Below are 55318 nucleotides of genomic sequence, written 5' to 3' on the forward strand. Positions count from 1 at the left end.
CCGCTCCAGCGCCTTCGCCAGCACCGCCGACGTCCCCAGCACGTCCGACCCGTGGATACCGTCGTCGTTCACGTGCACGGCCCTGTCCGCACCCATCGACAGCGCCTTGCGCAACGCGTCCTTCGCGTCGTCCGGCCCCACCGTCAGCACCGTCACCTCGGAGCCCTCATTGGCCTCCGCGATCCGCAGCGCCTGCTCCACGCCGTACTCGTCCAGCTCCGACAGAAGGCCGTCCACGCCCTCCCGGTCGGTGGTGTGATCGTCCGAGAAACGACGGTCACCCGTCGCATCCGGCACGTACTTCACACAGACAACGATCCTCAAGCTCATGAGCGGTTCTCCTGGTACGGGTGCACTGGTCGGATGCACTGGTCCACGGCCTCGTCCGCGCCGAGGGTACTGAGTGCCAGATCGGCCCTTGACCGCATCCGGCCCGTCGACACTCCTCGACAGCCTCCGAGGCTCTCCGACGACAATACGGCACTCAGTACCCCTCGTAAAGGAACTCAGTACCCTTTCCGGGCTTCGGGCCGGGCCGAGTCCACCAGAATGTCCATGCACACAGACGCAGGTGCCGACCCGGCGCCGGGTCGGCACCTGAAAAGGGGGAAGGGCATGACATCGGCTGAGGTGCTGGTGATCGTGCACACGACGGTCTACGGCCAGCGGCTGCGCGACGCCCATGCCCTGCTCGACGCCGACCCGAGGATCCGGGTTCGCTTCACTGTGGCGCCCCACACCTTCAACCAGGGCGCGGCGGCCCATGTCCGGCGGCTCGGCGGTACGGTGCTGCCGTGGCCGGAGGCCGTCCGACGGAGGTTCGACCTGGTGCTGGCCGCCGGTTCGCACGGGCTGGAGCGGGTCCACGGCCCGACGGTCCGGCTGCCGCACGGGGTCGGACACATCAAGCTGTCGCCGACAGGGGTCGGGGCCGGGCGAACCGTCGCCGGGCTCGGCCCCGAGTACGTCGTCTGGAACGGCCGCCTGGTGCCCGTCGCCTACGCGCTCGCGCACCAGGACGACCGCACCGAGCTCGTCCGCGGCTGCCCCGAGGCGCTCTCGATCGCCGAGGTCGTCGGCGACGCCGACCACGACCGGATCGCCGCCGCCCTCCCCGCCCGCGAGCGGTACCGCGCCGCCCTGGGCCTGCTGCCCGGCGACCGGCTGGTGCTGCTCTGCTCCACCTGGGGCAGCGGTTCGCTGTTCAGCCGGCTCGACGCCGTACTGCCGCGGCTGGCCGCCGAGCTGCCCCGGCGGGGCCACCGCGCAGCGTTGCTGGTCCATCCCAACGTGTCCGCCGTACACGGCCCTCGGACGGTCCGCGCGCGGGCGACGGCCGCCGCGCGCGGAGTGGTCAGCGTCCTCGGGCCCCAGAAGGACTGGCGCCCACTGCTGGTCGCCGCCGACTTCGTCATCGGCGACCACGGCTCGGTCACTCTCTACGGCACCATGACCGGCGCGCCGATCCTGCTCGCCGCACACCCGAGCCGGGGGATCAACCCGCGCTCTCCTGGAGCCCAACTCGCCCGCACCGCGCCGGTGCTCAGCCCGTCCCGACCCCTCACCGCCCAGCTCGCCCACGCCGCCGAGCACTACCGCCGGGACGGCTACGCGGCGATCGCGGCCCGGATCAGCTCCGAGCCGGGCCGGTTCGACCTCCGGATGCGACGGCTGCTCTACCGCGTCCTCGGCCTGGGCGAACCCGCCCACCCGGCTGTGCCGCCGGCCCTTCCGCTTCCCGCACCGCTGTGGCCCGCGGCCGCCGACGGCGGGGCGGGCGCGCCGAGGGCCGCAGCAACGCGTGCGGTGTCGGGGGCGGCCAGCGACGTGTAGAGCGCGAGGGACTCCCGCCAGCGGGCAGCCGCCTCCGGTAGGTCGCCGCGAGCGTGGGCGAGGTCCCCGATCAGTTCGAGGACGCGGGCCTCCCAGCGCCTCGCCAGGCTCTCACGGAACACCGCAAGCGCGTCCGCATAGCAGCGGCGGGCCTCCTCGTGGGCGCCGAGGACAGCGTGTGCCTGGCCGAGGAAGGCGAGCGCGCGGGCGGCCTCGTACGCGGACGGGACGGCGGCAAGCTCCCGATGGGCGCCGGTGATGACCGGGACGGCCTCGGCGGCGCGGCCCTCCGCCAGCAGGACACCACCGAGGGCGAGCCGGGCCAGCGCCGCACCCCGTCGGTAGCCGCGGGACTCACGGAGGTCGGCCGTCCTGCGCAGGCAGTCCGCCGCCCGGGCGAGCCGCCCCGCCGCCTGATGGGTCAGGCCGAGGCCGTAGAGGGCGTCGGCCTCGACGAAAGCGTCACCGGACGCGCGGGCCAGGTGGAGCGCCTCGGTGTACCACTCGGCGGCCTCCTCTCCCCGGCCGGCGTTGCGCAGACCGGCTCCGCCGGAGGTGAGCATCCGCAGCTCACCATCGCGGTGACCGGCCGACCGGGCGGCGGTCAGGCCGATCCGGTGTGCCTCGACCCACAGCCGGGCAGGGCGCAGCCGCAGGAAGAGCGGCCACATCGCGTCGACCAGTTGCCAGGCGGTGGCGGCCCGGCCGGTGGCGGCGGCCCAGCGAACGACCTCGGCGAGCCGCTCGGTCTCGGCGCCAAGCCAGCCGACCGCCGCCGCTTCGTCGGCGAAGTCCTCGGCCTCGGGCGGCAGTCCGAGGCCGTAGTCGCGGCGCAGGGTGCGGTGGCTCGGGATCAGCAGGGCCTCCGCCGCCGTGGCAGTGGCCAGGTACCGGTCGAGGACGCGTTCGACGGCGGCCCGCCCCGGGGGCCGGTCGCGGATCTCGTCGGCACGCGCCCGGGCGTGCAGTTTCACCAGTCCGTGGAAGCGAAAGCCGTCCGCCGCCTCCTCCAGCAGGTGAAGGTCGATCAGCTGGTCGAGCAACCGGTCGGCCTCGGCCCGTTCCAGGTCGCCGAGCACGCGAACAACGTCCGCGGTGAAGACCGGGAACGGCAGGAGTCCGAGCAGCCGGTACAGCCGGGCACCGCCCGCACCCAGCGCGGCGACGGAAGCGTCCAATGCGCGCCCTACGCCCTCTCCTCCGACATCGAGTGCGGCGAGCCGCCCCGCATCATCGCCGATCGCCTCGGCGGTGGCGGCGAGCGGCTGCGCGGGCCGGGCGGTGAGCCGGGCCGCGGCCAGGCAGACCGCCAGCGGGAGACGGCCGCAGCGCTCCACCACCAGTGCGGCGGCGACCGGTTCACGCTTCACCCGCTCAGCCCCGACCCGCTGGGCGAGCAACCTCACCGAGGCTTCGCCCGAGAGGACGTCGACCGGCCGCAGCACTGCGCCGTCCATCCCGAGTCCGGTGAGCCGACGGCGACTGGTGACCACCACCACCGCATGCTCCGAACCGGGCAGCAGCGGGCGGACCTGGGCGGCGGTGCAGGCGTTGTCGAGCAGGACGGCAATCCGGCGTTCGGCCGCGAGCGAGCGCCATAGCGCGGCGCCCTCCGCGAGGGCACCCGGGACCTGCGCGACACCGAAGGCACGCAGGAAGCCCGCGAGCACCCCGGCAGGATCCGCAGGCCTGCCAGTCACGTGGGCGCCCAGGTCGGCGAAGAGCTGACCGTCCGGGAAGCGGTCGGAGTGGCGGCGCAGCCACCGGACGCCGAGGGCGGTCTTCCCCACTCCCGCGGGCCCGGTGAGCACCACGGTCACGTCGGCGGTCCCGTCCGCGTCGTCCAACTCGTCGTCCAGGTGGGCGAGATCCTCGTCCCGCCCGACCAGCCGACGCGGCGCGGAGGGGAGTTGGCGGGGCACCGGAAGCGGAAAACCGGGAGGCGGCGCGGCGGAACGGCTGTGGACGGTCAGGCCGTGGATCTCCCCGGCTTGGACGACCGCGCCGGAGACCTCTGTGTCGGCAACGGAGTTACGCATCGTGAGGCGCGGCTCCCACCGATCCGACTCCACTGGCTCCCCCTGTCCGCAAGGCGATGGACGAACGATGGACGGAGGCGCCCTCGGAAGCCGTCAAATTCGTCGAAGAACCACAGATATCACGCCTCGTGACGCTGGGTCAGTCAAAAGCCTCCACTGTGTCCCGATAGGGCCGGTGCGGTCCGCGCGGGTGGGACGGGGTCAGGGGGCGGTGAGGGGGACGGCCGCCTCGGGGGTGAGGACGCGGGCGGTGAAGGTCTCGGTCAGGTAGAGGTTGACGGTGTCGGGGGTGTGGGAGAGGTAGCCGACGCTGACGTCCTGGCCGAGGTGGAGCTCGAAGTCGCCGCCGCGGGTGGAGAGGAGGAGGGCGCCGTCGATGGCGGGAGCCCAGATGAGTTCGCCGTCGAGGAGGCGGGCGATGTGGCTGGCGACGGGGTAGCCGTGGTCGGAGGTCTCGTTGACGGCGGTGTAGGTGTCGGCGCCGAGGAGGAGGGCGTAGGGGCCGCCGACGCCGGCCAGGCGGAGGGTGGTGAGGGCGCGGCTGACGGCCTCGGGGTACTCGCGGACGTCCGCAGGGAGGGGGACGGCGGGGTTGGTGGCGGCGGCGCGGATGCCCTCGATGGCGGCGGCCGGGTAGCCGTCGAAGACGGCGCGGTCCTCGGTGAGGGCGAGGGTGCGGGCGGCGTCCTTGACGGGCTGCCAGTCGGAGTCCCGCGAGCCGCGTTCGACGTCGTCCACGGCGGACCGGTCGACCGCGAAGGGCACCCGGAGTTCGACCAGTGGACGCACCTCGCGGGCGTGCGCCTCGACGCCCGGGCCGGGCGGGTCGATGGCGGTGAGGTGACCGGTGCCGACGGCCGCGAGGGCGGGGCCGTCGGGGCCGCTCAGGTCGACGACGCGGCGTCCGGCGAGGTGGAGCGTGAAGGTCTGCCGGGCCTCCTCCTCGATCTCCGCCCAGGCCGCGGCGGAGACGGGGGCGAGTTCGCGGTGCAGGTTGTTCATGGCGCGGGGGTGCCTTTCAGGCTGCCGATGGCGAGGGATCCGTCCAAGGAGGCGGAGGCGGGAGTGGGAGCGGGAGTGGGAGTGGCGACCGAGGCGGGGACGCGGGCGGAGGCGGCGGCCGGCGCGGGCGGCGGGTCGTCCAGGAAGTCGGCGGTCGGGACGTGGAACAGGGTGCCGGTGGCCGCGGTCGAGAAGTCGAGCAGGCGGTCGTGGGCGCCGGGCGGGCGGCCTACGAACATGTTCTCCAGCATCTCCTCGGTCACCGCCGGCGTGCGCGAGTAGCCGATGAAGTACGTCCCGAACTCCCCGCCCCCGGCGAAGGAGCCGAACGCCATGTTGAACCGCATGATCTGCCGTTCCTCGCCGTCCGGGCCGGTGATGTTGGTCAGCGCGACGTGCGAGTCGGCGGGCTTGACGTCGTCGGCGAGCTCGATGTCGGTGAGCTTGGTGCGGCCGACGGCGCGTTCCTGCGCCTCGACGGGGAGGCGGTTCCAGGCGTCCAGGTCGTGCAGGTACTTCTGGACGATCACGTAGCTGCCGCCGGCGAACTCCGGGTCCTCGGCGCCGATCAGGACGGCCGCGGCCGCCGCCCCGCCCTCGGGGTTCTCGGTGCCGTCGACGAAGCCGAGCAGGTCGCGGTCGTCGAAGTAGCGGAAGCCGTGCACGGCGTCGACCACGGTGGCGGCCCCGGCGAGACGGTTGGTGAGCTGGCCGGCGAGTTCGAAGCAGAGGTCCATCCGGGCGGCCCTCAGGTGGAACAGCAGGTCGCCGGGGGTGGCCGGGGCGCGGTGGCGGGCGCCGGCGACCTCCCGGAAGGGGTGCAGCCCGGCCGGGCGGGGACCGTCGAAGAGCCGGTCCCAGGCGTCCGAGCCGATGCCGGTGACACAGGTCAGACCGGCGTCGGGGGCCCGGAAGCCGACCGCGCGGCGCAGGCCCGCCAGATCGGGCAGCAGGGAGCGGACGGCGGGCTCGCCGCCGGGGTCGATGGTGAGGACGAGGAAGATCGCGGCGGTAGTGAGCGGGGTGAGGACGGGCTGCGGCATCGGCGGACTCCGGTCTCCGGGGTCTGATCATCCGTACGATTACACCCCGGAACGGACATTTCGGCACGGTCGGCAGGCCGGGGAGGGGCAGGCGGCGGCCCCTCACCGGGGGGAGCCGGCGAGGGGCCTGACGGGACGGTCGGGACGGTCGGGACGGTCGAGGCGGGAGGGGTCGGGACCGGGCGGTCAGGTGGCCGCGGCGCGGCGGCGCAGGCCGGACGCCGTGACCAGGGCGCCGAGGGCGACCGCCGCGACCGGGACCGCCAGGGCGGCCCGGAAGCCGTCCGGTCCGGAGCCCCCGGAGCCGGTGGCGGCCAGGTGGACGGCGGTGACCGCGGAGAGGCCGAGCGCCGCGCCGAACTGGAAGGCGGTGTTGAGCAGCCCGGCGGCCAGCCCCTGCTCCTCCTCGGCGACGCCGTCGGTGGCGGCGATGGTCAGCGGCCCGTAGGCGAGGGCGAAGGCCAGACCGGTGAGGATCATCGTCGGGAACATCATCGGGTAGCTCCAGTCCGGGCCCACCGGCAGGAACAGCGCGTAGGACAGCACCGCCAGGCAGAAGCCCCCGAGAATCACCCGGACGGTGCCGAACCGCTCCACCAGCCGGGGCGTGAGGGTCGGCGCGAGCACCGCGTCCACGCCGACGGCGAGCAGCGCGAGGCCGGTCTGCAGCGGGGTCCAGCCGCGCAGGTCCTGCAGGTAGAGGGTGACGGTGAACTGGAAGCCGAAGAAGGAGCCGGCGAACAGCAGCGCGCCGAGGTTGGCGCGCAGCAGCGGGCCGGAGCGCAGCAGGCCGAGGCGGACCAGCGGGGCGGCGGAGCGCCGCTCGATCACGCCGAAGGCGGCCAGCAGGGCGAGGCCGCCGGCCAGTTCGGCGAGGGTCCGGCCGGCGGCGGCGTCCGGTTCGCCGATCCGCACCACCGCGTGGACCAGCAGCAGCATGGCGCCGGTGGCGGTGGCGGCGCCGGCCAGGTCGAAGCGCTCACCGGGGCGGCGGGCGGGTGCCTGGTCGCGCGGGAGCAGCGGCAGGGCGGCGAGCAGCAGGCCGCCGGCGAGCAGCACCGGGGCGAAGAAGACCCAGCGCCAGCTGATCGCGGTGAGCAGGCCGCCGGCCACCAGGCCGAGTGAGAAGCCGGCGGCCGCGGTGCCCGCGTAGAGGAGCAGCGCGCCGTTGCGGCGCGGGCCCTCGGCGAAGGCGGTGGTGATGATCGCCAGGCCGGCGGGGGTCATGAAGGCGGCGGCGAGGCCGGTGGCGAAGCGGGCCAGGACGAGCACCCAGGGGGTGTCGGCGAGGCCGCCGAGGCCGGAGAAGAGGACGAAGACGGTGAGCCAGAGCAGGAACATCCGGCGGCGGCCGAGCAGGTCGGCGGTGCGGCCGCCGAGCAGCATGAACCCGCCGTAGCCGAGGACGTAGGCGCTGATCACCCAGCTGAGCGCGCCGGTGTCCATGCCGAGGTCGGCGCGGATCGAGGGGAGCGCCACGTTGAGCATCGCGACGTCGACGCCCTCCAGGAAGATCGCGCCGCACAGGACCAGGAGAACGGCGGCCTCGCGCCCGGTGAGGCGGGCGGAGGGCGGCGGTGGCGGGGCGACGGGGGTGCGGGCGGGCGTACCGGTTTCGGGCACGGCGGAGGAGGCGGACACGGTGGTCTCCTGGGAGTGCGCGGGGAGGCGGGGACACCGGACGGGGCGGTTCCCCTTCGTCCGGTCGGTTCCCTCTTGTAACCACCGCTCATCCTGAGGCAGCATCAGGAGCCATGGAAGAAGGCACTGTGAAGTCACCGACGCACTGCGGGGATACCGGGGACGACTACGACGTGTTCCAGTGGGACACCCGGGAGGACTGCGAGGTCCGGCAGATCCTCGACCGGATCGCCGACAAGTGGTCGCTGCTGGTGATCGCCCTGTTGGACCGCGGCTCGCTGCGCTTCACCGAGCTGCGCCGGGAGATCGACGGCGTCAGCCAGCGGATGCTGACCGTCACGCTGCGCCAGCTGGAGCGGGACGGCCTGGTCGAGCGCACGGTGCACCCGGTGGTGCCGCCCCGGGTGGACTACGCTCTGACGCCGCTCGGGCGGACGCTGCACGAGACCGTCCGCTCGCTGGTCGCCTGGACGGAGGCGCACCAGCGCGAGATCGCGGAGGCCCGCGCCGCGTACGACGCCCGGACGGGCTGAGCGCACCGGAAGGGGCGGACCCGGTTTCCCGGGTCCGCCCCTTCCGGTGCGAGTGCGCCGCCGCCGTCAGACCCGCAGGGCCGCCAGCTGCTCGGCGAACGGGACCACCGTCTCCGCCTCGTCCGCGGACCCGCTGCCCGCCGCCGGACCGCTGGGGGCCCGGCCGGCGAGCAGCCCGGCGAGTTCGCGGGCGGCCCGGTCGATCCGGCCCGGGAGACCGTCGGTGAGCCGGTCGCCGGTGCTGCCCCAGTCGTCGGTGGCCGCGTAGACCGAGGTCGGGACGACCACCGAGCGCAGGTAGCTGAACAGCGGCCGGACGGCGTGCTCCAGCGCCAGCGAGTGGCGCGGCGTGCCGCCGGTGGCGGCGATCAGCACCGGCTTGCCGGTGAGCACGTCGGGGTCGAGCACGTCGAAGAACGACTTGAACAGCCCGCTGTAGGAGGCGGCGAAGATCGGCGTCACCGTGATCAGGCCGTCGGCCCGGGTCACCGCGTCGATCGCCTCGCGCAGCGCGCCGCCGGGGAAGCCGGTGACGAAGTTGTGCGCGATGTCGGTGGCGAGGTCGCGCAGCTCGACCACCGTCACGTCCACCTCGCGCCCGTCGAGGGCGAGCCGGCGGACGGTCGCCTCGGTCAGCCGGTCCGCGAGCAGGCGCGTCGAGGACGGCTTGCTCAGGCCCGCACTGATCACGACGAGTCGGTACGCGGTCACTTGGTCGCCTCCGTGTTCTCCTCGGTGTTCTGCTGCTGCTCCCGCCGGGCGCGGTCGGCCGCGACCAGCGAGGCGTGGGTCGGCGCGTCCGGCACGTCGGCCGGGCGGCCCTTGGCGAACTCCTCGCGCAGCACCGGCACGACCTCCTCGCCGAGCAGGTCCAGCTGCTCCAGCACGGTCTTCAGCGGCAGGCCGGCGTGGTCCATCAGGAACAGCTGGCGCTGGTAGTCGCCGAAGGTCTCGCGGAAGGCCAGGGTCTTCTCGATGACCTCCTGCGGGCTGCCGACGGTGAGCGGGGTCTCCGCGGTGAACTCCTCCAGCGACGGCCCGTGTCCGTACACCGGCGCGTTGTCGAAGTAGGGGCGGAACTCGCGCACCGCGTCCTGGGAGTTCTTGCGCATGAACACCTGGCCGCCGAGGCCGACGATGGCCTGCTCGGGGGTGCCGTGCCCGTAGTGGGCGAAGCGCTCGCGGTAGAGGTTGATCAGCTTCTTGAAGTGCTCCTTGGGCCAGAAGATGTTGTTCGCGAAGAAGCCGTCACCGTAGTAGGCGGCCTGCTCGGCGATCTCCGGGCTGCGGATCGAGCCGTGCCAGACGAACGGCGGGACGTCGTCGAGCGGGCGCGGGGTGGCCGTGAAGGACTGCAGCGGGGTGCGGAAGCGGCCCGACCAGTCGACCACGTCCTCGCGCCACAGCTGGTGCAGCAGCGCGTAGTTCTCGATCGCCAGCGGGATGCCCTGGCGGATGTCCTTGCCGAACCACGGGTAGACCGGGCCGGTGTTGCCGCGGCCCATCATGAGGTCCACCCGGCCGTCGGCGAGGTGCTGGAGCACCGCGTAGTCCTCGGCGATCTTCACCGGGTCGTTGGTGGTGATCAGCGTGGTCGAGGTGGAGAGGATGATGCGCTCGGTCTGCGCGGCGATGTAGCCGAGCAGGGTGGTCGGCGAGGACGGCACGAACGGCGGGTTGTGGTGCTCGCCGGTCGCGAAGACGTCCAGGCCGACCTCCTCCGCCTTGCGCGCGATGGCGACGGTCGCCTTGATCCGCTCGTGCTCGGTCGGGGTGCGGCCGGTCGTCGGGTCGGGGGTGACATCGCCGACGGTGAAGATTCCGAACTGCATGTTGCTCACCACACTCCAGGTTGAATCCCGCAGGTGAAACCTGGTTCAGGATCCGATCGTCAAAGTTTCAACCACTTTAGCATCCACCACCCGGGTGTTATTCCCCTCCGCGCCCGGACGCTGTTCCGAGGCCGCACTACCGCCCGGAACCGCGCGCCGGGCGCGCAGGGCGTCCGGCAGCAGGGTCAGCAGGCCCGCGGCGGCCAGCGCGACCCCCAGCCAGAGGGCGGCACGCAGGCCCCAGGCGTCGATGGCGAGCCCACCGAGCAGGGAGCTGAGGATGACGCCCAGCGTGATGAAGGAGTTGTGCACGGTGTTCACCAGCGGACGGGCGTTGCCGATCCGCTGGACCCGCGAGGCCATCGCCGGGTTCATGGTGACGCCGACCAGACCGACCCCGAGCAGCAGCCCGACCGCCGGCACCCGGAGCTGGGCGAAGAGTGCGAGGCCGGCCAGGAAGAGGGTGTTCAGCGCCAGGCCGACCGCGAGCACCGGCAGCGCGTACCGGTCGGCGAGCCGGCCGACCACGGTGTTGCCGATCACGGTCGCCGCACCGTAGGCGACGAGCAGCAGCGGGACGGAGCCCGCCGAGAAGCCGGTGATCCCGGTCAGGACCGGGTTGACGTAGCTGAACAGCGAGAAGGTCGCGCCGATGATCAGCGTGCTGGTGACGAAGGCCAGCCAGAGCCGCCCGTTGCGCAGGACGCCCAGCTCGGCGCGGAGCGAGCCGCCGCCTTCGGCGTGGTCGGCGTCCGGCACGCCGGCGACGGTGCCCGCCGCGACCAGCACGGTGAGGACGGAGATCGCCCAGAAGGCCGCCCGCCAGCCGAGGTGCTCGCCGATGACGGTGGCCAGTGGCAGGCCGAGCAGGGTGCCGAGCATCAGGCCGTTCATCAGCACCGCGATCGAGCGGCCGCGCAGCGCGGCGGGGGCCAGCTGGGCGCAGAGCGAGATCGAGATGCCGAAGAACGCCTGCGCGGCGATCCCGCCGACCACCCGGGCGGCCAGCATCACCGGGTAGCCGGAGGCGGTCGCGGCGAGCAGGTTGCCCACCAGGAAGAGCGCGAACAGCAGGAGAAGAGCGTGCTTCTGACGGATCCTCAGCAGCGCGACGGTGAGGAACGGGCCGCCGAAGGACATCGCGACGGAGAAGGCGGTGATCAGGTAGCCGATCTGCGGGACGGTCGCGTCGAGGCCCTCCGCCAGCTGCGGCATCAGCCCGGCGACGGCGAACTCACTGGTCACCATCGCGAAGATGCCGAGGGCGAGGACGTACACGGCACGTGGCATGGGAGCACTCCCCCGATAGTTTTGGATTGATCGGTTCAAAATTGGGGCAGGCGGGAGCGCCCGGCCGATCGACCGGCCGGGCGGACCGCCGCACCTCAGGGCGTGAGCGCGTCCACGGCGGTGGCGGCGATGGCCTCGACGGCGGCCCGGTCGGCCCCGCCCTTGGCGGCGACCCGCATCCCGGCGATCACCGCGTTCACGAAGCGGGCCAGCTCACCCGCGTCCCGGCGCCCGGCGATCTCCCCCGCGCGCTGCCCGGCCCCGATCGCGGTCCGCAGCGCGGCCAGCCGCACCTCCTGGTCCCGCGCCAGTACCGCGGCCGCCTCCGGGTCGCGCCCGGCCGGCTCGACGACGGTGTTCACGGTCAGGCAGCCGAGGCTGCGCCCCTGCGGACGGTTCTCGAACTCCCCGTCGACGACCCGCGCCAGCAGCAGCCGGATCCGCTCCAGCGGAGGCACGTCGAGGTCCTCCAGCAGGGCGACCTGCGGGACGGTCATCAGCGCGTTGTAGCGGTCCAGCGATCTGCGGAACAGCTCGCGCTTGCTGCTGAACGTGTTGTAGATGCTGCTCCGCCCGAGACCGGTCGCCTCACAGAGGTCCTGGGTGGAGGTGGCCTCGTAGCCGTTCGCCCAGAACGCGCGCATCGCCGCGTCCAGCGCCCGGTCCTCGTCGAAGGTGCGCGGTCTCGCCATGGCAGCACCGTAGCCCTTTTGGACCGACCGATACAATACCGCGCCGGGCCACTCCCCCCGCCCCGGACGGCGGACGGCGGGCGACAATGGGAGGAGCCGGAGAGCGGTCGGGCGGAGCACCCGAAGGGCGGCGAACGATGGCGGCGTACATCGCGGTGAGCGCGCTGAGCCACGAGGGCCTGGTGCGCGCGCGGAACGAGGACAGTCTCACCGTCGGGCCGTGGACGCTCTGCGCCACCGTCACCACCAACCCGCAGACCCTGCTCTTCCCGCTCGGCCCGCCCTGCGTGGTCGCGGTCGCCGACGGGCTCGGCGGCCACCCCGGCGGCGAGGTCGCCAGCGCGCTGGTCGCCCGGCGGCTGGCGGAGGACGGGCCCGCGCTCGACGGCGAGGAGAGCGTCCGGGACGCCCTCCAGACCTGCAACCGGGACGTGTACGCGGCCGCCGGTGGGGAGCCGGGGCTGGCCGCGATGGGCACCACGGTGGCGGGCCTGGTGGTGCTCGCGGACCGGGCCGTGGTCTTCAACGTCGGCGACAGCCGGGTCTACCGGATCGGCGACGGCACGCTGCGGCGGGTCAGCGTGGACGACAGCCCGCCGCTGCCGCCCGGGCGGCGCAGCACCGCGATGGTCACCCAGACCCTCGGCGGCTCGCTCGGGCTGACCTTCGTCGAGCCGCACGTCCGCAGCGCGCCGCTGGCCGTCGGCGACCGGTACCTGGTGTGCAGCGACGGGCTGACCGACCCGGTGCCGGAGGAGGAGCTGTCGGCGCTGCTCACCCGGCCGCCCGAGGAGGCCGAACGAGCCGACGGACGGGCCGCGTTCGCGCTCTGGAAGGCCGCGATCGAGGCCGGCGGGCCGGACAACATCTCGCTCGCCCTGGTGCGGATCGGGGAATGACGGGGAGGACCCCGGCGGTGGTCCGCCGGGGCCCTCGGTCAGTGCGGTCGGTTCACGACTCCTCGGTCAGTACTCGGCCTTGATGCTCGCGCCGGAGAAGCCCTGCTGGGCGTAGAGGCTCAGGAAGACGTAGCCGGCCGGCGGGTTGGCGATGGTCAGGGTCTCGGCGTTGTCGGCGTTGGCGGACTTGGCGGTGTAGGCGTTGGTGTACGCCCAGCCGCCGGCGTTGTAGTACAGGTCGCCGTTGCCGGTGCCGCCCGTGCTGGTGAGCTTCAGCTGGGTCACCCCGGCCGGGAGGTACAGGTAGAAGTGCGCGTAGTTGCCGGTGGTCGCCGCCACGTTGACGCGCCCGCAGTTCCTGTCCAGCTGGCGGGTGTCGGCGCCGGTGCACTCCGTCCGGGAGCCGACGGCGACGTCCTGCCGGGTGGTCGCGGTGGCGCCCTTGTCGTCGGTCACCGTGAGCGTGACGGTGTAGGTGCCGGCCTTGGCGTACGTCTTGGCCGGGTTGGCCGCGGTGTCGGTGGTGCCGTCGCCGAAGTCCCAGGCGCGGGAGGCGATGGTGCCGTCCTGGTCGGTGGAGCCGTCGGTGAAGGTCACCGCCAGACCGGAGACCGCGCTGGTGAAGGCCGCGGTGGGCGCCCGGTTGCCGGGCGGGTTGGTGTCGCCGCCACAGGCGCCGGCCGCGCAGGCGGTCAGCCAGCGGTCGAAGTCGGCGTCGTAGCGGGTGCCGATGGTGGTCTTGAGGATGGTGCGGGCGCCGTTCCAGTCGCCGGTGCGGTACTTGGCGAGCACGGCGTCCATGTCGGAGCGGTGCTGCTCCAGCATGTAGCGGACGGCCAGGTAGCCCCAGCGGTAGACGCGCTCCTGGTCGCCGTACGCGGTGTCGAAGAGGTCGGAGAGCCGGTAGGTGTGCAGGCCGGCGGCGGAGATCGCCGCGCTGTAGGCCTCCTTGCGGTACCCGTAGGAGACGTACTCGGCGAAGCCCTCGACCCACCAGACGGTCGGGGTGGTCATGCCGGCGTCGAAGTCGCCGTACATGTCGAACCGGCCGTCGAGGTAGTGGGTGTACTCGTGGTTGAGGTTCCAGATCTGGAAGTCGGGCGTCCAGTCGGCCCGGTAGGCGAGGAAGCGCGGCTGGTTGCCGGCCTCGTTGGGCTTGCCCTCCAGGTACATGCCGCCGTTGTTGGTGTCGATGCCGTAGATGCCGGCGGCGAACACGATGTAGTCGAAGCGGGTGTCGAAGACCACGACCTCGATGGTGGTGTTGCGGTCGTCGGCGACCGGGCCGCCGTCCTTGGCCACCGAGTGGAAGAAGGCGTCCTGGCCGTTGAGGCTGGTGCAGGTGGTGCCCAGCTGTCCGGCGTCCAGCTTCTGGGCGAGGACCCGGATGCTCGGGCTGCAGCTGTGGTCGACGGTCAGGACGGCCGACCTGAGCCGGGCGGAGGCGTCGCAGGTGCCGTAGGCGGAGCAGTTGCCGGCGTCGTAGGCGTCGGTCATCTCGGCCACGGCGGCCCACTGGTAGGCGGTGCGGCCGCTCGGCGAGGACCGGTCGGCCAGCCCCTTGAGCAGCGGGCGGACCTTGGGCTGGAGCGCGGGGTACTGCACGAAGCGGCCCAGCTCGCGGGTCGCGTTGTAGACCAGGAAGGTGTAGTCGCCGCCGAGCAGGGCGCCGTTGGCGACGGCGAAGGCGGAGAGCGCGTCGAGCACGCCCGGGTCTGCCTGCACCGCCTCGACGAAGCCCTTCGTCTGGTGGCCGCGCCACAGCACGGTGAACACGCTGTTGAGCGCGTTGCCCATGTTCACCGGGTTGTGGGTGGCGGCGTCGTAGGCGCCCAACAGGCGCTTGACCACCGGCAGGTAGCGGACGTTCTCCTGCGCGCTGTCGATCAGGGTGATCGCCTCGCCGAGCGTGCCCGCGTTGGCCGCGGAGACGTCACGGGAGTGCGCGCTGTTGAAGAAGGCGTCCAGCGCGCCGCGGATGGAGGTCTGCAGGGCGGTGCCGTAGGTGCCGACGTCGGACGCGTGGTACCACTGCACGTAGTAGCCGGCCCGCAGGAACAGCACCAGCTGGGCGGTGGAGGCGGAGTTGTCGCCCGGGTAGTTCGCGGCGTTGTCGCGCAGGGCGTCCGCCACCGTGACCATCTGGGACTCGCGGAAGGTTCCGTTCGCGTCCCCGCCGGTCAGCAGGAACAGGTCGTTGACGCAGCCGAGGTCGGCCGACTTGACGGCCTGCACCAGGGCGCCGCCGGTCTGCCTGAAGTCGGGGATGTTGCAGGGCTGTTCGGCGAGTGCCGTGGGGGCGCCCGCGCCGAAGGCCTTGGCCAGCTCGGCCTTCTGCTCCGACTTCCGCTCCGCCGGCGACAGGGTCTCGGTGCGCTCGGGGTTCGCGGTCGAGAACGGGGCGCGCTCACGGGCCGGCACCGGCTTCTTCGTGCCGTGCGTGTCCGGCGCGTCACCGACCGCGGGCTGCGGGGCCAGACCGGCCGGTGCGGCGGCGGGTGAGCCCGCGCCGGGCTGCGACGGGACCGGGGCGGGGGCGGCCTGGGCGCGCGGGGCGAACAGGCCGACCGCCACGAACATCGCGAGGATGAGCGTCAACAGCCTTGCGACATGGGGGTGTTGGTGCAAAGGACGTGCGGTTCTCACGTGGGGGCCTCCGGGCCTTCGTCGGCCGCGTGAGGGCGCGGCCGGTGGGGGTGGTGAGGACCGTTGCGAGGGCACCGCCGAGGCGGCGTCCGTCGACCATCGGTGGGGGGTGTGACATGTACAATGGCATACATCACATGCCCGAGGAAGGCCCAGAACCGACAACTGCCGCCTCCCCACAGGAACTTCACGGAACGGCCGCAGAACGGCGAAAGCCGCCGGTCGTGTGACCGGCGGCTTTCGCGAGCGGCCCGGACGGCCGCCACGGTGCGTCAGCTGCGGACGAGGAGCACCGCGCCCGCGGTGACCAGGCCGAGCACGACGGCGGCCGCGCCGTACGTCAGCCGGTGCTCGCGCACCACCGGCAGGTAGCGGTCCACCGCGTAGCGGCCGGGGCCGGTCAGCGCCAGCGCCGCCGCGGCGGCGATCAGCAGCAGCTCGTACTCGCTGCCGCCCTTCATCGCGAAGAAGTTGCCGCTCCACGTGACGGCGAGGGCGTTGAGCATGGTGCCCAGGATCGCGGCGGCAGCCAGCGGGGCCAGCAGGCCGACGACGAGCGCCAGTCCGCCGCCGGTCTCGGTGAGGCCGGCCACGACGGCCAGGGCCTTGGGCGCCGGGTAGCCCTTCGAGCCGAAGAACGCGCTGGTGCCGTCGAGCCCGCCGCCGCCGAACCAGCCGAAGAGCTTCTGGCTTCCGTGCGCGGCCATGGTCAGACCGAGGGCCACGCGCAGCAGCAGGAGGCCTGCGTCGTAGGCGTGCGGGGAGGTGGTCGCGGATCCGGGGATTCTTCCGTCCGCGACGGTGGTGTTGGTGGGGGCGGTCGTGCTCGGGCTGCCGCTCGGCATGCGCGTCTCCATCGAAAAAAGGGGGGTTCGTCGATACTGGCCCGGATTTGTTCAAATTCGAACCAGCGGGGTGATGTGACCGTACCTGGAAGTTTGAATTTGAACAACCAGCCGGACAGTAGATTTTGGCGTGATCGGGTCAGCAGCGGTGTGGACCGGCGTACGGAGGCGCGGGGCGGGGCAGGCTCAGGGCATGGCACATCGCAACGAACAGCAGCCGGCCGAGAGCAAGGGCACCCCGCACGCCGAGGCCCTCGCCGCCTTCACCGAACGGGTGCGGCTGATCACCCCCGGCCAGTGGGACGCGCCCACCCCCTGCACCGACTGGACCGTCCGCGAGCTGGTCAACCACCTCACCAGCGAGCAGCTCTGGGTACCCGAACTGCTGATGGGCGCCACCATCGGCGAGGTCGGCACCCGCTTCGACGGCGACGTCCTCGGCGACGACCCGGTCGGCGTCTGGACCGCCGCCGCGAACGCCGCGCGCGACGCCTTCGCCGTCCCCGGCGCCACCGAGCTCACCGTGCACCTCTCCTACGGCGACGTCTCCGGCCAGTACTACCTGGACCAGCTCACCTCCGACGCCATCGTGCACGCCTGGGACCTCGCCGAGGGCATCGACCGGCTCACCCGGCTGCCGGAGGTCCTGGTGGACTACGCGCTCGCCGAGTACGCCGGCTACGGCGACCTCGCGGGCACCGGGCTGTTCGACCCGCCGCTGCCGGTGCCGGACGACGCCTCCCCGCAGACCCGGATGCTCGCGCTCACCGGGCGACGGGACCGCCCCTGACCTGCGGCTTTCCCCGGGCCGCCGGGTTCTCCGCCGACTCCCCCGACGCCGTGCCCCTCGCCCCGCCCGCCCGCCCGCGGCTGCGCCGCCCGCGCGAGGGGCCCGGCGCCGGATACTGGAGGTAGCGGGGGTGGAGCCGCAGCAGACGGGAGAGGCGGGCGCGCCATGAGCCGCAGGCCGGACATCCTCGGCGAGTTCACCGCGGAGCACCGCGCGGTGGAGGAGCTGCTCGCCCGGATCGAGGCCGCTCCGGCGCTCCCCGGCGCGGCCGGACAGGACGGTGGGGCCGGGCACGACGGCGGAGCGGCCTCGGAGCAGCTGATCGGTCAGCTCACCGACCTGCTGTTCAGCCACTGCGCGGCCGAGGAGGAGCACCTGTTCCCGCTCGTCCAGCACGATGTGCCGGACGGCGGCGCGCTGGTGTTCCGGTGCATCCACGACCACCTCGCGATCGGCCAGTACCTCGCGGACCTGCAGACCCTTCCGCCCGGCGACCCGGCCGCGGACACCCTGCTGGGCGGACTGGCCGAGCTGCTGCGCCGCCACCTGGCGACCGAGGAGGAGCAGCTGTTCCCCGCCTCCCGCAAGGCCCTGCCGGCCGCCGCCCGGAACGCGCTCGGCGAACGGCTGCGGGCCGAGCGGGCGGAGATCGCCGAGGCAGGGCCGTGAGGCCGGGGGCCGGTCCGCGGCGATCAGGGCTTGGCGCTGATCACCGCGAACCGGCCGCCCTCCGGGTCCTGGAGCCGGGCCACCCGCCCGTACGGCGAGTCGAACGCCGGGCCGAGCGCGCTGCCGCCGAGCTCCGCCGCCCTGGCCACCGCCGCGTCGGTGTCCGGCACCGAGAACGACGCCTCCCAGTGCGGGGGCATCCCCGCCGCGCCGCCCGCCTGCTCCCTGGCGAGCGCGGCGACACTGTGCCCCTCGGCCCGCAGCACCACCCGGTCGTGCTCCCAGCGGACCTCGAACCGCTCCGGGTCCCGGCCGTCCCAGCGGAACACCTCGCCGTAGAAGAGCGCGGCCGCGAACGGATCCGGGGTGCGCAGCTCGATCCAGACCGGCGCTCCCATGAGGTCCAGCCGCCGGGCCCGGCCCAGCGGCCCCTCCCAGATGCCGAACACCGCGCCCGCCGGGTCCGCGGCGAAGGCCACCCGGCCCGCGTCGAAGGAGAGCGGCCCCACCGCGAGCGTCGCACCGCGCTCGCGGACCGCGTCGGCGGCGGCGTCCGCGCTCTCCGTGCCGAAGTAGCTGGTCCAGGCGACGGGCATGTCCCAGCCGCCGCTCGCCACCCCCAGTCCGGCCACCGCCTCCCCGCCGGTCACGGCGTGCACGTAGGGGCCGAAACGGTCCGGCCCCGGCTCGAACTCCCAGCCCAGCAGCGGCCCGTAGAAGGCCTTGGCGGCGTCGAGATCACGCGCCATCAGGCTCACCCAGCACGGGACGGCCGCCACGCAGCGTACCTCGGTCGTTGTCCCACCGCTGACCATCGCGACCACCTCCGAGACCCCGGCCGCCGGGCCCCTCCCGACTCCCACGGCCGTCCGGCCGCCCGGGCGAGTTCAGCCTAGGACGTACCGGGCGGTTCGGGGCGGATCAGCGCGCGGGCCGACGAAGGTGAGGGGCGTGCGCGAGCGGCTCCGCGCTCCGGCGGGTCGAGCGCGGGCGCACCTGTCGAAGCCGGGGCGGCCGGGGCGCGGGGCAGCCGGGGCGGACGGCACGCGGGGCGGCCAGCGCGCGGGGCGGCCGGGGCGGCCGGCCGTGGCCGCGGACCGGGGTGCCGTACTCGGCGGCGGCCCGGACGGCGGAGTCGGCGAACGGGTCCGGGAAGAACACCTGGGTACGGCCGCGGGCGGCGCAGAGGCGGCTCGGGCCCGGACTTCCCGTCGCACTCCTGGGCGGCCGGCCGGTACCGGGCGGTGACCGGGATCCGGTCGGCGCGGCCCCGGCGCGGCGCACGCCTCCCCGTACGTCGCGCCCGGGGCGGGCGGCCGACCGTCGTCGGGCAGCGGACCCGGGCGCTCGGCCTCGAACGCCCCGCGGACGGGCTGCGCGTCGACGCCGGGGCGCCGCTCCGGCGCCGAGGCGGTCCGGGACGTTGAGGAGCGCGGTGATCGCCTCGGGGGCGGGGACGCCAGGCCCCGCGGTCCGACAGCCCGTCACCCGGACGAACAGGCCGGGACGGCCGCCCGCAGCCGCCCGTCCGCGAGGGTGGCCACCGCATCCGCGAGGCCCGCGACGGCCGCCGGGTCGTGGGAGATGAACAGCAGCGCGAGGCCGGTGCGGTCCCGGCGGTCGGCGAGGTGGACGAGGATCGCCGACCGGGTCGCCGCGTCCAGCCCCGAGGTGATCTCGTCGCACACCAGAACCTTCGGGTGGGCGATCAACGCCCGCGCCAGTGCGGCTCGTTGTAGCTCGCCACCGGAGAGTCCGGCGGGTGGGCGGGACGCCTTCGCCGGGTCCAGGCCGAGCCCCGCGAGCAGGTCGCCCGCCTCCGCCGCGGCCGCCGGTGCGGCGAGGCCGCGCAGCCGGACCGCCGCCCGGGCCACCTGGTGCAGAACGGGGCGGTGCTCGGCGAACGCCGCCCGCGCGTCCTGGAACACGTACTGCACGGCCGCCAACTCCCGCCGCCCGCGCCGCCGGACGCTGCGCGGCAGCGGCACGCCGTCCAGTCGGACGGTGCCCTCGTGGCGAGGGTGCAGTCCGGCCAGACAGCGGCCCAGGGTGCTCTTGCCGCTGCCCGAGCGGCCGGTCAGGGCGAGGCACTCCCCCGGCCGGAGCGTCAGCCCGACGTCGTGCAGCACGACGGCGCCGCCGGGGTGGCGGGCGGTGAGGCCGGAGACTTCGAGGCGTGCCGGTCGGGGCGGTGTGCGCGGGGTGGCCGCGGTGGGCTGCGGTTCCGGCTGCGGTTGCGGCTGCGGTTGCGGCTGCGGTTGCGGGAGGACGTCGGCCGGCGGGCCGGTGCACACCGCGCGGCCGTCCGCCAGCAGCACCACCTCGTCGGCCAGCTCCCGGACCAGGTCGAGGTCGTGGCTGAGCAGGAGGAGACCGGTACCGCGCAGGGTCAGCCGGCCGAGCAGGGCGGCCAACCGGCGGGTGGTGACCGGGTCCTGGCCGGTGGTGGGCTCGTCGGCCACGATCACCGGGGCGCCGGTGAGCAACGCCTGGGCGAGCACCACGCGTTGCTGCTGGCCGCCGGAGAGCTGGTGCGGGAAGCGGCGCAGCACCCCGTCCACGTCCGCGAGTTCGGCCTCCCGCAGCGCATTCGCGACGGCCTCCGGGCCACCGCCGTGGACCCGGGCGAGGTCGTGCAGCAGCACACCCACCCGGCGGGCCGGGTTGAGCACGGCCCCCGGGTGCTGCGGCACGTAGCCGACCCGCGGGCCCGCCACGACCGTGCCCGACACCGCGGCACCCTCGGGGTACGCGCCCAGCAGGGCGAGCGCGGTCGTGGTCTTGCCGCTGCCCGACGGTCCGACCAGCGCCGTCACCCGGCCCGGCCGCACCCGCAACGACACCCCGTCCACCAGCACCCGCGCGCCGACCCGCACCCGCAGCCGGTCCACCGTCGCGAGGTCTCCGCCGGTCATGCCGCCGCCTTCCGTCCCGTGGTCGCGGAGCGGTACTGCGCCGCGTCGAACAGCAGGTTGGTGCCGGTGGACAGCGCAGCCACGAGCAGGGCGGGGACGACGACCGCCCACGGTTGCAGGAACAGCCCCGGCCGGTTGCGGTCGACCATCACCGCCCAGTCAGCGGCGTCCGGCTGCACCCCGACCCCGAGGAACGCCGCCGTCGCGACCAGGTACAGCGCGCCGATCAGGCGGGTCCCGGCGTCGGCGGCCAGGGTGCGCCGGATCGTCCGCGCGACCTGCCCGAACGCGATCCGCGCCCACGACTCGCCGTGCAGCCGCAACGCCTCGACCACCGGCCTGGACGCCGCCGCCACCGCCGCCGCGTGCACCACCCGGGCGGCGTCCGGTACCGCCGCCACGCCCACCAGAACGGCCAGCCCAACGGGCCCGGGCTCCAGCGCGGTGGCGACCAGCAGGACGAGAAGCAGGGCCGGGACGGCGATCAGGACGTCCAGCGGCCGCAGCAGCAGCTCTTCGAGCCACGCCCGCCCGGTCAGCGCGGCGGCCAGCGCGAGGGGCACGGCGATCAGGTGGGCGAGCACGGTCGCGGTGACCGCGACGAGCACCACCGACCTTCCGCCGAGCAGGACTTGGCGCCAGACGTCGCGCCCGGTGAAGTCCGTGCCGAGCCAGTGGCCGGCACCGCCCGCCGTGAAGGACACCCCGCGCGGCCCGGGCTCCCCCGCCACCAGCGGACCGAGCAGCGCGAGCAGCAGCGGCAGGACGATCAGCACCAGCCCGAGCCCGTACCGCCTCATGTCGCGCCCTTCCCGGAGCCCGGCCGCCGTCCGACCACGGCCACCGCCCGGCGGACCAGCCAGCGACAGCGGCGCACCACGACGCGGCCGACGCCGCACCCGAACGCGCCCCCGGGCGGCGGACCGACCGGGAGGGGGGCCCGGCCCGGATCGGCGCCGCCGGGGACCGGGCACCCCCGCACCGCCGACCTCCCGGCCGGGGTGCCGCAGGCCCGGCGCGGCCGGCGGGCGCCGCGGTGGACGCCCGGCTGGGCGCGAGCCGGCTGCGGGGCACCCGGCGGCCGGCCAATGGCGGCAGCGGCGAACGCCGGGCCGCCGGGCGGGAAGGTGGTGCCACCGCCGTGAGCGGGCAGCGTGGCTCCGGAGTTCTGACGGCCTACGGGACCCCCGGGCGGAGAGGCGGGCAGGCCACGGGCCGACTCGACGGCCTCGCCCGCGGGAACAGTCGATCGGCCCACCTCGACCAGCACCTGTCGAACCACGGCACCCCGCGACGGCACGATGCGCCGACCGGCGGAACCGCCCGGGCGACGGACAAGCCGGCCAATCGACCGCCGCACGGACACAGCGCACGACCGCCAGGCAGCCAGGCCGACGAAAGCGGCCGACCGACCAGCCCCGAACGGCGCCTGCCCCGCCACGACGACACCACAGCTCGGCAGAGCGGGCCGCAGGGCCTCGCCGACGAGGACGGGCGGCGGGCCGACGGCACCGCCCGGGTGTCGGACGGGCCGGTCGGGGCCGGCCGGGCGACGGGTGGGCTCGGTGGTCGGGGCGGGCGGCGGGGGCACGGGGCAGGCCGGGCGGGCGGCGGGCGGCGGGGTCATACGGCGAGCTCCGTTCGGGGGGCGAGGCGGCGGGCGGTGAGGTCGGCGGCGAGGTTGAGGAGGACGGTGACGGTGCCGAACAGCACGGCCAGGGCCTGGACGACGGGGACGTCGCGGGCCGCGACGGCGTCCAGCAGGACGGTGCCGAGGCCGGGCACGACGAACAGGGCCTCGACCACGATCACGCCGCAGAGCAGCCAGTCCGCCGTGCGGGCGAGGTGCTGGACGGCCGGGGCGAGCGCGTTGGGGAGGGCGTGGGTGAGGCGGACCCGGGTGGGCGGGACGCCGCAGCGCAGGGCGTGGACGGCGTAGGGGGCCGCCATCGCGTCGACCAGTCCGGCGCGGACCAGGCGGGCGGTGGAGCAGACCGGGCGGGCCAGCAGGACGGTGACGGGCAGCACCAGGGCCGCCGGCTCCCGGGCGAGGCCGCCGACGGCGGTCGGCGGGAGCCAGCCGAGGCGCAGCGCGAAGACCGCCGTGAGCAGCACGCCGAGCGCGAACTCCGGTACCGCGTACAGCCCGAGGGTCACGGTGCTGAGGGTGCGGTCGAGCGGGCCGCCCTCGCGGCGGGCGGCGAGCAGGCCGAGGCCGACCGCCGCCGGGACGAGCAGGGCGAGGGTGAGCGAGGCCAGTAGGAGGGTCGGGGTGAGACCGCCGGCCAGGTGGTCGGCGACCGGGCGACCGCTCGCCAGTGAGCGGCCGAGCTCGCCGTGGGCGAGGTCCCCTGCCCAGTCGGCGAACCGCTGCACGGCCGGGCGGTCGAGCCGCAGCGCGGCGCGGATCGCGGCGATCCGGGCCGGGTCGGGGTCGTCGCCCGCGAGGGTGACCGCGGCGTCGCCGGGAAGCGCCTCGGTGAGGGCGAAGACCAGCACCGGGACGGCCGCGATCTGCCCGGCGCCGATCAGCAGCCGGCGCCGGGCCCGGCCGTGCGGCGGCGCCGTCACGCCAGCCAGACCTTGTCGAACCTGGCCCAGTCGAGGGTGTTGGCCGGGGCGTCGGCGGCGACACCGCGCAGCCGCGGGGCGGTGCCGACGATCCAGTCGGCGAAGCCCCAGACCAGCAGCCCGCCCTCCTCGTGCAGCCGGCGCTGCATCCGCTCGTAGAGGGCGGCCCGGGCGGCCGGGTCGGCGGTGGACTGGGCCCGGGTGTAGAGCTCGTCGAAGTCGGGGTGGCGCCAGTGCGAGGCGTTGGTGGTGGAGCCGGACAGCAGCCGCTGGGAGAGGTGGGACTCGATGGGCATCGCGCCGGAGCGGAAGGAGGCGAGCACGCCGCCGTCCAGGATGTCCTTCCAGTAGGTGTCCTTGCTGCCGACCCGCACCTCGACGGTGACGCCGGCCTCGGCCGCCTGGTCCTTGAGGATGCCCGCCGCCTCGACCAGTCCGGCCGCGACCGGCGAGGTGTCGAGGGTGACCCGCAGCCCCTCGGCGCCGGCCGCGCGCAGCAGGGCGCGGGCCCGGTCGAGGTCCCGGGTGCGCTGCGGGAGGTCGGCCGGGTAGTACTGGCCGCCCTTGCCGAACAGGTCGTTGCCGATCTCCCCGGCGCCGGAGAGCGCGCCGTCGACGAGTTCCCGCCGGTCGACGAGGTGGAAGAACGCCTGGCGGACGCGGACGTCGTCGAAGGGCGGCCGGTCGGTCTTCATGACGAAGCCCTGCATGGCGCTGTTGCGCAGCCGGACGACGCGGATCCGCCCGCCGGACTCGTGGGTGCGGGCCGTGGCGGGGGTCAACTCGTGGGCGTACTCGGCCTGTCCGGCGAGCAGGGCGTTGGCGCGGGCGGTCTCCTCGGCGGCGGCGAGGATCTCCAGTTCGTCGAGGTGCGGCGCGCCGTCCCAGTGGTCGTCGAAGCGCCGCAGCAGCAGGGAGCTGCCGGGCTTGAACGCGACGAAGGAGAACGGGCCCGAGCCGACCGGCCGTTCGAAGTCCTCGGTGCCGTCCGGGACGATGTAGGCGCCGAACGCGGCCAGGACGTTGGGGAATTCGGCGCAGGGCCGGTGCAGCCGGAACTCGACGGTGCGCGGGTCGACGGCGCGTGCGGCGGCGAGGTCGATCGGTTCGAGGGAGGCCCGGGCCCGGAACGCGCGCCCGGGGTCGGCTATCCGGCGGTAGCTGTACAGCACGTCGGCGGCGGTGACGGGGCGGCCGTCGTGGAAGCGCGCCTCGCGCAGCCGGACGGTCCAGACGTCGAGGCCGGGGCTGGGCTCCCAGCCGGCGGCGAGACGGGGGACGGCGGCGAGGTCGGAGCCCCAGTCGGCGAGCTTGTCGTAGAGCGCCTTGGCGCGGGCGGCGTCGGCGAAGAGGTTGACCCGGTGCGGGTCGAGGGTCTCGTTGGCGCCGCCGCCGGCGAACAGGGCGCGCAGGCGGCCGCCGCGCCGGGGCGTGGCGGCCCCGGGTGCGCCGTCGGCGGCGGTACCGGCGCGGTCCGGGGAGCAGGAGAGCAGGGCGAGGGCCGGGGCGGCGGCGGACGCGGCGAGCAGGGTGCGGCGGGTGAGCGGCATCGGGGTCAGCGCCTCTTCCGGTCGGGGGAGTCGAGCCGGGCGACCAGGTGGAGGCGGTCGCCGTCGGCGGTGTCGGCGGGCCGGTCGCCGTCCGTCCAGGGCGGTTCGGTGCGCGGGCCGGGCCGGTCGTGCAGGGCGAGGACGCCGAAGCCGTGGTGGGCGAGCAGGTGGCGCAGCTCCTGGGGGAAGAGCAGCCGCCAGGCGGAGTGCTGCTCGACCGGCGGGGCGCCGTCGTCGCTCGTCCAGCTGCGGGTGCGGCGCAGCAGTTGGGCGGCGTGGTCGATCCGCAGCACGGTGCGCGAGGTGTGGGTGACGCCGTCGTGGGTGACGCTGTCGAGCCTTGGGGCGTCGAGGAGTTCGGTGCGGCCGAGGAAGAAGGCGCCGTTGCGCATCTCGGCGACCAGCAGTCCGCCGGGGCGCAGGTGGCGGCGGAGCCGGCCGAACAGGGCGTCGAGGTCGGCGTTGGTGTGGCAGTAGAGCAGCGCGCTGTCCAGGCAGAGCACCGCGTGGAACCGCCCGGGCAGCGCGAGGTCCCGCATGTCGCCGACGCGGTAGGCCGGTCCGGGGTGGCGGGCCCGGGCGTGGGCGATCATCGCCGGGGAGCTGTCCAGGCCGGTGACGTTGCGGCCGGCCACCCGGTGCAGCCAGCCGGCGTCGCGGCCGGTGCCGCAGCCGAGGTCGAGGACGTCGGGTCCGGCGCCGTGCTCGCGGAGCATCGACTCGGCCCACCGGGCGGCGGTGAACCCGGGGTCGGGGAAGCGGAGTTCGTAGAGCTCCGGGTGGTCGGTGAGCAGGTTGCGGCGGGCGGCGTCCGGGACGGCGGCCGGGGGGCGGTGGTTCATCGGGCCTCGCTGGGGAGGGGGCGGGCGGGGACGGGGAGGCGGCCGGTGCGGTGCAGCCGGGCGAGGGCGGTGGCGGAGCCGAGGCCGAGGGCGGCACAGAGCAGCCAGGGCCCGGTGGCGGTGCTGTCCATGGCCCGGCCGACCAGGGTGTTGCCGAGCGCGGCGGCGAAGCCGGAGACCACGTAGTAGAGGCCGTAGTAGGTGCCGGTCAGGCCGTCGCGCGCGAACGCGGGGATCAGCGCGAGGACGAACGGCTGCGCGGTCATCAGTCCGAGCTGGAGCAGCAGCACGCCGCCGAGCACGCCGGGCAGGCCGGGTGCGGCGAGCGGCAGCAGGAAGCCGGTGGCGGCGACGGCGAGGCCGGGCGGGATCCACCGGGAGGGCGGGCCGTGCCGCTGCAGCCGGGTGGTGATGCGCAGTTGCAGGGTCAGGTTGGCGAGGGTGCCGGTGAGGAAGACCAGGCTGACGGCGCCCTCCCAGCCGGTGGCGCGGCGGGCGGCGTCGGGCAGCAGCAGGTAGAGCTGGCTCTCCATGCCGAACAGTCCGACCATGCCGAGCGAGAAGGCCAGGAACCGCCGGTCGGCGGCGACCTCGCGCCAGTCGGCGAGCACGCCGCGCGTCGGGGCGGGCCGGGCGGCGGGTTCGGGCAGCGCGCAGGCCTGGGCGACGGTGAGCACGGCGAAGACGCCGGCGGCGGTGAGCGCGGCGGCCCGGAAGTCGACCAGCAGCAGGACGGTGCCGATCAGCGGTCCGGCAAGCGCGCCGGTGGCGGCGAACACCGAGAACAGCGCGAAGGCCTCGGCCTTGCGGTCGGCGGCCGCCTGGGCGACGTAGCTGCGCACGGCCGGGTTGAACAGCGCGCCCGCCAGCCCGCTGAGCACGGAGGCGGCGAGCAGCGGGCCGAGGGTGTCGCCGAACGCGAACAGCCCGAAGCCGACGCTGCGCAGCGCGCACCCGGCGATGATGACGCGGCGCGCGCCGAGCCGGTCGGCGGCCGAGCCGCCGAGGATGAACAGGCCCTGCTGGCTGAGGTTGCGCAGGCCGAGCACGGTGCCGACGGCGAGCGCGGACAGGCCGAGGTCGTGGCCGAGGTGGCCGGCCAGGTACGGGATGAGCAGGTAGAAGCCGGTGTTGACGCCGAACTGGTTGACCAGCAGGAGCCGTACGGGCAGCGGGAAGGTCCGTACGGCGCGCAGTATCCTCACCGGCCGGCCACCGGCCGGGGGCCCGCGAGCGGCTCGGCGCCCGGCCCGGGGAGCGGTCCGGCGGCGGGCTCGGGCAGCACGCCGAGGCCGGCCCGGTCCGGGGTGCGGACGGTGCCGTCGGTGCCGCCGATGCCCTGCCAGGGGTCGTGGGCGAGCAGCAGGTGGCCGTCGAGGTCGAGCCAGCGGGCCCGGTCGGCGAGGTGGACGGCGGGCGCGATGCCGAGCGAGCTGGCCGCCAGGCAGCCGAGCATCAGCTCGGTGCCGCTGCCGCGCAGGGCCTCGGCGATGCGCAGCACCTGGTGGACGCCGCCGCACTTGGCGAGCTTGAGGTTGACGCCCTGCACCCGTCCGGCGAGCCGGCAGGCGTCCTCGTAGCCGACGGCGTCCTCGTCGGCGATCACCGGGACGGGTGAGCGTTCGGCGACGGCGGCGAGCGTGTCGGGGCGGCCCGGGGCGATCGGCTGCTCGACGGCCTCGACACCGGTGGCGGCGAAGGCGGGCAGCAGCTGGAGGGCCTGGGCGGGGGTCCAGGCGCCGTTGGGGTCGAGCAGCAGCCGGGCGTCCGGGGCGGCTTCGCGGACGGCCTGGACGCGGGCCAGGTCGAGGCCGGGGTCGGCGGCGCCGGCCTTGACCTTGAGGACGGTGAACCCGGCGTCGGCGAGCCGGGCGGCCTGGACGGCGGCGCGGGCGGGCGGGTCGATGCCGATGGTGCGGGCGGTGGCGGCGGCGACCGGCTCGGCGCGGCCGAGCAGCCGGTGGACGGGCTCGCCGGCGCGCTTGCCGACCAGGTCGAGCAGGGCGGCCTCGACCGCGGCCAGCACCCCGGCCGGCAGCGGCGCGTACACGGCCGCGCCGCCGCGGAGGTCGGCGAGCGCCTGCTCCGGGTCCTGGCCGCGCTCCAGCGCGGGGCGCAGCGCGTCGAGTTCGCGCCGGATCCGCTCGGTGGGCAGGTCCAGGTAGACGCTGCTGACCGCCTCCCCGTGGCCGGTCAACCCGCCGTGGCCGAGCGCGAGTTGGACGGCGTCCCGCTCGGTGGTGACCGAGCGGGAGATGCGCAGCGGCTCGGCCAGCCGGAGCCGGACGGTGCGGACGTCGAGCTTCATCGCTCCTCCTCGGTACGGGCGGGGGCGGCGGCGCCCACCGGGACGGCGGCCGGCTCCCCGGGCGCGGTCCGGCCGGTGCGGCAGCGGGCCCAGCCGGTGACCTCGACGGCCTCCGGGTGCGGGATCTCGATCGGGCGGGCCGCGGCCCGCCCGGCGTCCAGGCCGTGCAGCCGGCAGAAGGCGTCGTCGTAGACGGTGCCGAGGTAGCGGTGCGGGCCGTCGGGGAAGACGGTGGCGACGGCGGCGCCCGGGTCGACGCGGGCCGCCCAGGCGGCGACCAGGGCGACCGCGCCGGTGGACCAGCCGCCGCTGACGAAGGCGCCCCGGGCCAGCCGCCGGCAGGCGTCGACGGCCTCGGCCGGGCCGACCCAGTGCACCTCGTCGAAGGCCTGGTGGGCGACGTTGCGCGGGTGGATGGAGCTGCCGAGGCCGCGCATCAGCCGGGGCCGGGCGGGCTGGCCGAAGATGGTGGAGCCGACCGAGTCGACGCCGATCACCCGCAGCCGGGGCCAGCGGCGGCGCAGCGCCTCGGCGAGTCCGGCGCTGTGGCCGCCGGTGCCGACGCTGCAGACCAGCACGTCCAGGTGGTCGAGGTCGGCGGTGATCTCCTGGGCCATCGCCCGGTAGCCGTGGGCGTTGTCGGGGTTGTTGTACTGGTCGGGCCAGTAGGCGTCGGGCAGCCGGTCGAGCACGGCGCGCAGCCGGGCGATCCGGGCCGCCTGCCAGCCGCCGTGCCGGGCGGGCGTCTCGACCAGCTCCAGCCGGGCGCCGTAGGCGCGCAGCAGTTGCCGCATCGACGGTTCGAGTTCGCTGTCGCCGACCAGCACGACCGGGTGGCCGAGGGCCTGTCCGGCGAAGGCCAGGCCGACGCCCATGGTGCCCGAGGTGGACTCCACCACCGTGGCGCCGGGCCGCAGTTCGCCGCGCGCCCGGGCGCCGCGGAGCATGGCGACGGCCGAGCGGGCCTTCATGCCGCCGGCGCTCAGCCCCTCCAGCTTGGCCCAGAAGCCGGGGTGCGCCCGGGGCAGCGGGGTGGTGATCCGGGCCAGCGGGGTGCCGCCGAGCAGCGGCAGCAGGGCCGGATTGCCCGGGATCGGACGGGCCGGGGCCGCGCCGGAGTCGAGCAGGGCGGTCACCGGCCCGCACCCCCGTACAGGTGGATGACGGTGGGTCCGCCGTCGAGCCAGAAGAAGGGGAAGGGCTCGGCGCTGACGCCGGTGACGCCGTCGCCGAGCAGCTGGGGCAGGACGGAGCTGCCGGTCTGGGCGAACAGCACCAGGGGCTTTCCGGTGGCGCGGACGTGGGCGAGCAGCGGGTCCAGGGAGCCGTTGCCGAGGGTCATGCCGGAGGCGAGGATCGCGTCGCAGTCGTCGAGGTGGACGAGGGCGTCGGTGTGCACCGGCTCGTCCCATTCGGTGGTGCCGCCCTTGAGGTCGCAGGCCCGGTACTCGACGCCGTGCGAACGGAGCTGTTCCAGCAGCGAGTTGACCACGCCGACGACGAGCACCCGGCGGACGGCGGCGAGCGGCAGCAGCCCCACCACGGCGGCGGCCCGGACCCGCGACTTCACGAGCGAGGATCCGGCGGGCAGGCCGAACCGCCGGGCGCCGTAGGCCGGCGCGTGCGGGCGGCAGTGGCCGAGGTAGGCGTCGAGCGCGGCGACCCGGACGGCGGCGACCGGGTGGTCGAGCAGGTCGCCGACGGGTGCGCCGACGCAGTCGGTGACGGTGTCGGCGGGCAGTTCGCCCGGTTCGACGGCGCAGGAGCCGACGGCGGCGCCGAGCCGGAGGCTGAGCACCTCGTTGCGGTAGCCGCGGGTGCGGCCGGGGTGCCGGACGGCCTGGACGGTGCTGAAGGCGAGCGCGATCCGCAGGGTGGCCGGGTCGGGCCCGTACGCCCCCGTACGGGCCCGCCCGGTGATCAGGTCGAGCACGGGGAGGGCGGTGACGCCGGTGCTCGGGGCGGGGATCGCGATCGGGCCGATCGCGGTGGCGGCGCTCATGCGGACACCGCCGCGGGTTCGGCCGGGCGGCCGGCGGGCGCGAGGCGCGGGGTGAGCCCGGCGAGCAGCCGCTCGGCCGTGCGGCGCGCCCCGGGCCCGCCGGTGTCGGCGGTCATGACGTGTCCGAGGTACTCGTTGTTGCTGGTCGCGGGCCGCACCTCGCGGCCGGGCTCGGCGAGGGCGAGTTCGACCACCGCCGGGTCGCGCCGTACCGCGTCCTCCCCGTCGAAGCCGTCCAGCGGGCCGGACCACCCGCCGTCGGGCACCAGGAAGGCGATGGCGGCGCTGGCGACCCCGGTCGGGTGGACGGCCAGGTCGGGCCGGCGGCCGAGGGCGACGTCGACCGCGGCGGCGGCCAGGTCGACCCCGGTGACGCGGCGGACCAGCTCGGTGATCCGGTTCCCGGCCGGGCGCGGGTTGACCTCGACCACCCGGGGCCCGGCGGGGGTGAGCTTGATCTCGGTGTGCGCGACGACCTGGTCGAGGCCGAGCGCGGCCAGCGCGTCGAGGGCGGTGCGGACGGCGGCGGAGGCCTCGGCGGGGTCGAGGGCGGCCGGGAACATGTGGCCGGTCTCGACGAAGGCGGGCGCTCCGCCGACGCTCTTGTCGGTGATGCCGACGACGTGCGCGACGCCGTCCGCGGAGACCGTCTCGACGCTGACCTCGGGGCCGGTGAGCAGTTCCTCCAGCAGGACCGCCGGCTCCCGCCGCTGGCCGCGCGCGTTCACCGGGAAGGCCTCCAACGCGCGGATCGCCGCGAGGAGTTCGTCCTCGTCACGGACCTGGCGGACGAACATCCCGGCGCACAGGTCGACCGGCTTGACGACCAGCGGGTAGCCGATCGCCAGGGCCGCGGCACGGGCCTGCTCGCGGTCGGCGCAGAGCGCGTACCCGGGCCCGGGGACGCCGGCCCCGGCGAGCCGGCGGCGGGTGAGGTCCTTGCGGCAGGCGGCGGCGACGGCCTCGGGGGCCGGCCCGGGCAGGCCGAGCCGGCGGGCCACCCGGGCGACCTGCGGGAGGTAGTAGTCGCAGGAGGAGAGCACGCCGTCGAAGCCGAGCAGCGCGTGCAGCCGCTCGGCGTACGGGAGCAGCGCGTCCGGGTCGTTGGTGTCGGCGGTGAGGACGTTCTCGGCGGCGAGCAGCGGGTGCGGGCCGTCGGCGGGGGAGGCCGCCCGCAGGTAGTGGTGCAGGTCACGGGTGAGGAAGGTGAAGCGGTGGCCGCCCTCCCCCAGGGCCCGTGGCAGCAGTCTGCTCATGGAGCCGACCCAGCTCTCGATCACCAGCAGATGCGCCACGGCTCTCCCTTTCGACGGACTCGACAGCCAGGACCGTAACGGGATTCGTTTTCATTTTCAACACGCCGGACCGCGTTTCCGTCGACGTGTCAGATGAAAGTGGTTTTCATGTACTCTTGCCCTCGACCACCGCGCCCCAGCCCTGTCGGAGTTGTCTGATGGATCGTCACTTTCCTTATGTGGTACGCCATGCGCTCCCGCAGGATGTGCCCGGGGCGCGCCGGCTGATCCTCGACACCTTCTACCGCGAGTTCGGCTACGGCTATGTGCCCGCCTGGCACGCCGACGTGGTCGACCTCCAGGGGCACTACCTGGACCACCCCCGGCACGCCCTGCTGGTCGCCGCGCTCGGCGCGGAGGTGGTGGCCACCACCGCGCTGCACTCCGCCGGCCCCGCCCATCCGCCGCACCCGCGCGAGATCGCCCGGCGCTACCCGTCCGGAACCACCGCGCAGCTGGTCCGGGTCTATGTCCGCGCCGAGCACCGGCGGCACGGGCTGGCCCGCGAGCTCGTCCGCCGGGCCCGCGCGTTCGCCGCCGAGGAGGGCGGCTACCGGCGGCTCTACCTGCACACCAACACCGACATCCCCGGGGCCGAGCCGTTCTGGCGCAGCCTCGCGGAGGAGGTCCACGACGCCCGCCCGACCGGCGAGCACGGGCCGGGGGTGGCCACGGTCCACTTCGAGATCCCGCTACACCGGCCGGTGGCCGCGGCCGGCCGCGCGGGGCTCGGCGGAGGCGCCGCCGAGGGCGCCGGCGGGGGCGTCGGGGCGATGTGACGCAGGTCACGCCCGGGTGTGAAATTTCCGGGGACCGATTCCCCGTTTAGCCCTCCGTAGGACTAAGCGGGGAATGACTCCCCGGAATCCGTACCCCGGGAGGAGTGCACCCGTGACCACCGTCGCCCCCCGCCCGACCCGCACCGTGGGGCCGGCCCGCGCGCCCAGGCTGCGCGCGGACGCCAGCCGCAACCGCGAGCGGATCGTCCTGGCGGCCCGCGACGCCTTCGTCGAGCACGGCGCGGACGCGGCGCTGGACGATATTGCGAAGCGGGCGGGCGTCGGAAACGCTACGCTCTACCGGAACTTCCCCACCAGGGCGGCACTGATCCGCGAGGTGGCTCTGCTCGTGAAGAACCGCATCGTGGCGATCGCCGAACGGGCGGCCGCCGAGGTCCCCGGCCCGTTCGAGGCCCTGGAGCGGTTCGCCCACGAGACGGTCGACGAGAAGGTCGGCGCGCTCTGCCCGATGCTGACCAACCACGTCGATCCGCACGACCCGGACCTGACAGCGGCGCGCGAGCGCCTGATGACCGTCGCCGGCGGCCTGCTGGAGCGGGCGAAGGCGGCGGGCGAGGTCCGTCCGGACGTCGACCACGGCGACCTGTTCATCGCGCTGAGCCAGCTCACCCGCCCGCTGCCGGGCACCTCGTGCCGTCTCCTGGACGGGTTCGTCCACCGGCACCTGCAACTGCTCCTGGACGGCATGCGGGCGCCCGCCCCTTCCGTCCTGCCCGGCCGGGCCGCGACCTTCGAGGACTTCCACGGCGACCACTGACCCACCGCGCCGGGTGACCGGCGTCATCTGACACCCGACACCCGGAGACTTCACCGCGAGGACGCGGCGCGGCCGCCCGTGCGCGCCCGCCGCTCCCGTCCGCGACCCTTTCTCCGCACCTTCCGCACACCCCGCACCCCGAAGTGAGTACCTCCATGCCACAAACCGACGCCCTGCCCGCCGTCCAGCCTGATCCAAGGCGCTGGAAGGCCCTGATATTCATCGGCCTCGCACAGCTGATGGTCGTCCTCGACGCCACCATCGTGAACATCGCGCTGCCGTCCGCCCAGAAGGACCTCGGCATCACCGACGGCAACCGCCAGTGGGTGATCACCGCGTACGCGCTGGCCTTCGGCGGCCTGCTGCTGTTCGGCGGCCGGGTGGCCGACCTGTGGGGGCGCAAGCGGGCCTTCGTGGTCGGCCTCACCGGCTTCGCGCTGGCCTCCGCGCTGGGCGGCGCCGCCGTCAACACCGCGATGCTGCTCGGCGCCCGCGCCCTCCAGGGCGTGTTCGGCGCCCTGCTGGCCCCGGCCGCGCTCTCGCTGCTGGCCGTGATGTTCACCGAGGCCAAGGAGCGCGCCAAGGCGTTCGGCATCTACGGCGCGATCGCCGGCGGCGGCGGCGCGATCGGCCTGATCCTCGGCGGTCTGCTGACCGAGTACATGAACTGGCGCTGGACCTTCTTCGTCAACATCCCGTTCGCCGTGGTCGCCGCCGTCGGCGCGGTCATGGTGATCCGCGAGCCGGCCGTGGGCCGCAACCGCAACCGGCTCGACGTCCCCGGCGTGCTGCTGGTCACCACCGGCCTGGTCGCCCTGGTCTACGGCTTCACCCGGGCCGAGTCGGACGGCTGGAGCTCGGGCGTGACGATCGGCCTGTTCATCGCCGCCGCCGTGCTGCTGGCCGCGTTCGTCGCGGTCGAGCAGAAGGTCAAGGCGCCGCTGCTGCCGCTGCGCGTCGTGCTGGACCGCAACCGCGGCGGGGTCTACCTGTCGCTGGGCCTGGCCGTGATCGGCATGTTCGGCCTGTTCCTGTTCCTGACCTACTACCTGCAGATCGTGCTCGACTACAGCCCGGTCCTGACCGGCGTGGCCTTCCTGCCCATGGTGGCGGGCATGATCACCGGCTCGACCCAGATCGGCGCCCGCCTGATGACCCGCGTCCCGGCGCGGTTCCTGATGGCGCCCGGCTTCCTGGTCGCCTCGCTCGGCATGCTCATCCTGACCCAGATCGACCTGGACAGCTCCTACCCGGCGCTGATCCTGCCCGGTCTGGTCCTGATGGGCCTCGGCATGGGCACCGCCTTCATGCCGGCGATGAGCCTGGCCACGCACGGCGTCCAGCCGCGCGACGCGGGCGTGGCGTCCGCCATGGTCAACACCTCGCAGCAGGTCGGCGGCGCCATCGGCACCGCGCTGCTGAACACCATCGCGGCCAGCGCCACCGCCACCTGGCTGGCGGCCCACGCGGCCGAGGCGACCACCCCGGCCGCCGCCCGGGCGGTGCAGTTCGGCGGCATGGTGCACGGCTTCTCGACCGCGATCTGGTGGTCCTTCGGCATCCTGGTGCTGGCGGCCGTGCTGGCGTTCACCCTGATCAACGCCGGCCGCCCCGGCTCCGGCGGCAAGGGTGCGGACGCCGACGCGGCGGAGGCCAACGAGGTGCCGGTGCTGGTGCACTGACCCCGCGGGGTTCGCGACGGTGCGCTGCGGCCCGTCCGGTTGTCTTTCGACACCGGGCGGGCCGTTCGCCGTTTCCGGGCCGGGGCGGGAGGCCGGGACGCGGGCGGGAGGCCGGGACGGGGCGGGCGGAGGCGGGGCCCCCGGTAGAAGTGGGGAACAATCCCCGCTTATCCTGGTCGGACGTCGAATCGGGGATAGCTCCCCGCTTCACTCCGACCGAGGTGCGTGGACATGACCCGCAATCAGGGACCCGGCGGCGGGCGCGGACAGCGCGCCGCCGACTGGACGGACGGCCGGCTGGGGATCTACACCCTGGCCCGGGCCAACCTGCGCAAGATCTTCCCGGACCACTGGTCCTTCATGCTGGGCGAGATCTGCCTGTACAGCTTCGCGATCATCATCCTGACCGGCGTCTGGCTGACGCTGTTCTTCAAGCCGAGCATGGGCGAGATCGTCTACGACGGCTCGTACGTGCCGCTCAAGGGCGTGCCGATGTCCGAGGCCTACGCCTCGACCGTCGACATCAGCTTCGAGGTGCGCGGCGGACTGCTGATCCGGCAGGTCCACCACTGGGCGGCCCTGGTCTTCATCGCCGCGATGTTCGTCCACATGATGCGGGTCTTCTTCACCGGCGCGTTCCGCAAACCGCGCGAGATCAACTGGATGTTCGGCTTCCTGCTGCTCTTCCTCGGCATGCTGGACGGCTTCTTCGGCTACTCGCTGCCGGACGACCTGCTGTCGGGCACCGGCATCCGCTTCGTCGAGGGCGCGATCCTCGCCGTCCCGCTGGTGGGCACCTACGTCCAGATGTTCCTGTTCGGCGGCGAGTTCCCCGGCACCGACATCGTGCCGCGGTTCTTCACCGTCCACGTGCTGCTGATCCCCGGGATCATGCTGGGCCTGCTGGTGGCGCACCTGATCCTGGTCTTCCACCACAAGCACACCCAGTGGGCGGGCCCGGGCCGGACCGAGAAGAACGTCGTCGGCATGCCGCTGATGCCGGTCTACCTGGCCAAGGCCGGCGGCTTCTTCTTCCTGGTGTTCGGCGTGCTGGCGCTGGTCTCGGCGATCGCCACGATCAACCCGATCTGGGCATACGGCCCGTACCGGCCCGACCAGGTGTCCACGGACGCCCAGCCCGACTGGTACATGGGCTTCGCCGAAGGGCTCATCCGGGTGATGCCGGGCTGGGAGGTCGGCCTGTGGGGCCACACCCTCAACCTCGGCGTGCTGATCCCGTTCACGCTCTTCCCGCTCGTCCTCGGCGCGATCGCCGTCTACCCCTTCGTGGAGGGCTGGGCGACGGACGACAGGCGCGAGCACCATCTGCTCGACCGCCCGCGCAACGCCCCGGTCCGCACGGCGTTCGGCGCGGCCTGGATCTCGCTCTACCTGGTGACGCTGGCCGGCGGCGGCAACGACCTCATCGCCACCCATCTGCACCTGTCGCTCAACTCCATCACCTACGCCGTCCGGGTGGGATTCCTCCTCGTTCCGGTGGCCGTCTTCGTCGTCACCAAGCGGTGGTGCCTGGGCCTGCAGCGCAGGGACCGGGAGAAGGTGCTGCACGGCCGCGAGACCGGCGTCGTCAAGCGCCTGCCGCACGGCGAGTTCATCGAGGTGCACGCCCCGCTCGCGCCCGCCGAACTGCACCGGCTCACCGCGCACGAGCAGCCGCGAGCCCTCGAACCGCCGGCCCCCGTGGACGACAATGGAGTGGCCCACCCGGCCGGGGTCCTTGACCGCGCCCGTGCGAGGCTGTCCCGTGGGCTCCACGGCGAGGGCGCCCGGATTCCCGGGCCCACCGCCGAGGAGTACCACCGGGCCACCGCGCACCACCCGCCCGCCGGACCGCACGCCGCGGGACCGCACACCGCCGGACCGCACACCGCCGCCGAGCACCACGGGAGCAGCGGCGGACACGGCCACTGAGGCCGTGCCGCCCGCGACCACCCGCCGCAACGGAGAGGGAGGACACCGTGCACGACCGTACCGACCAGTTGGCCGACAGCAGATACCTCCTGCTCACCACGTTCGGCGAGGACGGCCGCCGGATCCGCTCGCAGAGCTGGGTGATCGCCGACGGCACGGCGCTCGGCATCTGGACGCCGGCCCACTCCGGCGAGGCCGAGCGGATCCGCCGCCATCCCAAGGTCCTGGTCGGCCCGTGCGACGCGCACGGGCGCCCCACCGGACGTCAGCTCCCGGCCCGCGCCGCCGTCTGCGACGCGGACGACACCGCCCGCTACCGCGCGTCGCTGATCAACAAGTACGGGCTGACGGCGTTCCTGGCACTGGCCCGCAGCCGGATGCGGCTCGGGCTGGCCGGGACCATCGGCATCCGGATCACGCTCTACGAGCTGGAGCAGCGGCTGATCGGGCCCGAGTGGCAGGTGCCGACCACGTACTGCCCGAACTGAGGCGGGGGCACCGGGGGCGGGCCGGGGCCGGGACGCCCGCGGCGGGCGCGGCTCAGGCCGCGTCGTCGTCCGGCGCGCGGGCCAGGTCCCCCGGCTCGCAGGCCTCCCGGCCGGTGCCGGCGTGCACCACCTTGACCGCGCGGCCCGGACCGCCCGGCACCACCCGCTGCTCCCGCCCGCAGCGCGGACAGATCAGCGGAATGCGCGACCGGTGGGCGGCCTGGCCGGCGCCCTCCGGCTGCGTCACGACAGCGGGTGGGTCGGGACCGGGCTGACCTGCTGGATCTCACCGTGGGCCTTGGTGAGCAACTGCGAGGCGAGGTCGTTGAGCGCCCGGGCGGCCGCGATCTCCTCACCCACTCTCAGCTGCTCCGGGTCGGACGGGTGACGGCTGGTGTAGCCGTGCGCGCGCAGTTCCGACCCGTCCGCCAGCCTCAGCAGGGCGGCGGCGGCCGTTCGCGGTCCCTCCTCGCGGAATTCCATCTCGATGTGCCAACCGACAAGAGTCTGCATGGCGGATCACCTCCGGCGGTCGCTTCTCGTCCGGTTACCCCTCCAGAGTGCGCCGTGCCCTCGGTGAACACCAGGGCAGGCGGCCGGGGCGGCGGCCCCGGTGTTCACCGGGAGCAACTTGAACGCGTTCAATCCTGTGCGTAGAGTCGACGCGCAAGGGCTATTTGAACGTGTTCAAGGAAGCTGGGGGTCGGTCGCCGTGGGACAGGGCACCGGAGAACTGGTCGACCTGCTGGTCCTGCTCGGGATGGGCGCGGTGATCCCGCTCGGCCTCGCCCTGATCGACCAGCCCGGCCTCGCCCGGCTGCGCCGCCTCTGGCCGCTGGCCGCCGTCCCCGGCGCGCTCTCGCTGTGGCTGCCGCGCGGACCACTCGCCACCGGCAGCGCCGCGTGCTACGCGCTCGGCACGCTCGCCCTCGCCGCGCACGCCCCGCTGCGGCTCGCCCGCACCCGCTCCCTCGCGCCGCCCGAGGTCGCCGTGCTGACCGCGCTGGCGGCGCCTGCGGTGGCCGGACTCGCCCTGGTCGCGGAGCGCTCGGGGCACGAGCTGTTCGGATTCGACCTCGACATCCTGGCCCTGACCGTCCCCCACTTCCACTACGCCGGATTCACCGCCGCCCTGATCGCCGGGCTGGTGTGCCGCGCCGTCCCCCACCGCCCGGCCGGGCGGTGGGCCGCGCTCAGCGTGCCGGCCGGGACCCTGCTGGTGCTGGGCGGCTACTTCGCCGGCGACTGGGCGGAACTCGCCGGCGCCGCCGTGCTCACCGCGGGCATGTGGCTGGTCGGCCTGCTCACCTGGCGCGAGCTGCGGACCCGGGGCGGCGGCGGGGACGGCCCCTGGTGGTCGAACCCGCGGGTGCTGCTCGGCATTTCGGCGGCCGTCCTCGCCGTGACCATGCTGCTCGCCCTCTGGTGGGCGCTCGGCGAGGCCTCCGGACTCCCCCACCCCACCCTCGGCTGGATGGCCGCCACCCACGGCGTCGGCAACGCGCTCGGCTTCGCGCTGTGCTCGCTGCTCGCCTGGCGCCGACTCGCCCCGATCCCGCAGGAGAACGCCCGGTGAACGATCTCAGCTACCCCGAGGTCGGCGCGAGCACCGACCTCACCGCCCCGCTCCCGGCCGGCTACAACCACCTCCGCCACCGCGCCCTCGTCGGCCACGGCCGCGCCGCGCTGGACGCCGCCGGGGCCGCCGTCCTGGAGTGGCGGATGCACCGGGCGGCCGGCGTCCGGATCACCGCCGGAGCGGACCGCGCCGCGCCCGGCGTCCTCGTCCACTGCGCCATCGGCCTCGGCCCGCTGCGGGCCGGCGCCCCGTGCCGGGTGGTCTGGAGCACCCCCGTCGAGGGCGGGCAGGACCGCCACGGCTTCACCTACGGCACCCGGCGGGGCCACCTCGCCGCGGGCGAGGAGACCTTCGTGGTGGAACTGGCGGCGGACGGCGGGGTCTGGTTCACCGTCAACGCGTTCAGCCGCCCGCAGCGCTGGTACGCCCGCCTGGCCGGCCCCCTCCTCCCCCTCGCCCAACACCTCTTCGCCCGCCGCTGCGCCCGCGTCCTCACCCGGGTGGCCGCCCGCGCCTCGCGGGCGCGGAGTGGGAAGTCGGGCTGGCCGACTTCCTGCGCGAACGGCGGGCGGCGGGGGCCGTGCGGGGCGGCTATGCGGTGCGGGTGGGGACGGTGAGGAGGAGGGTTCCGGTGTCCAGGGTGCGGATCTCGAAGTGGTCGATGGTGGTGGGCGGGAAGGCGGTGCCGCCGGTGGTGTGGAGGGGAGCGGCGGGGGCGTATCCGGTGGCGGGGACGTTCCAGGTGGTCACGGTCTGGTGGCCGCCGGTGGTGGAGACCGCGACCAGGTCGCAGGTCAGCGGGCCCTGGACGCCGGAGAGTTCGAGGGTGACCCGGCTGCCCCAGGGCGCGGGGTCCACGCCGACCACGGCGTGGGTGCCGGACGCCGGGTCGGTCGCGGCGAACCGGTGGGCCGACGCGGTGGCGATCACGCCGGGCGCGGAGTCGGCGGTGATCACGGCGGCGGTCACCGCGGGGCCGGCGACGGTCAGCGCGGCCGCCGCGGCGACCAGGACCAGCCGCCGGACGCGCCCGCGCCGACGGCTCGCCCGGACCTGCCCGACCAGCCGGTCGAGCAGCGCCGGGTCCGGGCGGGGGGCGGGATCGGCCGGGTCGGCGGCGGCCGCGTACTCGCCGAGCAGCGCTCCGACCGGGCGGAGTTCGGCCAGCTGCCCGGCGCACCGCGGACAGCCGGCGGCCAGGTGGGCGTCGAAGGCGGCGCGTTCGGCCGGGTCCAGAACGCCGAGGACGTAGGCGCCGACGTCGAGGTGCACGGCCCGCGCGGGATCGGGTTCGGACGGTGTCACGATGTCACTCCCCGTTCCTCCAGCGCGAGCCTGAGCGCCCGCAGCGCGTAGTACGCCCGCGAGCGCACGGTGCCCGCGGGGATGCCGAGTTCGGCGGCCGCCTCGTTGGCGGTGCGGCCCTTGAAGTACGTCTCGACGATGACCTCGCGGTGCGCGGCCGAGAGGTCACCGAGCGCGTCCGCGACCGTCATCATCCGCAGCGCGCGGTCGAGTTCGTCCTCGGCGGGCAGCAACTCCAGGGGCGCGGGGTCGACTTCGCGCGGGCGGGCGAGTTCCGCGCGGTGCTCGTCGATGACGATCCGGCGGGCGACGGTGGCGAGCCAGGGCCGCAGTGACCCGGCCGCCGGGTCCAGTCGGTGGAGGTTGCGCCAGGCACGCAGCAGCGTCTCCTGCACGACGTCCTCGGCGCGCTGGCGGTCGCCGGCGACGAGGTGGAGGACGAAGCCGAACAGCGGCCCGGCGTGCTCGCGGTAGAGCGCGCGCATCAGCTCCTCGTCCGGCGCCGGCGCGCCCCGGACGGCCGGGCGGCCGTCACCGGGAGGCTCCTCGGTCACCCTCACATCCTCGCGCACGCGTGCCTCCCGGTCGAGGACGGCCGCCGAACGGCCGGCCCGGTCAGTAGCCCCCGCCACCGGAGCCGCCCGAACCACCCGAACCGCCGGAACCGCCCGTGCCGGCCCGGTCACCGCCGGGGGTCACCGCGAACCAGATGCCCTGCACGCCCTGGCCCTTGGTGTCACCGGGCTTGTGGTCGGGCGCGTAGCGGTAGAGCGGCCAGCCGGCCAGGGTGAGCTGCCTGCTGCCGTCGGCCCGGGTGACGGTGCCGACCAGCTTGGCGTCGAGGCCGCTGACGGAGACCGTCGTCCCGGTGGCCGGGACGGGCGGCCAGAGGGTCGCGCAGCTGCCGTTGCAGGTGGCGGTGGGCGGGGTGGCGCTGTCGTGGTCGAAGCGGTAGAGGGTGAAGCCGGCGCCGTCGGTGACGATGGTGCCGAGGTGCGCGTCGGTGGTGGTCCGCAGGGTGGCCGCGGTCATGCCCGGCGAGGCCGGGGCGCTGGACGCGGGCGGCGGGGCGGGTGCGGAGCCGCTGGAGCCGGAGGAGCCGCAGCCCGCCACCAGGGCGGCCGCGGCCAGCCCGGCCGCGGCGAGCACGGCGAGCCGTCCCTGACGGCGGCCGGTGCGCCGACCCGGTCCGCTGGTGTGATCATCGGTCGAGCCGTCGGTACGGCGGGTGGTGGGCATGGTGACCGCTCCCCGGTCGGTGCGGGTGCACGTCGGTGCCGGACACCCTCCGGTACGGACGGGGGCCGCCGTCCGCTCAACGGACGGCGCGGCGGGGTCCCCGGAATAGCGCGCGGGCGGCAGCCGTTGTCGGGGGCACATGGCCTTGACCGCCATCACCGGAAGGGCAGGAACCGCGACATGAGCAGCACGGTCGAGCTGACCAAGGAGAACTTCGACGAGATCGTCCCCGGCGGGGACGGCAAGGATTTCGTCTTCATCGACTTCTGGGCGAGCTGGTGCGGCCCGTGCCGCCAGTTCGCGCCGGTCTTCGAGAAGGCCGCCGAGCGCCACCCCGACCTGGTCTTCGCCAAGGTGGACACCGAGGCTCAGCAGGAGCTGGCCGCGGCCTTCGGGATCCAGTCGATCCCCACACTGGCGATCATCCGCGAGGGCGTGCTCGTCTTCTCGCAGGCGGGCGCGCTGCCCGAGCCGGTGTTCGAGGACTTGATCGGCCAGGCCCGCAAGCTGGACATGGACGAGGTGAAGCGCAAGGTGGCGGCCGAGCAGGACGGCGGCCCGAAGCAGGGCTGACGCCCGGCCGCTCCCACGGCCGGTTCGGCACGGCGAGCCCCTGGGCGGTGTACCCGCCCCCGGGGCTCGCCGCCGTGCGTTCGGAGCCAGTGCGTCAGGGCCACCGCTCGCGGCGCCGCCGCGTCCGGTACCCGCCCGGTCCGCTCAGTCCTCGCTCCAGGCGGTGAGCCGGGCGGCGAGCGCCCGCACTTCGTCCCGCAGGGCGGCGGGGCCGCGCACGCTGAAGGGCCAGCCGAGCCCGGCCAGCATCACGGCCATGCCGTCCAGCCGCTCGGCCCGCGCCCGGAACAGGACGCGGCCGTCGTCGGTCGCGGTGAGCGTCCCCGCGACGGGCGGGATCCGGTGGCGGGCCTCGGCGAGGGTGGTGGTGAGGACCACCTCGACCTCGTGCGTCCACGGCACCGAGGCGAGCGACTCCAGCACCCGCTGCACCGGGTCGACGCCGACGGGCGGTTCGAACCCGGTCCCGACCGGCTCCACCGCGCGGATCCGGTCCAGCCGGAAGGTCCGCTGCTCGCCGCTGCGGTGGTCCAGCCCCGTGGTGTACCAGCGGCCCGAGTGGAAGACCAGCCCGTACGGGTCGAAGTCGCGCTCGCTGGCCGCTCCCTCGCGGTCCCGGTAGTCGAGCCGGACGCGGTTCCGGCGGCGGGCCGCCTCGGCGAGCGTGAAGAGCGCGGCGGTGGCCGGGCCGGGGCCGGCGGCGGGCGCGGCGGTCAGTCCGAGGGTCTGTTCGACGGCCGCGACCTGCTCGCGCAGCTGCGGCGGCAGCACCCGCTGGATCTTGGCGAGCGCCGACTCGCCGGCCTGCTCCCCCACCGACAGCCCGGACCGCCGCCCCGCCAGCAGTCCGAGGACGACCGAGGCGGCCTCGTCCCCGGTGAGCATCAGCGGCGGCAGCCGAAAGCCCGGCATCAGCCGGTAGCCGCCGTACCGGCCCCGCTCGGCCCGGACGGGGATGCCGAGTTCGGCGAGCCGGGCCGCGTACCGGCGCACGGTGCGGACGTCGACCTCCAGCCGCGCGGCGAGTTCGGCGCCGGTGAGGCCGGGGCGCGCCTGGAGCAGTTCGAGCAGGGCGAGGGCGCGGCTGACCGGGTGTTCCACGGGGTCTGCGCTCCTCGGGCCGACGGCTGTTCGGCCGATCGGGTCGATGAGCCGATTAATCCGGTCGAGTTCTGTCCGGATGAGATTCTAGGGTCGGAGTCGACGAGGGGCGGCCGGGCGGCCTTTCCCGGTGCCCCGTCGACGGCCGCGCGGCCCCGTACCTCAGGACACTCCAGAAGAGGACCGTTCCCCATGAGCACCTTCGTACTCGTTCCCGGTTTCTGGCTCGGCGGCTGGGCCTGGGACGCGGTGGCCGAACCACTGCGCGCCGCGGGCCACACCGTGCACGCGGTGACCCTGCCCGGGCTCGCCGAACGGGCCGGCGAGGCCTCGCCCGAGACCGGCGCGCAGGCCCACATCGACGATCTGACCGAACTGCTGGTCCGCGAGGACCTCCGGGACGTGGTCCTGGTCGCGCACAGCGGCGGCACCATCGCCGTGAGCGGTGCGGCCGACCGGGTGCCGGAGCGGATCCGCCGGGTGGTCTGGGTCGACTCCGGCCCGATGCCCGGCGGCGCCGCGATCGCCGACCTCTGGGACCCCGCCTACCGCGCCGCGCTGGAGGCCTCGCTGGTCGACGGCTGGCGGCTGCCGCTGCCCTCCTGGGAGCTGCTGGCCTCGGGCGGCGCCGATGCGGCGGGGATCGACGAGGCCGGGCTGGAGCGGCTCCGCGCACGGGCGACCGACCAGCCGGGCCGGACCCTCTCCGAGCCGGTGCAGCTGACCGGCGGGGCCGCGAAGCTGCCGAAGGGCCTGGTGACGTGCTCGATCCCGCTGGCGCAGGTCCGCGAGATGATCGCCGCAGGCCACCCGTACTTCGCGGCGCTCGGCGGGCCGGAGTGGGAGCTGCGCGAGGTCGCGACCGGGCACTGGCCGATGTTCTCCCGGCCGGCCGAAACGGCGGCGGCGCTGGTCGAGTTGGCCGAGGCCGAGTAGCGGGCGCGGCCCGGGCGGTCGCGCGGACGGGGACGGACGCCGGTACGGTTTTGCCGACCGGCGCTTCGCCCGCGTGTTCGGCTTCGCCGGGCGGACGGGGCGGCGCAGGATGGGCACGGCACCACGGCACACCCGCCAGAGCACGGAGGAACACGGATGACCTCTCCCCAGTCCACCGCCCCCGAGGAGTACGACGTCATCGTGGTCGGTGCCGGGCCGACCGGAGAGAACGTGGCCGACCGGACGGCCGCCGCCGGGCTGCGCACCGTGATCGTGGAGAGCGAACTGGTCGGCGGCGAGTGCTCGTACTGGGCCTGCATGCCGAGCAAGGCGCTGCTGCGCCCGGTGGCCGCGCTGGCCGACGCCCGCGCGGTGGCCGGCTCCCGGGAGGCGGCCGGCGGCGCCCTGGACGCGGCCGCGGTGCTCGCCCGGCGAGACGCGTTCGCCTCGCACTGGCAGGACGACGGCCAGGTGAAGTGGCTCCGCGACACCGGAATCGACCTGGTCCGCGGCCACGGCCGGCTGGCCGGCGAGCGGCGGGTGACGGTCGAGTCGGAGGACGGCGGCGAGCGGCTGCTGGTGGCCCGGCACGCCGTGGCGGTCTGCACCGGCAGCCGGCCGGTGCTGCCGCAGGGCGTCCCGGGGCTGGCCGAGGCGCGCCCGTGGACCAACCGGGAGGCGACCGGATCGCCCGCCGTCCCCGGCCGGCTGGCGGTGGTCGGCGGCGGCGTGGTCGGCGTCGAGATGGCCACCGCCTGGCGGGCGCTGGGCTCCGAGGTGGTGCTGCTGGTCCGCGGCCACGGGCTGCTGCCCCGGATGGAGCCGTTCGCCGGCGAGCTGGTCGCGGACGGGCTGCGGGCGGCCGGGGTGGACCTGCGGTTCGGGGCGGAGGTCGCCGCGCTGGAACGGCGGGCGGCGGACGGCGGGCCCTCCGAGGTCACGCTGGTGCTGGGCGACGACGAGCGGCTGACCGTGGACGAGGTGCTGTACGCCACCGGGCGCGCCCCGCGCACCGCGGACATCGGCCTGGAGCAGGTCGGCCTGCACCCCGGCGACTGGCTCGACGTGGACGACAGCTGCACGGTGCTCGGGGTCGACGGCGGCTGGCTGTACGCGGCCGGGGACGTCAACCACCGGGCGCTGCTCACCCATCAGGGCAAGTACCAGGCGCGGATCACCGGGGCCGCCATCGCCGCGCGCGCCCAGGGGCGCCCGCTGGACACCACGCGCTGGGGCGCGCACGCCGCGTCCGCCGACAGCGCGGGCGCGCCGCAGGTGGTCTTCACGCACCCGGAGGTCGCGGCCGTCGGCCTGACCCTGGACGCCGCCGAGCGGGCCGGTCTGCGGGTCAAGGCCATCGACCACGACCTCGGCGCGGTCGCCGGCGCCTCGCTCTACGGCGACGACTACCGGGGCCGGGCCCGGGCGGTCTTCGACCTGGACCGGGAGGTGCTGGTCGGCGTGACGTTCGTCGGCCCCGGCGTCTCCGAACTGGTGCACTCGGCGACCATCGCGGTGGTCGGCGAGGTGCCGATCGACCGGCTCTGGCACGCGGTGCCCGCCTACCCGACGATCAGCGAGGTCTGGCTGCGGCTGCTGGAGGGCTGCCGGGGCTGACCACGCCCGGGCGGGGCCGCCGCCGGCCCCGCCGGCCCCGCCCGGCGCGGCGAGATGTGGCGGGCGGGCGGCGGCGGGACACTGGCCCGGGGAGGGGTGTCCGGGCGGGGCCGTTTCGCCGAGCAGGTGGTGTGTGGCAATGAGCGAAGTGCTGTTGGCCGTCGGAACCGAGAAGGGCCTCTTCCTCGGGCGCAGCCGCGACCGGGTGGACTGGGAGTTCAGCGGGCCGCACTTCAGGATGAACGCGATCTACTCCGTCGCGATCGACCGCCGGGACCACGGGAACGGCGGGCCCCGGCAGGACGGCGGCGTCCGGCTGCTGGTGGGCGCCGACAGCAGCCACTGGGGCCCGTCGGTCTGGCGCTCGGACGACCTCGGCGCCAACTGGTTCGAGCCTTCCACCCCCGCGATCCGCTTCCCCGAGCACACCGGGGCCTCGCTCACCCGGGTCTGGCAGCTCCAGCCGGCCGGCCCCGAGTCACCCGGTGTGGTCTACGCGGGCACCGAACCCGCCGCGCTGTTCCGCTCCTCGGACGGCGGCGAGAGCTTCGCCCTGGTCGAGGCGCTCTGGAACCACCCGCAGCGCGGCGAGTGGGGCGCCGGCTACGGCGGCCAGGGCCTCCACACGATCCTCACCGACCCGCGCGACCCGGAGCGGCTGCTGATCGCCGTCTCCAGCGGCGGCGTCTACCGCAGCAAGGACGGCGGCGCCAGCTGGGAGCCCTCCAACTCCGGTCTGCGGGCCGAGTTCCTGCCGGAGGAGAACCAGTACCCCGAGTTCGGCCAGTGCGTGCACAAGATCGCCCGGGACGCCGTCAACCCGGACCGGCTCTACCTGCAGAACCACGGCGGCGTCTACCGCAGCGACGACGGCGGCGCGAGCTGGCGCTCGATCGCCGACGGACTGCCCGCCGACTTCGGCTTCGCGATCGCCGCCCACCCACGCCGCGCCGACACCGCGTACGTGTTCCCGCTCGGCGGCGCCGACGACCGGATCCCGCCCGGCCGCCGCTGCCGGGTCTTCCGCACGAACGACGCCGGGGACAGCTGGCAGACGCTCGCCGAGGGCCTGCCCGGCGAGGACCACTACGGCATCGTGCTGCGCGACGCGCTGCGCACCGACGACGTCGAGCCCGCCGGCATCTACTTCGGCAACCGGACCGGTGACGTCTACGCGAGCCACGACGAGGGCGAGCACTGGGCGCTGCTGGTCTCCCACCTGCCGGACGTCCTCTGCGTACGGGCGGCCGTCATCGCGGACTGACGCACCACCGGGCGCGAGCGGGGCGGGAGCGGGGCGCGAGCGGGGCGGCGGGGCTCAGGTGTCGTACGTGCCGTCCCACGGGGCCTGGAAGCCGAGGCCGTCGGGGTGGAACTCGGCCCAGTCGTCCTGCGCCGCGTCCTCGCCGTGCCGTTCGACGACCAGGCCGAAGCGGCAGCCGTCGACGTGCACGGCGAAGGGCGCGATCGCGATGTCCCCGAACTCCCGCTCCGGCAGGGTGTCCAGCCACCGCACCAGCAGGCCGCCGGCGGCCGCCGCGGCCTCGCCGCCGAACGCGCCCGGCACCGCCTCGATCCAGGAGTCCAGGTGGTGCCCGGCCGCGTCGAACCGGTGCAGCACGGCGTAGCAGCGCCGGTCCGCCGTCCCCTCCGGGACGGCGTAGGTGACGGAGGCGAAGAACTGACCGCCTCGGAACCGGCCGACGGTGTCGGTGCGGTAGCCGGGCTCGTAGCCGATCGGGATGACCTCGGGGACGCTCACGCCGGAACGGTAGGCCCCGGCACCGACAGCCCGGGCGGCTCGGCGCAGGGCGCGGAACACCGCCCGGACGCCCGCCACCGGCGGCTCCGGCGCCCGGGGCGGGGCGAGGTGGCCGCCGGTGTCCTACGCGGTCCGGCGGGTCGCGGTGGCGGACGGTCCGGCCCGGGCGCTGATCGCCCGGCCGCCGCCGTCCTGCCCGCCGGGCGAATCCGGTTGATCCGGACGGGTCGTTCACCGAGCATGGCGGGGAACCGGGCGCGCCCGAGGGGTGCGCCGACGCGCGAGGATCGGACGGACGGCGTGGCGGAGAAGGAACCTGACTGGCAGTACGGCTACGGGGCCGACGGCGCGGCCCTCGTGCGGTACGAGCGCGGGGAGCGGGAGGGGCGCCCCTGGGCCGACCGGCTGGCCGTGGTCGACCCCCGTGCCGACCTGGCCGCCCAGGTCGCCCACGTGCGGGCGGAGATGGCGGGCTGGGTGGTCTCCGGACCGGTCGGACTCGGCCAGGAGCTGGTGCGCCAGGGGGCGTCGGTGCTGCGCCACGGCCACACCATGCAGCGCGCGCTCACCGACGCGCCGCCGGCCGAGGGCTGGGAGGCCTGGGCGGCGACCCCGCTGCGGCACGGGTTCCGCACCGTTCCGTGCGACCGCGGAGCCGCCGCGCTGCTCCCGGCCTCGCTGGCCGCCTTCGGCCCCGGCCACCCCGACCACCGCCCGGAGGAGCACGCGGACGACCAGCCCGCGGTGCAGCGGCTGGCCGAACTGCTCGCCGGGGAGGTCATAGGCCCTCTGCTGTCGTCCAGCGCCCTGGTGGTGGACGAGGCCGACCGGGTGGTGGCCGGAGCCGTCCTGACCGACTGGAACGGGCTGCCCTGGATCGCGAGCGTGTTCCGCGACCCGGCACTCGGCTACCCCGGTCTCGGCCGCGACCTGCTGCGCCGCGCCGTCGGTGCCGTCGCCCTCGCGGGCAGGACGGACATCGGGCTGGCGGTGACCGAGGGCAACACGGCCCGACGGCTGTACGAGGAGATGGGTTTCACCGTGACCGAGACGTCGCTGACGGTCATCGTCCCCTGAAGCCCCACCGATAGCGACCCACCGGTGGTGACCCGCCGGTGGTGACCCACCGGTGTGCCACCACCGGATTCCACCCTGGAGCCGGCCCTCAGGGGCGGGCCAGCTCCAGGACGGCTATCCCGGCCAGTACGGCCGCACTGGCCGCCATCCGCAGCCGTCCGAGGCGCTCGCGGAAGACCAGGGCGGCGATCAGCGCGGCGATCACGATGCTGGTCTCGCGCAGCGCGGCGATCGTCGCGAGGTTCCCCCGGGACTGCGCCCAGACCACCAGCCCGTAGGCGGTCAGCGACAGCACGCCGCCCAGCACCCCGAACGGGACCGCCGGACCGGCCCCGACCAGCAGGCCCCGGCCGCGGCGCGCCCAGGCGATCAGGGCCAGCACCGGGCCCTGGAGCAGGAACAGCCAGGCGACGTAGCCGCCGACGGTGCCCGCCTGCCGCACACCGCCGCCGTCCGACACGGTGTACCCGGCGATCATCACGCCCGTCCCGGCCGCCGCCGCGAGCGCGGGCAGCTGGGCCCGGCCCGGTATCCCGTGGGCGAGGGCCAGCCCCGCCAGACCGCAGGAGATGACGGCCACACCGAGCAGTTCCCCGCCGCCGAGCCGGTCGCCGAGGACGGTGACCGACAGCACCGCCACCAGCAGCGGCGCCGAACCGCGGGCGATCGGGTACATCTGCCCGAAGTCCCCCAGCTGGTAGGCGCGCAGCAGGAGCAGCTGGGAGGTCACCTGCAGCACCACCGAGGTGATCAGGTACGGCCAGGCCGCGGCCGCCGGGATCGGGTTGAGCGCGACCAGGACCACCGCACAGGCGGTGTAGGCGAGGTTGATCAGCGCGAAGCCGACCAGCTTGTCCTGGATCCGGTGCGCGAGCCCGTTCCAGACCGCGTGCAGCACGGCGGCACTCAGGACGGCCGCGGGGACGGCGGCGGACATGGCGGGGCTCCCCTCCTGCGGGCGGCCGGACGGCCGGCGGATCACCGGGCCCGGAATCGGGTTCCACGGTACACTGGTTCCATGGAAGAGCATTCCGAATTCTCTCCGCTGGAATCCCAGCTGGCCGCCCACATCCGCGCCCGGCTCGGCGCACTGCGCGGCAGCGAGGAGCGGGTCGCCCGGGTGCTCCTCGCCCGGGGCGCCGACCTGGTCGGCCTCAGCGTGAGCGACGTCGCCGAGCTGGCCGGAACGGCGCCCTCCTCGGTGGTCCGCGCCTGCCAGCGGCTCGGCTTCCGCGGCTACCAGGAGCTGAAGATCGCCGCCGTCCGGCAGGCCCCGGCCGCCGGGCCCGATCCCGCCGACACCCGGGACCCGGCCGCCCGCGCGCTGGCCGACACCGTCCGCGCCGCCCGCGAGGCGCTCGACGGGATCACCACCACGCTCGCCCCCGAGCGGCTGCGGGCGGCGGCCGGGGCGCTGAACGCCGCCGACCACGTGCTGGTCCTCGGCGCGGGCCTGTCAGGCGCGGTGGTCGTCGACGCCGCGTACCGGCTGCGCGCGCTGGGCCTGCGCACCGACTCCCCCGCCGACCCGATCACCGCCCAGCTGGCCGCCGCGCAGCTGCCGCCCACCGCCGTCTGCCTGGCCGTCAGCCACACCGGTGCCACCCGCACCGTGGTCGACGCCGCCCGCCTCGCCCGCGACAACGGCGCCACCGTCGTCGCGCTCACCAGCTACGCCCGCTCGCCGCTCGGCGACACCGCCGCCCACACCCTGGTCGCCGGCGGCCAGGACCTGGTCTTCGGCCTGGAGACCACCGCCGGCCGGCTCGCCCACCTGGCGGTGCTGGACGCCCTCACCCTGACCCTGCTGGCCCTGCGCGGCGAACCCGCCGAGCGGGCCCTGCGGCTGTCCGCCGACGTGACCGCCGACCACGCCTATTAGGGGAGGGAACGGCGGACGGCCGAAAGCGCCCTTCCCTTCCGGCGCGGCACGCCGTCCGCGCCACCGCCGGCGCGCCCGTCCAGCCGGTGAAACGGCCGCAAGGACGGTCGGTGGCGGTGTGTAGGCTCGCGGGCATGGCAAGGGTGACGCGGGACGACGTGGCGAGGGCGGCGGGGACGTCGACTGCGGTCGTGAGTTATGTGATCAACGACGGGCCGCGTCCGGTGGCCGCCGCGACGCGGGCCCGGGTGCTCGCCGCCGTCGAGGAACTGGGGTACCGGCCGAACCGGGTCGCGCAGGCGATGGCCCGGCGGCGCACCGACCTCATCGGCATGGTCGTGCCCGACGCCCGCCAGCCCTTCTTCGCCGAGCTCGCGCACACCGTGGAGCGCGCGGCCGCCGAGCGCGGCCGACTGCTGCTGATCGGCAACTCCGACTACGCGAACGAGCGCGAGGCCCACTACATCCGCGCCTTCCTCGGCATGCAGGTGGACGGCCTGATCCTGGTGACCCAGGACCCGTCCGCCCCCGGCGTCACCGGTATGGACGCCACCGAGGGGACGCCGGTCGTCCTGCTGCACCACCGCGCCGAGACCGAGCGCGGGATCGCGGTGGTCGCGGACGACGAGGGCGGCGCCCGCGAGGTCGTCCACCACCTGCTCGGCCACGGGCACGCCGAGGTGCACTGCTTCGGCGGCACCTTCGCGCTCAGCCCGAGCGACCCGGTGACCGTCCGCACCGCCGGCTGGGCCGCCGCGCTCGCCGAGGCGGGCCTGTCCACCGAGGGCCGGCTGACCCGGGCTCCGTTCGACCGCGTGCGGGCGCACCGGGAGGCGCTCGCGCTGCTGGCGCGCGCCGACCGGCCGACCGCCGTCTTCTGCGCCACCGACGACCAGGCGATCGGTCTGCTGCGGGCCGCCGACGACCTGGGCATCCGGGTGCCGGAGGACCTCGCGGTGGCCGGGTTCGACGACATCGCCGAGGCGGTGATCGCCGGACCGCCGCTGACCAGCGTGGCCACCGCGCAGGCGGAGATGGCGCGCGCCGCCGTCGACCTGGTGCTGAGCGCGGGCGCGGACGGCGGTCCGGCGCCGGCCGCCGGGGCCCGGACGTTCCCGGCCCGGATGGTGGTCCGCCGCTCCTGCGGCTGCACCGGGAACTGACCGCCGCAGCGGGACCGGACACCCTGCCGGTGCTCCGCACCCGCCTGCGCGGGGGGCACCGCCGTCGGAAGCGACCGGGGGGGCGGACCCCGGCTACGCGTCCTCCCCCACCCCGGCGGCGGGCCCGCCATACGGCCCGGGCCGCCGCCCGGGTCAGCTCCCGGCGCGGGTGAGCCGGCGGAAGACGACGGCCACCACCAGGGCGGTGAGCACCAGCAGCAGACCGGCCTCGACGAGCTGGACCGGGACGAGGTCCGACACCGGGTGGAACTGCCCCCAGGAGGCCTGCGCCGTCGCGCAGGCCCCGGACGCGTCCACGCATTCGGCGGCGGTCAGCCTGGTGCCGTCCGGGAGCACCACCCCCTGCTCCACCAGCCAGGCGTTGGCGGGCTGGACGAAGCCGCTCATGAGGTTGTCGTACGGCTGCTCCATGGAGACCCGCGGCCAGAAGTACGGCCGCACCGCGACCACCACCGCGTGGGCGACGGCCACCACCGCACCGCTCACCAGCACGGCGGCGACGGTGCGCCGCACCAGCTGGCCGACCAGCACCCCCAGCGCCAGTCCGAACAGCGACCAGACGACGGGGGCCACCCCGAGCACGGGGTAGGTGAAGGCCTGGAACGGCGGGTCGAAGGCGACGGGGTTGTGCACGATGTCCGACCACCACACCCAGCTGGTCAGCACGGACAGCGCGGCGGACAGCAGCAGCACGGCCGCGCCGGGAACGGCGAGCCGGACCGCCAGCCAGCGGCGCGGGGTGACGGACTGCGCCAGGACCATCCGCAGGGTGCCGCGCTCGTACTCCTGGGCGAGCAGCGGCCCGCCGAGGAACATGCCGAGCAGGACCGGAACGGCGGTGACGGCCGGCTGGAGGACGTCCGTGAACATCCGGCTCAGCATCTCGACCCGGCCCGCCTGCACCCGGCACCCGAGGTCCTCCCAGGACCGCGGCTGGTAGCAGTCGGTCTGGTGCATGAGCTCGATCCGGTCCTGGAGGAGGACGTGCAGGGCGAGCAGGAGGAGTGCGGCGAGGACCGTCAGGATGACCATCAACCGGACGGCCGCGCGGCTTTGACGCCAGATCAGCCAGAACACCCGGCCGGTACCGCGCGAGGAGCCGGCCGGGGCGGGCCGTTCGCCCGCGCGGTCCGCTGGCACCGGGGCGGGCGGGCCGGTCAGGGTGCTGGTGCTCATGCGGCGGCCTCGCGATCGGCGGCGGGGAGGGGGGCGGGGCCGGGCAGGGAGTCGGGAGCGGGCACGGGGTCGGGATCCGCGGGCCGAGCCGGGGCCGGGGTGCGGAGGTACGCCAGCAACAGCTCCTCCAGGCTCGGCCGGACCGACTCCCAAGGACCGTCGACCGGCTCGCCGGTGTGCAGCAGCGCGGTGACCTGGCGGCCCCGGACCCGCCGCTCCACCGCGGTGCCGGGGGGCAGTTCGGCCCCGTCGGCGACGCCGGTGAGCAGCTGATGGCCGTCGAGGATCTCCTCCAGATCCCCGCCCAGCCGGATCCGGCCCGCCTGCACCAGCAGCAAGTGGTCGATGACACCGTCGAGTTCGGGCAGGATGTGCGAGGAGACCAGGATGGTGGTGCCGCGTTCGGCGGCCTCGGCCATCAGCAGGCCCATCAGCTCGTGGCGGGCCAGCGGGTCGAGGTCGGCCATCGGCTCGTCGAGCAGGAGCAGTTCGGCGCGCTTCCCGAGGGCGAGCGCGAGCGCGACCCTGGTCCGCTGGCCGCCGGAGAGCGATCCGATGCGCGCGCGGGGGATCAACTCACCGAGATCGACCACCCGTTGGGCGACCTCCTCGTCCCACCCGGGGTTGAGGTCGCGCCCCATGCGCAGCGTCTCCGCCACCGTGAAGGAGGGGTAGAGCGGCTTCTCCTGGGTCACGTAGGCGACCCGGGCGCGCGTCTGCGCGCTGCTCGACGCCTCGCCGAGCACCCGCAGTTCGCCCTCGGTCGGCTCGATCAGCCGGGCGGCCAGGCCGAGCAGGGTGCTCTTGCCCGCCCCGTTGGCCCCGACCACGCCGCAGATCCGGCCGGCCGGGACGGTGAAGGTGCAGTCGCGCAGCGCCCACAGGCCGCCGCGGTACCGCTTGCCCAGCCCCACGGCCTCGACGGCCGGCCGCTCCCCGGCCGGCCCCCCGCCCTCGATCGGCACCCCCTGTGCCGGTACGGATGTCGCGTCCGTCATGTGCTCCCCCCGCCCTCCCTAGTTCGGTGCGGCCGGATCCGCCGGCCCGGTTGACGCGTGCGGTGCCGCCGGGGCGCCGGTGGCGCCGACGCCGGTCTCGAAGCGCTGCTCCAGTACGGAGGCCATCAGCGCGGCGATGTCCTCCCGTTCGAGTCCGGCCGCGCGGGCCTCGTCGACCCACCCGACCAGCCCGGCCCGCAGCGGGCCGTCGGCGGCCGCCTCCGGCCGGGCGAGCGAGCGGCGGACGAAGGTGCCGAGCCCCGGCCGGGGTTCGACCAGCCCCTCGCGCTCCAGTTCGCGGTAGGCCTTCAGCACGGTGTTGGGGTTGATCGCGGTCCGCTCGACCACCTCCCGCGCGGTCGGCAGCTTGTCCCCCGGCTGGAGCACACCGAGCCGCAGCGCCTGCTTGGTCTGCTGCACGATCTGCTGATAGGTGGAGACGCCGCTGCGCCGCTCGATGCGGTACTCGATCACACCCGCCAGACCCTTTCACTAGTTGATTAGTGGAAGGGTGGCGGACGGCGGCGTCGCGGTCAAGTCGGAGCGGGGGGTCCCCGGGGCTACGGGCGGAACAGCAGCCGCAGGCCGTCGTCGTCCACGACCCGCCGGTAGCCGAACAGCTCGTACCGGCCGAGCATCCGGACGGTGTCCTCGACCGCGCAGGGCGCGTGCACGCTGGGATCGGCGAGGTCGACGGCCACCCACTGCGGCCCGCCCCGCGGCCCCTCGCCCAGGGGCGGCGCCGGCTCGCGGCAGACCAGGGCGACCGCCGTGCGCCCCGCCAGCTGCGCGGCGAGGCGGTTGGACGCGGCGACGGTGGCGCCGTCGGGTATCCGGGCGAGCATCGCCCTGGTCGCGGCGAGGCGGGGCGAGGTGCCCCAGGCCCCGGGGGCGGCGATCTCGTGCAGCGGGTAGACCGGAAGCGTCACGACGGCGACCAGGCCGGCGACCGCCAGCGCGCGCCGGGCCCGGCGGACGGCGGCGCGGTCGGGTGCCGCCGGGCCGGCCCCGGCGGCGCCCCCGCGGGCGAACGCGCCCGTCCGGTCCAGGGCGTCCACCAGGGCCGCCAGCAGCAGCGGCATCAGCACCGCGCTGTAGTGGTAGCCCACCCCCCAGTAGTGCGGATTGTCGGCGAGCAGCCGCCAGGCCAGGGTCGGCACGCAGAGCAGCGCCAGCGGCGAGCGCAGCCCCAGGAACCCGGCGGTCGCGGCCGCCAGCCCGAGCAGCAGCCACTTCAGCGGCGGCCAGACCAGCCGGGCGGCCGTCTGCCAGGGCGCGCCGGCGGCCTCCCCGGCACCCATCTGCCCCCAGTAGTCGAACGCGCCGCCGGGGTTGAACGACGGCAGGACCACCAGCACGGTCAGCGCCGTCGCGGCCACCCCGAACACCGCCGCCCCGAAGCCCAGCGCCCGGACCCCGCTCCCGCGCGGCGCCCGGGCGAACACCAGCGCCCCGACGGCGGCCGCCGTCAGACCGAGGTCCTCCTTCACCAGCACCAGCGGCAGCGCCCAGAGCACCGCCGCGACCGGCCGCCCGCGCCCCAGCGCGGTGGCCGCGAACGCCAGCAGCGGCACGGCGAACGCGATCTCGTGGAAGTCGTCGGCCGCTGCCTCGACGATCCCCCAGGACAGCCCGATCAGGCAGCCCGTGGTGCCCGCGAGTCTCCATCCGCCGACCTCGTAGGCCCACCGGCTGAGCGGCACCACGGCCAGCGCCATCAGCACCGCCTGGGCGAGGAGCAGCGTCAGGGCGCTCGGGAACGCCCGGTAGAACGGGGCGAGCGCGGCCAGCAGCGGGTGGAAGTGGTCCCCGAGCAGGTGGTAGCCGGGCCCCTTGAGCAGGACGACCGGTGCCCGCCCGTGCGCGTAGCCGCGCACCGCCTGCTCGAAGATCCCCAGGTCGTAGGCCTGGGTCAGGACGCGCCGGTGCCGGTTGACGGCGACGCAGGAGTAGAGCACGGCGAACAGCCCGGCCAGTCCCCAGGACAGGGGCC

Annotated in this window: 51 protein-coding genes and 2 pseudogenes (1 of these 53 cut by a window edge); 19 read left to right on the forward strand and 34 right to left on the reverse strand. The window is 75.1% G+C overall.

Features of this window, described 5'->3' with window-relative positions; genetic code table 11:
• Positions 1–330 (reverse strand): electron transfer flavoprotein subunit beta/FixA family protein (locus ACFVFS_RS22580; protein WP_380626402.1); only part of this gene is annotated, 330 nt, incomplete at its 3' end.
• A 285-nt stretch (positions 331–615) separates the two neighbouring features.
• Between ACFVFS_RS22580 and ACFVFS_RS22585 the strand changes: the two genes are divergently transcribed.
• The gene (locus ACFVFS_RS22585) at positions 616–1833 is read left to right on the forward strand and encodes a hypothetical protein (protein ID WP_380626403.1); all 1218 of its coding nucleotides are present in this window, start codon (positions 616–618) and stop codon (positions 1831–1833) included.
• A 53-nt stretch (positions 1834–1886) separates the two neighbouring features.
• Here the strand turns inward: ACFVFS_RS22585 and ACFVFS_RS22590 are convergent.
• From ACFVFS_RS22590 to ACFVFS_RS22605, 4 genes and pseudogenes are all read right to left on the reverse strand, one after another.
• Positions 1887–3872 (reverse strand): annotated as a pseudogene (locus ACFVFS_RS22590) (ATP-binding protein); the annotation flags it as partial.
• A gap of 201 nt (positions 3873–4073) precedes the next feature.
• Positions 4074–4874 carry a family 1 encapsulin nanocompartment shell protein gene (locus tag ACFVFS_RS22595; RefSeq protein WP_380626404.1) on the reverse strand — a complete coding sequence of 267 codons (801 nt, stop codon included), beginning with the start codon at positions 4872–4874 and terminating at the stop codon, positions 4074–4076.
• Positions 4871–5917, reverse strand: coding sequence for a Dyp-type peroxidase (locus ACFVFS_RS22600; RefSeq protein WP_380626405.1), 1047 nt, complete (start codon positions 5915–5917; stop codon positions 4871–4873). Before ACFVFS_RS22600 ends, ACFVFS_RS22595 begins: the two co-directional genes overlap by 4 nt.
• A 186-nt stretch (positions 5918–6103) precedes the next feature.
• Positions 6104–7450 carry an MFS transporter gene (locus ACFVFS_RS22605; protein ID WP_380626470.1) on the reverse strand — a complete coding sequence of 449 codons (1347 nt, stop codon included), beginning with the start codon at positions 7448–7450 and terminating at the stop codon, positions 6104–6106.
• A gap of 221 nt (positions 7451–7671) precedes the next feature.
• Between ACFVFS_RS22605 and ACFVFS_RS22610 the strand changes: the two genes are divergently transcribed.
• Positions 7672–8091 (forward strand): winged helix-turn-helix transcriptional regulator, encoded by a 420-nt coding sequence (locus ACFVFS_RS22610; RefSeq protein ID WP_380626406.1) that lies wholly within the window; start codon positions 7672–7674, stop codon positions 8089–8091.
• A gap of 66 nt (positions 8092–8157) precedes the next feature.
• On the opposite strand, the gene ACFVFS_RS22615 is transcribed toward ACFVFS_RS22610, so the two are convergent.
• The 4 genes from ACFVFS_RS22615 to ACFVFS_RS22630 all read right to left on the reverse strand — a co-directional run bounded on the left by ACFVFS_RS22615 (position 8158) and on the right by ACFVFS_RS22630 (position 11905).
• Complete coding sequence (locus ACFVFS_RS22615; RefSeq protein WP_380626407.1) at positions 8158–8802, reverse strand: FMN reductase; 645 nt, start codon at positions 8800–8802, stop codon at positions 8158–8160.
• Entirely contained in the window at positions 8799–9923 is a 1125-nt protein-coding gene (locus ACFVFS_RS22620; protein ID WP_380626408.1) for an LLM class flavin-dependent oxidoreductase, read from the reverse strand. The genes ACFVFS_RS22615 and ACFVFS_RS22620 overlap by 4 nt, the downstream gene beginning before the upstream one ends.
• A gap of 45 nt (positions 9924–9968) precedes the next feature.
• Positions 9969–11213 carry an MFS transporter gene (locus ACFVFS_RS22625; protein ID WP_380626409.1) on the reverse strand — a complete coding sequence of 415 codons (1245 nt, stop codon included), beginning with the start codon at positions 11211–11213 and terminating at the stop codon, positions 9969–9971.
• Between the two features lie 95 nt (positions 11214–11308).
• On the reverse strand, positions 11309–11905 hold the full coding sequence (locus ACFVFS_RS22630; RefSeq protein WP_380626410.1) for a TetR/AcrR family transcriptional regulator: 597 nt from the start codon (positions 11903–11905) through the stop codon (positions 11309–11311).
• Between the two features lie 137 nt (positions 11906–12042).
• On the opposite strand from ACFVFS_RS22630, the gene ACFVFS_RS22635 reads away from it, so the two are divergent.
• Complete coding sequence (locus ACFVFS_RS22635) at positions 12043–12804, forward strand: PP2C family protein-serine/threonine phosphatase (RefSeq protein WP_380626411.1); 762 nt, start codon at positions 12043–12045, stop codon at positions 12802–12804.
• A gap of 66 nt (positions 12805–12870) precedes the next feature.
• On the opposite strand, the gene ACFVFS_RS22640 is transcribed toward ACFVFS_RS22635, so the two are convergent.
• Positions 12871–15402 (reverse strand): collagenase, encoded by a 2532-nt coding sequence (locus tag ACFVFS_RS22640; protein ID WP_380626412.1) that lies wholly within the window; start codon positions 15400–15402, stop codon positions 12871–12873.
• A gap of 320 nt (positions 15403–15722) precedes the next feature.
• The gene (locus ACFVFS_RS22645; RefSeq protein WP_380626413.1) at positions 15723–16295 is read right to left on the reverse strand and encodes a DoxX family protein; all 573 of its coding nucleotides are present in this window, start codon (positions 16293–16295) and stop codon (positions 15723–15725) included.
• A 193-nt stretch (positions 16296–16488) separates the two neighbouring features.
• Between ACFVFS_RS22645 and ACFVFS_RS22650 the strand changes: the two genes are divergently transcribed.
• Positions 16489–17085 (forward strand): TIGR03086 family metal-binding protein, encoded by a 597-nt coding sequence (locus tag ACFVFS_RS22650; RefSeq protein ID WP_380626414.1) that lies wholly within the window; start codon positions 16489–16491, stop codon positions 17083–17085.
• Between the two features lie 165 nt (positions 17086–17250).
• Positions 17251–17754, forward strand: coding sequence for a hemerythrin domain-containing protein (locus ACFVFS_RS22655; RefSeq protein WP_380626415.1), 504 nt, complete (start codon positions 17251–17253; stop codon positions 17752–17754).
• 23 nt (positions 17755–17777) lie between these two features.
• Here the strand turns inward: ACFVFS_RS22655 and ACFVFS_RS22660 are convergent, their stop codons facing one another.
• From ACFVFS_RS22660 to ACFVFS_RS22710, 11 genes are all read right to left on the reverse strand, one after another.
• Positions 17778–18503, reverse strand: a complete 726-nt coding sequence (locus tag ACFVFS_RS22660; RefSeq protein ID WP_380626416.1) for a VOC family protein — start codon at positions 18501–18503, stop codon at positions 17778–17780.
• Between the two features lie 735 nt (positions 18504–19238).
• Positions 19239–20669, reverse strand: a complete 1431-nt coding sequence (locus ACFVFS_RS22665; protein WP_380626417.1) for an ABC transporter ATP-binding protein — start codon at positions 20667–20669, stop codon at positions 19239–19241.
• Entirely contained in the window at positions 20666–21469 is an 804-nt protein-coding gene (locus ACFVFS_RS22670) for an ABC transporter permease subunit (RefSeq protein ID WP_380626418.1), read from the reverse strand. The genes ACFVFS_RS22665 and ACFVFS_RS22670 overlap by 4 nt, the downstream gene beginning before the upstream one ends.
• Before the next feature lie 823 nt (positions 21470–22292).
• Entirely contained in the window at positions 22293–23240 is a 948-nt protein-coding gene (locus ACFVFS_RS22675; RefSeq protein ID WP_380626419.1) for an ABC transporter permease, read from the reverse strand.
• Positions 23237–24790 (reverse strand): ABC transporter substrate-binding protein, encoded by a 1554-nt coding sequence (locus ACFVFS_RS22680; protein WP_380626420.1) that lies wholly within the window; start codon positions 24788–24790, stop codon positions 23237–23239. Before ACFVFS_RS22680 ends, ACFVFS_RS22675 begins: the two co-directional genes overlap by 4 nt.
• Before the next feature lie 5 nt (positions 24791–24795).
• Complete coding sequence (locus ACFVFS_RS22685) at positions 24796–25632, reverse strand: class I SAM-dependent methyltransferase (RefSeq protein WP_380626421.1); 837 nt, start codon at positions 25630–25632, stop codon at positions 24796–24798.
• The gene (locus tag ACFVFS_RS22690; RefSeq protein WP_380626422.1) at positions 25629–26837 is read right to left on the reverse strand and encodes an MFS transporter; all 1209 of its coding nucleotides are present in this window, start codon (positions 26835–26837) and stop codon (positions 25629–25631) included. The genes ACFVFS_RS22685 and ACFVFS_RS22690 overlap by 4 nt, the downstream gene beginning before the upstream one ends.
• Positions 26834–27940, reverse strand: a complete 1107-nt coding sequence (locus tag ACFVFS_RS22695) for a dipeptide epimerase (protein WP_380626423.1) — start codon at positions 27938–27940, stop codon at positions 26834–26836. The genes ACFVFS_RS22690 and ACFVFS_RS22695 overlap by 4 nt, the downstream gene beginning before the upstream one ends.
• Positions 27937–29076 carry a PLP-dependent cysteine synthase family protein gene (locus ACFVFS_RS22700; RefSeq protein WP_380626424.1) on the reverse strand — a complete coding sequence of 380 codons (1140 nt, stop codon included), beginning with the start codon at positions 29074–29076 and terminating at the stop codon, positions 27937–27939. Before ACFVFS_RS22700 ends, ACFVFS_RS22695 begins: the two co-directional genes overlap by 4 nt.
• Positions 29073–29942 (reverse strand): Rossmann-like domain-containing protein, encoded by an 870-nt coding sequence (locus ACFVFS_RS22705; protein ID WP_380626425.1) that lies wholly within the window; start codon positions 29940–29942, stop codon positions 29073–29075. The genes ACFVFS_RS22700 and ACFVFS_RS22705 overlap by 4 nt, the downstream gene beginning before the upstream one ends.
• A complete protein-coding gene (locus ACFVFS_RS22710; RefSeq protein ID WP_380626426.1) occupies positions 29939–31237 on the reverse strand; it encodes an ATP-grasp domain-containing protein in 1299 nt (432 codons plus the stop codon). Before ACFVFS_RS22710 ends, ACFVFS_RS22705 begins: the two co-directional genes overlap by 4 nt.
• 158 nt (positions 31238–31395) lie before the next feature.
• Here ACFVFS_RS22710 and ACFVFS_RS22715 point away from each other — a divergent pair, with 158 nt between their 5' ends.
• From ACFVFS_RS22715 to ACFVFS_RS22735, 5 genes are all read left to right on the forward strand, one after another.
• Complete coding sequence (locus ACFVFS_RS22715; RefSeq protein ID WP_380626427.1) at positions 31396–32016, forward strand: GNAT family N-acetyltransferase; 621 nt, start codon at positions 31396–31398, stop codon at positions 32014–32016.
• A gap of 73 nt (positions 32017–32089) precedes the next feature.
• Entirely contained in the window at positions 32090–32794 is a 705-nt protein-coding gene (locus ACFVFS_RS22720) for a TetR/AcrR family transcriptional regulator (protein WP_380626428.1), read from the forward strand.
• Positions 32795–32949: 155 nt separating this feature from the next.
• Entirely contained in the window at positions 32950–34476 is a 1527-nt protein-coding gene (locus tag ACFVFS_RS22725) for an MFS transporter (RefSeq protein ID WP_380626429.1), read from the forward strand.
• Positions 34477–34707: 231 nt separating this feature from the next.
• On the forward strand, positions 34708–36408 hold the full coding sequence (locus ACFVFS_RS22730; protein WP_380626430.1) for a cytochrome bc complex cytochrome b subunit: 1701 nt from the start codon (positions 34708–34710) through the stop codon (positions 36406–36408).
• 47 nt (positions 36409–36455) lie between these two features.
• On the forward strand, positions 36456–36896 hold the full coding sequence (locus tag ACFVFS_RS22735) for a PPOX class F420-dependent oxidoreductase (protein WP_380626431.1): 441 nt from the start codon (positions 36456–36458) through the stop codon (positions 36894–36896).
• A 52-nt stretch (positions 36897–36948) separates the two neighbouring features.
• Here the strand turns inward: ACFVFS_RS22735 and ACFVFS_RS22740 are convergent, their stop codons facing one another.
• Both ACFVFS_RS22740 and ACFVFS_RS22745 read right to left on the reverse strand, forming a co-directional pair.
• Positions 36949–37143: a hypothetical protein gene (locus tag ACFVFS_RS22740; protein ID WP_380626432.1), complete on the reverse strand. Its 195-nt coding sequence runs from the start codon at positions 37141–37143 to the stop codon at positions 36949–36951.
• The gene (locus ACFVFS_RS22745; protein WP_380626433.1) at positions 37140–37409 is read right to left on the reverse strand and encodes a DUF1876 domain-containing protein; all 270 of its coding nucleotides are present in this window, start codon (positions 37407–37409) and stop codon (positions 37140–37142) included. The genes ACFVFS_RS22740 and ACFVFS_RS22745 overlap by 4 nt, the downstream gene beginning before the upstream one ends.
• A 199-nt stretch (positions 37410–37608) precedes the next feature.
• On the opposite strand from ACFVFS_RS22745, the gene ACFVFS_RS22750 reads away from it, so the two are divergent.
• Both ACFVFS_RS22750 and ACFVFS_RS22755 read left to right on the forward strand, forming a co-directional pair.
• Positions 37609–38472 (forward strand): YndJ family protein, encoded by an 864-nt coding sequence (locus ACFVFS_RS22750; protein WP_380626434.1) that lies wholly within the window; start codon positions 37609–37611, stop codon positions 38470–38472.
• Positions 38469–38984, forward strand: a pseudogene (locus ACFVFS_RS22755) (DUF1990 family protein); the annotation flags it as partial. The gene ACFVFS_RS22750 and the pseudogene ACFVFS_RS22755, both read left to right, overlap by 4 nt.
• 82 nt (positions 38985–39066) lie before the next feature.
• On the opposite strand, the gene ACFVFS_RS22760 reads toward ACFVFS_RS22755, so the two are convergent.
• The 3 genes from ACFVFS_RS22760 to ACFVFS_RS22770 all read right to left on the reverse strand — a co-directional run bounded on the left by ACFVFS_RS22760 (position 39067) and on the right by ACFVFS_RS22770 (position 41019).
• Positions 39067–39780, reverse strand: a complete 714-nt coding sequence (locus ACFVFS_RS22760) for a zf-HC2 domain-containing protein (RefSeq protein ID WP_380626435.1) — start codon at positions 39778–39780, stop codon at positions 39067–39069.
• On the reverse strand, positions 39777–40334 hold the full coding sequence (locus tag ACFVFS_RS22765) for a sigma-70 family RNA polymerase sigma factor (RefSeq protein ID WP_380626436.1): 558 nt from the start codon (positions 40332–40334) through the stop codon (positions 39777–39779). The genes ACFVFS_RS22760 and ACFVFS_RS22765 overlap by 4 nt, the downstream gene beginning before the upstream one ends.
• 61 nt (positions 40335–40395) lie before the next feature.
• The gene (locus tag ACFVFS_RS22770) at positions 40396–41019 is read right to left on the reverse strand and encodes a hypothetical protein (protein WP_380626437.1); all 624 of its coding nucleotides are present in this window, start codon (positions 41017–41019) and stop codon (positions 40396–40398) included.
• A gap of 180 nt (positions 41020–41199) precedes the next feature.
• Between ACFVFS_RS22770 and trxA the strand changes: the two genes are divergently transcribed.
• A complete protein-coding gene (gene trxA / locus ACFVFS_RS22775; RefSeq protein WP_380626438.1) occupies positions 41200–41592 on the forward strand; it encodes a thioredoxin in 393 nt (130 codons plus the stop codon).
• 144 nt (positions 41593–41736) lie between these two features.
• On the opposite strand, the gene ACFVFS_RS22780 is transcribed toward trxA, so the two are convergent.
• On the reverse strand, positions 41737–42693 hold the full coding sequence (locus ACFVFS_RS22780; protein WP_380626439.1) for a helix-turn-helix transcriptional regulator: 957 nt from the start codon (positions 42691–42693) through the stop codon (positions 41737–41739).
• 192 nt (positions 42694–42885) lie between these two features.
• Between ACFVFS_RS22780 and ACFVFS_RS22785 the strand changes: the two genes are divergently transcribed.
• From ACFVFS_RS22785 to ACFVFS_RS22795, 3 genes are all read left to right on the forward strand, one after another.
• Entirely contained in the window at positions 42886–43629 is a 744-nt protein-coding gene (locus ACFVFS_RS22785; RefSeq protein WP_380626440.1) for an alpha/beta fold hydrolase, read from the forward strand.
• Positions 43630–43785: 156 nt separating this feature from the next.
• A complete protein-coding gene (locus tag ACFVFS_RS22790) occupies positions 43786–45246 on the forward strand; it encodes a dihydrolipoyl dehydrogenase family protein (protein WP_380626441.1) in 1461 nt (486 codons plus the stop codon).
• Between the two features lie 139 nt (positions 45247–45385).
• Entirely contained in the window at positions 45386–46510 is a 1125-nt protein-coding gene (locus ACFVFS_RS22795) for a WD40/YVTN/BNR-like repeat-containing protein (protein WP_380626442.1), read from the forward strand.
• A 54-nt stretch (positions 46511–46564) separates the two neighbouring features.
• Here ACFVFS_RS22795 and ACFVFS_RS22800 read toward each other — a convergent pair whose 3' ends face one another.
• The gene (locus tag ACFVFS_RS22800) at positions 46565–47008 is read right to left on the reverse strand and encodes a hypothetical protein (RefSeq protein ID WP_380626443.1); all 444 of its coding nucleotides are present in this window, start codon (positions 47006–47008) and stop codon (positions 46565–46567) included.
• A gap of 300 nt (positions 47009–47308) precedes the next feature.
• Here ACFVFS_RS22800 and ACFVFS_RS22805 point away from each other — a divergent pair, with 300 nt between their 5' ends.
• A complete protein-coding gene (locus tag ACFVFS_RS22805; RefSeq protein WP_380626444.1) occupies positions 47309–48085 on the forward strand; it encodes a GNAT family N-acetyltransferase in 777 nt (258 codons plus the stop codon).
• An 88-nt stretch (positions 48086–48173) separates the two neighbouring features.
• Here ACFVFS_RS22805 and ACFVFS_RS22810 read toward each other — a convergent pair whose 3' ends face one another.
• Complete coding sequence (locus ACFVFS_RS22810; protein ID WP_380626445.1) at positions 48174–49022, reverse strand: EamA family transporter; 849 nt, start codon at positions 49020–49022, stop codon at positions 48174–48176.
• Positions 49023–49103: 81 nt separating this feature from the next.
• On the opposite strand from ACFVFS_RS22810, the gene ACFVFS_RS22815 reads away from it, so the two are divergent.
• Both ACFVFS_RS22815 and ACFVFS_RS22820 read left to right on the forward strand, forming a co-directional pair.
• A complete protein-coding gene (locus ACFVFS_RS22815; protein WP_380626446.1) occupies positions 49104–49967 on the forward strand; it encodes a MurR/RpiR family transcriptional regulator in 864 nt (287 codons plus the stop codon).
• A 134-nt stretch (positions 49968–50101) separates the two neighbouring features.
• Positions 50102–51130: a LacI family DNA-binding transcriptional regulator gene (locus tag ACFVFS_RS22820; RefSeq protein ID WP_380626447.1), complete on the forward strand. Its 1029-nt coding sequence runs from the start codon at positions 50102–50104 to the stop codon at positions 51128–51130.
• Between the two features lie 153 nt (positions 51131–51283).
• On the opposite strand, the gene ACFVFS_RS22825 is transcribed toward ACFVFS_RS22820, so the two are convergent.
• The 4 genes from ACFVFS_RS22825 to ACFVFS_RS22840 form a co-directional block, all read right to left on the reverse strand.
• Positions 51284–52327, reverse strand: coding sequence for a hypothetical protein (locus ACFVFS_RS22825; RefSeq protein WP_380626448.1), 1044 nt, complete (start codon positions 52325–52327; stop codon positions 51284–51286).
• Complete coding sequence (locus ACFVFS_RS22830; protein ID WP_380626449.1) at positions 52324–53325, reverse strand: ABC transporter ATP-binding protein; 1002 nt, start codon at positions 53323–53325, stop codon at positions 52324–52326. Before ACFVFS_RS22830 ends, ACFVFS_RS22825 begins: the two co-directional genes overlap by 4 nt.
• Before the next feature lie 18 nt (positions 53326–53343).
• Positions 53344–53799 carry a GntR family transcriptional regulator gene (locus tag ACFVFS_RS22835; protein ID WP_380626450.1) on the reverse strand — a complete coding sequence of 152 codons (456 nt, stop codon included), beginning with the start codon at positions 53797–53799 and terminating at the stop codon, positions 53344–53346.
• An 86-nt stretch (positions 53800–53885) separates the two neighbouring features.
• On the reverse strand, positions 53886–55318 hold the 3' portion of the coding sequence (locus ACFVFS_RS22840) for a DUF2079 domain-containing protein (protein WP_380626451.1). It continues 43 nt past the right edge of the window; only the last 1433 of its 1476 coding nucleotides appear in the window; its start codon lies beyond the right edge, outside the window; it ends in the stop codon at positions 53886–53888.

It is taken from the genome of Kitasatospora sp. NPDC057692 (assembly GCF_042799475.1).
Taxonomy (GTDB): domain Bacteria; phylum Actinomycetota; class Actinomycetes; order Streptomycetales; family Streptomycetaceae; genus Kitasatospora.

Excerpts from the sequence above, each read along its gene's own strand:
- ACFVFS_RS22585 (WP_380626403.1), top strand. The coding sequence starts at position 616 with ATGACATCGGCTGAGGTGCTGGTGATCGTGCACACGACGGTCTACGGC.
- ACFVFS_RS22595 (WP_380626404.1), bottom strand. The coding sequence starts at position 4,874 with ATGAACAACCTGCACCGCGAACTCGCCCCCGTCTCCGCCGCGGCCTGG.
- ACFVFS_RS22600 (WP_380626405.1), bottom strand. The coding sequence starts at position 5,917 with ATGCCGCAGCCCGTCCTCACCCCGCTCACTACCGCCGCGATCTTCCTC.
- ACFVFS_RS22610 (WP_380626406.1), top strand. The coding sequence starts at position 7,672 with ATGGAAGAAGGCACTGTGAAGTCACCGACGCACTGCGGGGATACCGGG.
- ACFVFS_RS22620 (WP_380626408.1), bottom strand. The coding sequence starts at position 9,923 with ATGCAGTTCGGAATCTTCACCGTCGGCGATGTCACCCCCGACCCGACG.
- ACFVFS_RS22625 (WP_380626409.1), bottom strand. The coding sequence starts at position 11,213 with ATGCCACGTGCCGTGTACGTCCTCGCCCTCGGCATCTTCGCGATGGTG.
- ACFVFS_RS22630 (WP_380626410.1), bottom strand. The coding sequence starts at position 11,905 with ATGGCGAGACCGCGCACCTTCGACGAGGACCGGGCGCTGGACGCGGCG.
- ACFVFS_RS22635 (WP_380626411.1), top strand. The coding sequence starts at position 12,043 with ATGGCGGCGTACATCGCGGTGAGCGCGCTGAGCCACGAGGGCCTGGTG.
- ACFVFS_RS22645 (WP_380626413.1), bottom strand. The coding sequence starts at position 16,295 with ATGCCGAGCGGCAGCCCGAGCACGACCGCCCCCACCAACACCACCGTC.
- ACFVFS_RS22650 (WP_380626414.1), top strand. The coding sequence starts at position 16,489 with ATGGCACATCGCAACGAACAGCAGCCGGCCGAGAGCAAGGGCACCCCG.
- ACFVFS_RS22655 (WP_380626415.1), top strand. The coding sequence starts at position 17,251 with ATGAGCCGCAGGCCGGACATCCTCGGCGAGTTCACCGCGGAGCACCGC.
- ACFVFS_RS22660 (WP_380626416.1), bottom strand. The coding sequence starts at position 18,503 with ATGGCGCGTGATCTCGACGCCGCCAAGGCCTTCTACGGGCCGCTGCTG.
- ACFVFS_RS22665 (WP_380626417.1), bottom strand. The coding sequence starts at position 20,669 with ATGACCGGCGGAGACCTCGCGACGGTGGACCGGCTGCGGGTGCGGGTC.
- ACFVFS_RS22670 (WP_380626418.1), bottom strand. The coding sequence starts at position 21,469 with ATGAGGCGGTACGGGCTCGGGCTGGTGCTGATCGTCCTGCCGCTGCTG.
- ACFVFS_RS22680 (WP_380626420.1), bottom strand. The coding sequence starts at position 24,790 with ATGCCGCTCACCCGCCGCACCCTGCTCGCCGCGTCCGCCGCCGCCCCG.
- ACFVFS_RS22685 (WP_380626421.1), bottom strand. The coding sequence starts at position 25,632 with ATGAACCACCGCCCCCCGGCCGCCGTCCCGGACGCCGCCCGCCGCAAC.
- ACFVFS_RS22695 (WP_380626423.1), bottom strand. The coding sequence starts at position 27,940 with ATGAAGCTCGACGTCCGCACCGTCCGGCTCCGGCTGGCCGAGCCGCTG.
- ACFVFS_RS22705 (WP_380626425.1), bottom strand. The coding sequence starts at position 29,942 with ATGAGCGCCGCCACCGCGATCGGCCCGATCGCGATCCCCGCCCCGAGC.
- ACFVFS_RS22715 (WP_380626427.1), top strand. The coding sequence starts at position 31,396 with ATGGATCGTCACTTTCCTTATGTGGTACGCCATGCGCTCCCGCAGGAT.
- ACFVFS_RS22720 (WP_380626428.1), top strand. The coding sequence starts at position 32,090 with ATGACTCCCCGGAATCCGTACCCCGGGAGGAGTGCACCCGTGACCACC.
- ACFVFS_RS22725 (WP_380626429.1), top strand. The coding sequence starts at position 32,950 with ATGCCACAAACCGACGCCCTGCCCGCCGTCCAGCCTGATCCAAGGCGC.
- ACFVFS_RS22730 (WP_380626430.1), top strand. The coding sequence starts at position 34,708 with ATGACCCGCAATCAGGGACCCGGCGGCGGGCGCGGACAGCGCGCCGCC.
- ACFVFS_RS22745 (WP_380626433.1), bottom strand. The coding sequence starts at position 37,409 with ATGCAGACTCTTGTCGGTTGGCACATCGAGATGGAATTCCGCGAGGAG.
- ACFVFS_RS22770 (WP_380626437.1), bottom strand. The coding sequence starts at position 41,019 with ATGCCCACCACCCGCCGTACCGACGGCTCGACCGATGATCACACCAGC.
- trxA (WP_380626438.1), top strand. The coding sequence starts at position 41,200 with ATGAGCAGCACGGTCGAGCTGACCAAGGAGAACTTCGACGAGATCGTC.
- ACFVFS_RS22785 (WP_380626440.1), top strand. The coding sequence starts at position 42,886 with ATGAGCACCTTCGTACTCGTTCCCGGTTTCTGGCTCGGCGGCTGGGCC.
- ACFVFS_RS22790 (WP_380626441.1), top strand. The coding sequence starts at position 43,786 with ATGACCTCTCCCCAGTCCACCGCCCCCGAGGAGTACGACGTCATCGTG.
- ACFVFS_RS22795 (WP_380626442.1), top strand. The coding sequence starts at position 45,386 with ATGAGCGAAGTGCTGTTGGCCGTCGGAACCGAGAAGGGCCTCTTCCTC.
- ACFVFS_RS22810 (WP_380626445.1), bottom strand. The coding sequence starts at position 49,022 with ATGTCCGCCGCCGTCCCCGCGGCCGTCCTGAGTGCCGCCGTGCTGCAC.
- ACFVFS_RS22815 (WP_380626446.1), top strand. The coding sequence starts at position 49,104 with ATGGAAGAGCATTCCGAATTCTCTCCGCTGGAATCCCAGCTGGCCGCC.
- ACFVFS_RS22820 (WP_380626447.1), top strand. The coding sequence starts at position 50,102 with ATGGCAAGGGTGACGCGGGACGACGTGGCGAGGGCGGCGGGGACGTCG.
- ACFVFS_RS22825 (WP_380626448.1), bottom strand. The coding sequence starts at position 52,327 with ATGAGCACCAGCACCCTGACCGGCCCGCCCGCCCCGGTGCCAGCGGAC.
- ACFVFS_RS22830 (WP_380626449.1), bottom strand. The coding sequence starts at position 53,325 with ATGACGGACGCGACATCCGTACCGGCACAGGGGGTGCCGATCGAGGGC.